The sequence below is a fragment of the Flavobacterium gelidicaeli genome, assembly GCF_013294005.1.
GTDB lineage: Bacteria > Bacteroidota > Bacteroidia > Flavobacteriales > Flavobacteriaceae > Flavobacterium.
In genome coordinates this window covers 1-57,671 of sequence record NZ_JABSNK010000008.1, presented here as the reverse complement: position 1 = coordinate 57,671, position 57,671 = coordinate 1, and the positions used below count along the sequence as shown (strand labels likewise).

The following is a 57,671-nucleotide window of genomic DNA, read 5'->3' as shown; positions in this document are numbered from 1 at the left end:
GGTAGAAACCATTGCATTTCATCTGATTTTGAAGGTGCTAAACCGTGATAAACTTTATCTATATAAAAATAATATAAAGAAGTAGTTAGCAATTCAGAATCAATATTAGGTGTTTTAGAATCATTTTGAGGTTCGTAAATCAAATCAAATTCTGATTTATACGGAATCATAGTTTCAATTCCTTCTTCTGCTAAGTTATTTACTTTGTTGTAAAGCACATTTGCAAATTCATTTATACCCGTTTTATCATACCATAAATAATGAAATTCGTGTTTTAAATACAAACTCTTTACATCGTCTTGGTATTTCTTTAATAAAGGATGTTTGCTAAAAAAAGAAGCGACTAAGGTACTGTCAAAGGGCGTTTTACTTAGGTCTTCGTTTTCTAGTAGCTCTGAATCAGCTAGGTCTTTATTTTTGCTTTTTTTGCATGAAGCAAAACTTATTACAAATAGAGTAGCTAATAATAAAGTAATTAAAGTAGTTTTTTTCATGCTTTGATCTTAATAAATTAAGAGCGTAAAAATACATTAAAAGAGTTAATTTATGGCTATTTAGTGTTATTTAATAGTTATTTGCGTTAAAAAACTATCTTTACTAAATGCCTTATTGAAGGTGAACATTCTTTATTAAATGTGTTTAATAACTTTTTCATGAAAAATTATTTCTTAATTATTTTTGCATTACTATTATTTTCTTCTTTTAGTAGTTGGTCTGAAGACAACGATAAAGAAAAAATAAAGATCAATTTAATGCTAGATAATTGGCACAAGGCTGCTGCAGAATCACAATTTGGTACTTATTTTGATCTAATGACTGATGATGCTATTTTTATAGGAACTGATGCTGAAGAAAATTGGAATAAAACTCAATTTCAAGCGTACGCAAAGCCTTCTTTTGATAATGGAAAAGCATGGAGTTTTAAAGTAATTGAACGTCACATTTATTTTGATAAATCAGGAAATATGGCTTGGTTTGATGAATTACTAGATACACAAATGAAAATTTGTCGTGGTTCAGGCGTATTAGTGAAAATAGGTAAGGATTGGAAAATTAAACATTATGTGCTTTCAATGACTGTTCCTAATGATAATGCTGCTGAGGTTATAAAAATAAAAACTCCTATTGAAACTATTATAATTGATAAGTTAAGTAATAAAGAGCAGTAATTTGAGTTTTCTTTTTTAGTACTAATTTGAATAATTCCTACATTTTTTTGTAAAATTCGATTAAAAAGGTTTTTTTTCATTCCCAAACCATTCGGTCTTATATATTTCCTTAATTTTGCGACCCAAGACCTTTAGGTCGAACCATACGAAGTAAAATATTAGAAAAAAAGTGGGAAGCAAAAATAAATTAAAGAGATTCACGGAAAACGAAACATTTGCTAATGTTTTTCAACCAACAAGAGAAGAAGTAGTAGGTGATTTATTTCCTTTAAAAGGGAAGTGGAATGCAGAGTTTTTTAAAAATGACAATCCATTAGTTCTTGAATTAGGCTGTGGAAAAGGGGAATATTCAGTTGGTCTTGCAGAAAGATATCCGAATAAAAACTTTGTAGGAATTGATATAAAAGGAGCTCGTTTCTGGCGTGGTGCCAAGACTGCTGTGGAAACTGGTTTGGATAATGTGGCTTTCATTAGAACACAAATCGAATTAATCAACCATATTTTTGCTGAAAACGAAGTGGACGAAATTTGGATTACTTTTCCAGATCCTCAAATTAAATACAAGAGAACAAAGCACCGCATGACCAACTCGGAGTTTTTACAATTGTATAAAAAAATCCTTAAAAAAGATGGAGTGGTCAACCTTAAAACCGATAGCGAATTCATGCACGGTTATACATTAGGGTTGCTTCATGGTGAAGGACATGAAGTGTTGTATGCCAATCATAATGTGTATGTAAATGAAGGAAGTCCTGAGGAAGTAACTGCTTTTCAGACATTTTACGAAAAACAATATTTGGAAATTAACAAAGCAATTACGTATATTAGATTTAAAATTAAAGACTAATATTGTTTTTTAAACGCATAATGCACCCATTTTCACTGTTTGATTTATACTAAATGAATTTAATTTTACCACTGTTTTTTGGTTTTGTTACGGCAGTAATAGGCATTATTCCACCAGGATTAATCAATATGACAGCGGCAAAAGTGAATTTGAAAGAAGGGACTAGAAATGCTTTTTGGTTCATATTTGGCGCAATAATTGTTATCTTTTTTCAGGCTTATTTAGCGATTATTTTTGCCAGAATAATAGATGTACGACCAGATATTGTCATTCTTTTGCGAGAATTAGGTTTTGGTGTTTTTGGTTCATTAGCAATTTATTTCCTTTTTATAGCTAAAAAACCAAAGGTTAAAAAGAGTAAAATTGCCAAGAAAAGTCAAAAGAAACGCTTCTTTTTAGGGATGTTATTATCAGCATTGAACTTTTTCCCTATTCCGTATTACGTTTTTATTACAATTACTTTGTCGTCTTATGAATTATTTTCATTTGCGGCCTTTTCAGTTTTTACTTTTGTAAGCGGAGTAGTGCTAGGGTCTACACTTGTTTTCTATTTCTATATTCGTTTTTTTGAAAGAATAGAGTCAAAAGCAGATTACCTTTTAAGAAATATGAATACGATCATTGGAAGCATTACTGGAGTCATTGCCTTAGTGACTTTGTTTAACATTATTCGCTATTACTTGCAGTAAACCAATTCTTATGGCTGACAATAATTTTTTTGAAAAAGTATATGTCATCGCAAGACAAATTCCGTTTGGAAGAGTGACATCTTATGGAGCTATAGCAAAAGCTATCGGGGCAGCACGATCAGCTCGTATGGTAGGCTATGCGATGAATGCCTCGCACAATATGGGAGATGTTCCTGCGCATCGTGTAGTGAATAGAAAAGGATTGCTTACAGGTAAATTCCATTTTGATGGAACTAATCTTATGCAGCAATTATTAGAAAACGAAGAGATTGTGGTAATAGACAATCAAATAATTGACTTTGAGAAGCATTTTTGGGAACCGCCAATGAATGAATGATATTCAATTTTGCGGATGAAAAACTTCTAAAAGTACAAACTTTAAAATATTTTATCTTATGAAACTTGAAAAAATGAAAATGATTAGACTCTATCCAAATGAGGAGTTTAAAGAGATAACTATAGAAGACAAACTAAGATTACGTTATGCAGTGTCTAACAAAGGAAGGTTAATTAGCTTTGTAGATGATATGCGGTTTGCGCGAGAATTAAGAGGCGGCATGACTGATGGATATAGATTGTTTAAATACAAACAATATAATGAAGGTGTGGTCAAAAACAAACACCTCTTTATTTACAAGCTGGTAGCGGAGTATTTTATTCCTAAAACCTCTGAGGATCAGGTTCATATTTTGCATCTAGATCGCAAACGTGATAATGATGATTATCGAAATCTAAAATGGGCCACTGCAGAAGAAATGGCACAGCATACAAGAGAAAGTCCCTATGTAAAGCAAGCTAGATTAAACTTAGTGAAACACAATTTAGAATCTAACGGTAGTAAACTTACGATTACTAAAGTGATGCTTATAAAAAAAATACTAGCTAGACCAGGACAAACTACAAGACTTAAAATGATTGCTAAACAATTTGGCGTTAGCGAAATGCAAATTAGACGAATTAAATCAGGTGAAAACTGGAGTCAAGTGAAAATATAAAAAGCGGTCTTGGCACTAGCGAATTTAATACATTGTTTTATTAGTAATACTATTAATATAATAGACAAATTATCACATTGAGTGGAGTCGAAAATTACGACTCCATCTCGACTGTGCTCGATTTGAGAAAAATTTGACGGGACTATTTTTTACTAATTTTCAATGTAAAAGTCACCTTTAATTACCTTCTTGAATAAAACAGATGGTAAAATGAGTTCTTCCGCCTGATTGCTCATTGTCAGTTCGATGACTCAAATATCCGCCGTGGGCTTCAATACTATTTTTCGAAAGTGTCAGTCCAATACCGGCGCCATCTTTTCGAGTAGTGAAAAAGGGCAGGAATATTTTATCTTTAATTTCATTTTCTATTCCTCTTCCATTGTCGGATATCGTGATGTAAAAACGATTGTTTTGTGCAGTCGTTGTTAGTTTTATGCTTTTATGCTTTTTCTCTTTTAAAGCAAAAACACTATTGGTTAGTAAGTTGATAATGACTTGTTCGATTTGGTTTTGGTCAATAGATATTATTTGGTTTTTGTCGATTTCGTTGGTAATTTCGATGTTTTCAGACTCGAAAATAGGCGACATGATTTTCAGGCAATCTTCAAACAGCAAATGAACAGCTGTTGGTTTTTTATTGGGTGTTGGTAATGCAGCGAGCTTTCTATAATTTTCTACAAAAAACTGCAAATGGTCACTGCGATTTATAATCGTAGAAATACTGCTTTTTATATCTTCAAAATCTTCAGGCTCTAAATGGTCTTGATCTACTATTTGCAGTAAATTTTGCGAAAGCGATCGAATAGGTGTCAAGGAATTCATTAATTCGTGAGAGATGATTTTCATCAAGTTAATCCAAGCTTCTTTTTCTTTTTTCTCAATAACACGCTGGATGCTGTCTAGCAAAATGATACAATAGTCTTTATTGAACGATTTTGTCAGCGAAGTTTGCAGCATAAACGTCTGTGCCTCTTGTTGCTCAATTTTTATATTAATAGATGTCTTTAATTCGTTAAAACCATTTTTTTCAATTTCGTTACAAAGCGAGGGCAGGTAATTTTTGAGATAGTCCCAACTAGTTACTTTTGGTACGCTGAAAAGTGATGAAAAACAATCGTTCATCAAAAAAATATTCCAATCGTTATTTTCTTTTTCTAATATTAAAACGGCGGTATCTATATTGTTTATTATCGAACGATAAATTAATTCTTTTGAGCTGCCGTCGTGTTGTTTCTGTTTTAAAGTGTCATAAAGCAGACATAAATTTTTATAATCTCCTTCTTTGACTGCAGCAGGGAAATTAGCCGAAAAGTCATTGTTGAGTATAGAAAGTATTGTTTTATCGTAAAAAATCAATTTGTTTTTGATGTAGGAATACATTTCGGCACAGAGTAAAACGGCAAAAACTAAAATTAAAATACCACTATACAAATAGCCATTCCCAAATAGATAAAGTGAGAAAGCGAGTGTGATAATGACCATAAAAACTCTAGCGAAAAGGGCATTGTAAAATTTCCAGCTGTTCATTAGTCGTTATTTTTAAGGTCGTATTTTTCAAGCCTGCGGTACAATGCTGCTCTGGATAAACCCAATTCTTCGGCGGTTTTACTAATGTTGCCGCTATTTTTAAAAAGAGATTTTTCTATTGCATTTTTCTCTATTTCGGATAGGGGATTTTCCTCATTGTTTGGGGTGTATTCAAAGTGGAGTAAGTCTAAATCAGTGACCGAAATGGTATTGTCATCGGACATGATTAAGGCTCTTTCTATCTTATTTTCTAATTCTCTAATGTTTCCTTTCCAAGGATAACGTGCCATATATTCGGCCACGTTGGTGTCAAAAACCACATCATTTTGATTGTATTTTTTACCTAATTGTTCTAGAATAAATTGCGCCATGGGTACAATGTCCTCTTTTCGCTCTCGCAAAGGCGGTAAGTTAATTTCCATGGTATTAATACGATACAGCAAGTCTTCTCGAAAAGTTTTGTTTTCAACATCGGCCTTGATATCGCTGTTGGTTGCTGCTATGATTCGCACATTTAATGGTCGCGGTTTGCTTTCGCCCAAGCGTGTGACTTTTTTTGTTTGCAAAACATGCAAAAGCTTTGATTGTAAATGCAAAGGAATATTGCCTATTTCATCAAGAAAAACAGTACCATTATCGGCAATTTCAAATCGTCCTGGGGTATCAGTTTTAGCGTCGGTAAATGCACCTTTGGCATAGCCAAATAGTTCGCTTTCAAATAAGTTTTCGCTTAACGAACCCAAATCAATGTGAATGAATGGTTTGTCTTTTCGAGTCGAATGTAGGTGTATATGTTCGGCAAAGACAAATTTACCGGTTCCGTTTTCGCCTAAAATAAGGACGTTCGCATCTGTTTTTGCTACTTTTTCAGCAATGGAGTACGCCTGTTTTATTTTTTGGGAACTACCTATGAAGTGCTTTTTAGGAGCGGGTTCTGAGTTTGATGTTCGATTGCGTTTCCGACTTTCTGCAACGGCTTTATCAATAGTGGAAAGTAAATGGTCGTTGTCCCAAGGTTTTAAAATATAATCAAAAGCACCTATTTTCATGCCTTCTACAGCGGTTTCTATCTTGCCAAAAGCGGTCATTAAAAGCACGACTGTTTTTGGCGACAGTGTTTTTATTTCTTTTAGCCAGTGAATACCTTCTCGTCCATCTTCAAATCCAATGCGGTAGTTCATGTCTAGTATGACGACATCAATTTGGTTTTCGCCAAGGATATTCAGTAGTTTTTTTGGATCGTTTGTTGTAAAAATTTCTTCAAAATGCTTCTTCAAGATCATTTTTGCCGAAAAAAGAATCTCTTCTTGGTCATCAACAATAAGTATTTTGGCTAGTTTTTTTCGCATCAGTATTGGTTTTTGTTCACTTATGAACAGGAGACTGTCCGTTTTTGAACAGTTCGATTTTTAGATTTTTTGCAACCTTGTTGATAACCATTGTTTTACGGATTATAAATCCTTTGGCATGCTTTTGTATGTTGATAATCAGTAAATTATTATAAAAAATGGACAAGGTTATTCCCCGTAAAAATAGAAAATTTAGGTACTTAACAATAGGATTTGTGAGTTTTTTAGTTGCTGGAGCATTTGTTTATGCTTCGGTATCTAAAAAGCGAAGTTTAAATGTAAAAGTGGATGAATTATTAGTAAAAGAAGTAAGTCAAGAGTTTTTTGAAGATTTTATTGTGTTTCAGGCCAAAGTAGAACCATTGAATTTGGTATTGGTCAATATCATTGAAGGGGGTTCAGTCAAAGAAATTTTTGTAGAAAACGGAGCAATGGTCACGCAAGGACGACCACTGGCGCGCATGTATAATCCCAATACAGAGTTGAATTACCTGACGCAAGAAACCGCAATCATTGAGCAAATCAATAATTTAAACACGGGAAAACTTAATATTAGAAATCAAGAATTGAACTTGACTAAAGATTTGGCTTTAATAGAACATGATTATAATGATGCTAAAAGAGTGTACGATATGAATGCCAAATTATTCGAAAAAGATATTATTTCAAGAAATGATTGGAATGTAATTAAGGAAAGTCTGCGTTTTCAAGAAGAGCGCAAAAGCAATATTCGCACGAGTATTCAAAAAGAGAAACAAACCAACCAAGTCCAGATTTCGCAGATAAATCGTTCGATACAAACCATGGAGATGAGTTTGGATATTCTGAGAAGTAATAAAAAAAACTTCTTGATTACGGCGCCAGTTTCAGGAAGATTAACTTCATTTGAACCTATTTTAGGAAAAACATTTCAAGCCGGAGAGAGTATTGGTCGAATTGACTCTCGTGAAGGCTACAAGCTGAGTGCGCAAGTAGATGAATTTTATTTGGAGAAGATACGTGTGGGTTTAAAAGGGCAAATTGAGTTTAAAGGAAAAACGGTAACTGTGTCTGTCGTCAAAGTGATTCCAGAGGTGAAAAGTGGTCGTTTTCAGGTAGAATTGCTTTTTGATTCTAAAGAAGAGTTGGCGTTACAAGACGGACTAAGTTTTGGCGTGAAGCTTATCTTATCTGAAAAGAATAAAATTTTGGTGATTCCAAAAGGAAGCTTCAATCAAGAAACTGCAGGAAAGTGGCTCTTTGTTGTCAACGGAAATAAGGGAGTTAGAAGAAACATAAAGTTAGGTAGAGAAAACCCTTCTTATTACGAGGTTTTAGAAGGATTGAAGGAAGGCGAAAAAGTAATCACTTCGTCTTATGCGGACTATAAAGAAGTTGAAGAGCTGAATATCGAATAAAAGCATCATTAAGATAGTAGTGACTTATAAAAATAGTAGCTGTAAAATAAGCTAATTTTTGTCTTATCGAGCGGAGTCGAGATATAATAATGGTGCCTGATTTCGCTCAAACTGACTATTGGGCTGAACAATTAATAAGATTAAATTAAAAAAAAACATAAAAACTATAAAAGGATGATAACAATTCAAAACCTAGCCAAGATCTTCAGAACAGAAGAGTTAGAAACTTCGGCTTTAAGCGGAATTAATTTGCAAATCAACGAGGGAGATTTTCTTTCGATTATGGGGCCTTCGGGTTGCGGAAAATCGACATTACTCAATATCATCGGATTATTGGATAGTGCTTCAGACGGGAGTTATACCTTGTTGAACCAAGAAATGATTGGACTGAAAGAAAAAGGGCGTTCTAGTGTTCGTAAGGAAAATATCGGATTTATTTTTCAGAATTTTAACCTTATCGACGAGCTTTCGGTCTATGATAATATCGAATTACCTTTGATTTATAATAATGTAAAAGCTTCGGAAAGAAAACTAAAAGTAGAAGCAATTGCCGAAAAATTAAACATTGCGCATCGATTGAAGCATTATCCCCAACAACTTTCTGGTGGGCAGCAACAACGTGTGGCCGTGGCAAGAGCTTTGATAAATGATCCTAAAATTATTTTGGCTGATGAGCCTACTGGGAATTTGGACAGTAAAAACGGAAATGAAGTAATGGAATTGCTAACTGATTTGCATGCCAAAGGTGCGACAATCTTGATGGTTACCCATTCTGATTATGATGCGTCATTTTCTCAAAGAACCATCCTGATGAAAGATGGTGTTATTTTCTCTGAAAAAAGCAATCAAAGGAATGTTGATGTTTTTAAAGTGTAATCATTATGATACTAATCTTAATATCAATTATCACATTCATTTTAGAATTGCTTTGCAGTTCACTTAGTCAATAAGTTACGGTTTCAATCATCACACGAGCCAAAGTGGCGAACTGGCGAAACAATCAAAATCAAAATTATGTTACACAATTGGATAAAAATATTTATTTACCACCTCAAGCAAAACAAATTGTTTTCGTTTCTCAATGTTTTGGGATTGAGTATTGGGATTGCGGGATTGATTTTCGCTTTGTTATATTGGAATGACGAGCATTCTTATGATCAATGGAATCCTGAAAAAGAAAATGTTTATCAGGTGTTAGTTCAATTGACAGACACTCCAGTTAGAGGAGAACATCCATTTTCGTTAAAATCTTTTTTAGAAGCTGACCCCAATGTCGAAAATGTGGTATATGGAGATAGTTGGTATAAAAAGGGGTTGATTGTATATAAAGGGAAAAAAGAATTTGTAGATAAAATGATCAATGTAGATCGTGATTTTTTCGCCCTTTTTCCTTTTAAAATTAGTAAAGGAGGTGCTGTGTCAGCATTAAAAGATGATGGGAGTATTGCAATTTCAGATGTTACGGCAAAGAGAATATTTGGTGATGAAAATCCAATAGGCAAAGAAGTCAATTGTTTTGATGGCGTCTGTATTGTACGTGCTGTTTATCATATTCCGGGAAATTCCTCTATAGCTCCAACGGTTATTGTTAATAGGATGAAAAAGCTATTGGATCCCAATAATCAGATGGGAGTTTTTAATTTCAAAGTGCTGGTAAAGGTCAAAGACCCTTCTAAAGTTGATGCTATTAAAAGGATGTTGGAGAAGGTGTATTACGATGAAATCATTGTAAGAGAAGCAAGCCAAGCTGGATTTACTCCTGACGAAATGGAAAAGAAAATAGGACACTTTACAGTATTCATGGAGCCGCTTTCACAAGCAAGATTACATTCTGTTGCAGACGGTTATCCAGAAGGTCGAGGGAATTACCAATTTTTGCTAATTATGGTTGGTCTATCTATTTTAATCCTCATTTTATCTATTGTCAATTATGTCAATATGGCTACTGCTAATGGTATAAATCGTGCAAAGGAAATCGGTGTTCGTAAGGTTTTGGGCGCTTCAATGGGTAATATTATTAGACAGTTTCTTTTTGAAACCATTCTTACATGTTTATTTTCTATTTTATTAGCTTTGGTAATTGTAGAGCTTACATTACCATATTATAATAATTTTTTAAATAAAGATCTAATCACTAATGGAAGTCAGTTTTATGTAGAGATAATTTTAGTTTTCATAATTACAGTGGTAGCAGCAGGGTTTTTTCCATCAATTTATATTTCTAATTTTGAACTACTAAAGGTTCTTAAAGGTAATTTTGCAAGAAGTAAAAATGGTGTTTGGTTAAGAAACGGAATGTTGATTTTTCAGTTTTCAATTGCCTCCTTTTTTATCGTTGGATCTCATATCGTGTATCAACAAGTTAATTATTTAAGTAATAAAGATCTTGGATTCAAAGGCGATCAAGTAATTGCTGTAGCATTAAATTTTCCAAATTATTATTATGAAGGAGAAAATATTGAAAGAAATATTTATAATAAATATACGGTTACAAAGCAACAATTGAATAAAATTAAAGGGGTTGAGAGCGTGTCAGCAGGAGTGATGTCATTTGATGGTTCAGATAACTCATTGTTTCCACTTTTGTACAAGGATGTGCTCTTCAAAGTAAAGCATGCTGCAGTCGATTTTGGGATGCTAGAAATGCTGAAAATAAAAATGGTTAAGGGGAGAAATTTTGATGAAAAAATAGCTTCGGATACTATCAATTCTTTGTTGATAAATGAAACTGCAGCGAAATTATTAGGAATGAAGGATCCAGTAGGAAAAGAAGTACTGATTAGAAATCAAAAGTTAAAAATTGTAGGGGTGGTTAAAGACTTCAATCTATTAAGTCCTGAAGTAGCAATACCGCCAATGACTTTTTTCCATATAAAAACACTAGACTTTGCTGAGGATATGAATTTGGTTTATGTAAAACTAAAATCAGAGGATACACAAAATACAATTGCAGATATTGAAAAATTTTGGGCGACTAATGTTGGAAATGAATATCCATTTAAATACGATTTTGTTGATAAAGAATATGCTAGAACTTATGAGTCTTATGTTAAACAAAAAGATTTGTTTTTACTGCTAAATTTAATAGTAATTGGTATAGCACTTTTTGGATTATATGCTTTAGCTTCTTATTCAATACAAACAAGAATGAAAGAAATTGCAATTAGGAAAGCATTGGGTGCAGAAACTAATATGTTGCTCAGAGAGCTGTCTAAGCAATACATTTTGTACTGTGTGATCGGGTTTGTAATAGCGTTGTTTCCTGTTTATTATTTATTGAATAAATGGTTAGAAAACTTCGCTTATCGAATAGATATTTCTATTTACCCCTTTATTCTTGGATTTCTGGCTTTAATGGTGCTCACTTTAATAGTTGTTTTATCTAAAGCGTATCAAGCAACAAAGGTTGATGTTTTAAAATATTTAAAATACGAATAATTGGCTATGTAAAAACGGTACTAGGCGACTTAGAAAGGCTTTAATTGCCGATTAATTTTTAAAACAAATAAACGATGTTACACAACTGGATAAAAATATTTATATACCACCTCAAGCAAAATAAGCTGTTTTCGTTTCTCAATGTTTTGGGATTGAGTATTGGGATTGCGGGATTGATTTTCGCTTTGTTATATTGGAATGACGAGCATTCTTATGATGCTTGGAATCCTGAGAAAGAACATGTTTATCAGGTCCTGAATCAAATGGGCCCACATAAAGAAATTTGGGCATCTAACTCAACACCCTTTGGACTTACCTGCAAGGCGACTATTCCAGAAATCGAATCGATTTGCTTTTTCAGCAATAGGTATGATGGAGGGCTTTTAAAATATCAATCTAAAAAGTTAATTGTAAAAAAAGCAGTTATCTCTGATGAAGAGTTTTTTAAAATTTTCCCTTTCCCCATTGTTAAAGGGCCAAAAACGGATATTCTTAAGGAGAAAAATAGTGTTGCTATTTCTGAAGCAAGTGCAAAATTGCTATTTAAAGAGGAAGATCCTATTGGCAAATCAGTCAATTTTGACAATGAATTTTATATTGTAAAAGCAGTTTATAAAATCATAAAACCATCGGCGGTAGAACCTGATTATGTATTTAATGGACTAATCAACGAAAGTGACCTCGAGAGCTGGGGAAACTTCAACTATGGATTGATGATTAAAGTTAAAAAAGACGTTTCCATAGCGACTGTTCTTAAAAAAATGGAGCAGGTAGTTTTTGAGAATAGAACACAGAAAAACGCTAAAGAAAGTGGTCAAACTGTTGCTCAGTATATTAAGGAAAATGGGGAGGCTAAGATTATTTTAGACCAACTAAAAACCGCGCGATTACAGGGTACAAAAGCGTCTATAGGAAGTAATTTTCCAGAAGGACAGGGAAATTTACAGTTGGTTTATATTATGATGGGTTTGTCTATTTTGATATTGGTTTTGTCCATCGTTAATTATATTAATTTGGCAACAGCCTCAGCTATAAAAAGAGCAAAAGAAATAGGTGTTAGAAAAAGTTTAGGGGCTAGTAAGTCATTGATTATTTTGCAGTTTATCTTTGAGTCGGCTATTGTAGTGTGTTTTTCGGTTATTTTTGCTTTAGCCATTGTAGAGCTCACACTGCCTTTTTATAATGATTTTTTGAACAAAGATTTAATTTTAAAAGGGAGCGAGTTTTACATGCAAATCCTTTTAATTTTTGTTATAGTAATTGTTTTTGCAGGGATATTTCCAGCTATTTATATTTCGAAATTTGAAACATTAAAGGTGTTGAAAGGGAATTTCTCTAGAAGTAAAAGCGGAATTTGGATGCGAAATTCCATGTTGATTTTTCAATTTTCGATAGCTACTTTTTTTATCATTGGCGCGTTAATAGTGTACCAACAGGTAAGTTATATGAGCAATAAAGACTTAGGTTTTAATGGCGATCAGATTATTCGAATCAGGTTTAGATATGATGATTGGGAAACCAAATTAAAAAAGTACGAAACTACTAAGCAAGAAGTTCTTAAAATGTCAGGTGTTCAAGATGTCTCTACATTCGAAGGCTCTTTTGGTGATGATACTAACTCTACTTCTGGATTTACCCACAATGGTATTTTTGTGCAGGGACATAACGTGAATATGGATTTTGGTTTTCTGGATATGATGAAAATTAAGATGGTTGAAGGACGGGATTTATCTCCTGAATTTGCTTCAGACACGGTGAGCAATATGTTGATGAATGAAACTTGCGTACGTACCTTGAATTTAAAGAAACCAATAAATACAATTATCACCTCGGGTTGGGGCAATGATAAAGGAATGCTGAAATTTAAAATTGTAGGTGTAGTTAAGGATTTTAACATCACTGGTTTAAAAAATAAGATTCCTCCCATGATTTTTGTAAATTTAAAAACCTTAGGATGGAATAATTTTCAATTTGTTTATGTAAAGGTAAGTCCTGATAATTTAGAGCGCACACTTTCTGGATTAGAGACTTATTGGAACAAGAATATCAATCAAGATTATCCTTTTGAATATGAATTTGTGGATAAAAAGTTTGCCAAAACCTATCTGGAACAACTGAAACAAAAAAACTTGTTTTTTATCCTTAATTTAATCGTAATTACTATTGCCATATTTGGTTTGTTTGCCTTGGCTTCATTTTCTATGGAAAGAAGATTAAAGGAAATCGCCATTCGTAAAACCCTTGGTGCCGAAACTAATACTTTACTGAAAGAGTTGTCAAAACAATATGTATTCTTTTGTTTGGCTGGATTTCTAATTGGGATATTCCCGGCTTACTTTCTTTTGCAAAAATGGCTTGAAGATTTTGCTTTTCGCATCGATATTCCATTCTTTCCATTTGTTGTAGCGCTGGTGAGTTTGCTGTTTTTGACTTTAATAATAGTTTTATCTAAAGCGTATCAAGTAACCAAAATGGATGTTTTGAAATATTTAAAATATGAATAATTGGTTTTAGATTTTTTTAAGATAAACCCGACGGCTATTCAAAGCAAGTCGGGTTTTTTTTCTATAATAACTACAGCAAATTCTTGCATCAATAAATACAATTTAAATCCTTTACAATAAGAACTTAATCCATTATCTTTGTAATCTGAAATCAGTTTAAATAAATATAAATTTTTACTGAATTACCAATCGATAATAGTCCAATTATAATGAAATTAGATAGAAAAGAAGTTCTTAAAGCTTTAGAAACAATTACTATTGCTGGAGAAGGAAAAAATATGGTAGAAAGTGGTGCCATAGCAAACGTAATCACTTTTGGAGATGAGGTAGTAGTTGATTTAATTTTGAATACTCCGGCAATGCACATTAAAAAACGTGCTGAGGATGATATTAAAAAAACTATCCTTGAGTTAATTTCTCCTGACGCAAAAATCAAAATAAACAGTAAGGTGCAAGCACCTGAAAAGGCTGAAATAAAAGGAAAATCAATTCCTGGAATAAAAAATATTATAGCAGTCGCCTCTGGTAAAGGAGGAGTGGGTAAATCTACCGTCACTGCAAATTTAGCCGTATCCTTAGCAAAAATGGGTTTTAGTGTTGGTGTTTTAGATGCTGATATTTATGGTCCTTCAATGCCAATCATGTTTGATGTTGAGAATGAAAAACCAATCTCAGTAAATGTTGATGGCAAGTCAAAAATGAAACCTGTTGAAAGCTACGAAGTAAAAATGCTTTCTATAGGTTTTTTCACAGCACCTAGCCAAGCAGTTATCTGGAGAGGTCCTATGGCTTCAAAAGCGTTGAACCAAATGATTTTTGATGCTGACTGGGGAGAACTAGATTTCATGTTAATCGATCTACCTCCAGGAACTGGAGATATTCACCTTTCGATCATGCAATCACTACCTGTTACAGGTGCAGTTGTTGTGAGTACACCGCAAGCAGTAGCTTTGGCCGATGCTAAAAAAGGAGTTTCAATGTTCTTGTCAGAAGCGATTAATGTTCCCGTTTTAGGAATTATTGAGAATATGGCGTACTTTACACCCGAAGAATTGCCTAATAATAAATATTACATTTTTGGACAAGAAGGAGCAAAAAATCTTGCCGAAGATTTAGACGTGCCATTTTTAGGAGAAGTTCCTATTGTACAGTCTATCCGTGAAGCAGGAGATTTTGGACGTCCAGCAGCAATGCAGGAGGGGTCGATTGTCGCTAAAGTTTTTGAAGATATTACTCGTAAAGTCGTTGAAGAAACGGTTAGAAGAAACGATAGTTTACCTGCTACCGAAGCAATTAAAATCACTACCATGGCAGGATGTTCTGCGGTAAAAAAATAATAAGATTTATTACTATAAATCTTTAAAGACAATAAAATGACAACAGAAGAATTAACAATTGAAGTTCAAAAAGCACTGGAGGAAATCAGACCTTTTTTAAACTCTGATGGAGGAGATATTTCCCTTGTTTCCATCGAAGAGGACAAGCATGTTAAGGTGCGTCTTGAAGGAGCGTGTACTAGTTGTAGTGTGAACCAAATGACGCTTAAAGCGGGTGTAGAAACAACAATTAAAAAGTTTGCACCACAAATTGAAACTGTTGAAAATATAGCATAGATTTTGGGCATGACCCCTTTTATAAAAAAGGCTTATTTGCTTTGCGGTGATAAGCCTTTTTATAAAAACGGTCGGGCTATACGCGCTACTTCGGTAGCTAGCTGCTATCCCTCATGCAACTTAGTACTGTAATCATAACCAAACCTAAAACATAACACCCAATTACATGGATGTACTTATAAAAATAAAAGACCGTGAAGGAGTTGTGCATGAACTGCAAGCACCTACTGATATGGCAATGAATATTATGGAATTGTGTAAAGCTTATGAGCTGCCCGTAGAGGGAACTTGTGGCGGTATGGCCATGTGTGCTTCTTGTCAATGTTATGTGCTTAATGATGTTGCTTTGCCTGAAATGGGTGATGATGAAGAGGCAATGCTTTCAGAGGCTTTTTACGTAAAACCAAATAGTCGTCTCGGTTGTCAAATACCTATTACCGAAGATCTTGAAGGACTAGAACTAGAGCTAGCTCCAGAAAATTAATTAAAAGCTCCTTAATGGAGTTTTTTTATTGGTTAAGAATTACAGCTGCCTTTGGTGCAATACTTTGTGTAAATAAAGTATATGCAGTTTCGGATGGATGCAATCCGTCAATAGCAACTAGCGAGGGATTTGTTAGTCCGTTTTGGGAAATAGTTGTGATGTTGCTAAATGCAATGCCGTTCTCATCGCAATACTTTTTTGCGTAGGCATTATACAAACTAATTTCTGCTGAAATTGTATCAAATTTACCCGAGAGCTGACCATAAGGAGTGTAAGCATAATCAGGGATAGAGATTACTATTACGTTTGCCTTATTTCCTTTTGCGTAAGTGATACTTCTATCAATAAGATATGAAAATTCTTTTTCATAAACTGCAAAATCAATGTTTTGAAATTGATTGTTTACACCTATCAATAAAGTCACCAAGTCGTAGTTAGTTGCTGGATTTTGGACGTCGATCGCGTTTATTAAATCATTAGTAGTCCATCCTGTTCTAGCGATTACTTTTAATGAAAAGTTATTCTCCGTATTAGTGTTTCTTAAAGCTTCTTGAAGTTGTTCTGGAAATTTACAAGTTTCGCACACACTTTGGCCTATGGTATAACTGTCTCCTAGAGCCAAATATTTTAGAGTATGATAGCGGGTAATTACTTTATCAATACTGTTGGGAGTAGTATTCGCAATGTTTTCATTTAGAAAAGTGGGTTTCTTTTCTATAATTTGGTTTTCACTACTGCAAGCCGTGAAAAGGCAGCTTGCAAAAACCGCAACTGCTATTAGAATTTGATTTTTCATTTGCTTTAAATTAAAATTCAATATGTACTAATAACAGTTACGCTAAATGCTATATTTTGGTTTTATGCAACAACTTCTTTCGCTAAAATTGTTTCTTCAATGGCGTCCCATAAACCAATTCTTTTTTCAAGTGCAAGGATAGAAACTTGTTCTACTTCATTCCATTTTTGTTCGTCGTCTCCACAAAGTTCGGTGATCATTTGCATTGCCATAGGTCCATGCTCATCGGCATCTAGTTCAATGTGTCTTTCAAAATAGTAAATCAATTTTGATAAGTCGGTATCTGGGAAATTCTCCTGGAAATTTTTCAATATAGCGGTAAACATACTTGGTATTAAATCTTCTCTTCCAAAGGTGAATGCAGCAGCGATCTCGTGTGGTTTTCCTTCTTCGATAACTCTAAAAGTAAAGTCGAGAAAAGCTTTTATATTGGGGTGTAAACTACTTGTTTTAATCGCTACAAAGATGTTTTGTAAGGAGTTGATTTCTGCTAAGAAGTGATTAATATCTGCGGTATTTGCACCACAATCTTCCATAGCTTCAATGTACATTTCATAATGACTTTGGCGGCGACCGTCCATACTCAAATCAGATTCTTCTGCAAGAACAATTTCGTTGATTAAGTAGCGCGTTTCGGGATTTTCGGTAGCAAACCAAGGTGTAGTTGTGCATGTTAATTTTGCTTGAAGCGCCTTTAATAAAGACATAAAGTCCCAAACAGCATAAACATGATTTTCAAGAAAACATCGTAAATCGTGTACAGTTTTTACTTTTTTATACAGTGGATGTTGCAACAAGGCTTCTTTTTGAGGCTGAATTTTGTTGTTGATGTTCTGGATGGTCATACGTTTTAATTTTGCGTAAATATAAAAAAGCTTCTCGTTTCCAAGAAGCTTTTATTATCAATTTTACAAATACTTTAAAAGTTGTTGCAGCTTTATTTAAACGCTGGAATTCCAGTAATGTCCATTCCTGTGATTAATAAATGAATATCGTGTGTTCCTTCATAAGTAATAACCGACTCTAAATTCATCATGTGGCGCATGATTGAATACTCGCCGCTAATTCCCATTCCGCCTAAGATTTGTCTTGCTTCACGTGCAATATGTATTGCCATATCTACATTATTTCTTTTTGCCATAGAAATTTGTGCGGTTGTCGCGCGACCTTCGTTTCTTAAAACACCCAGTCTCCATGTTAAAAGTTGTGCCTTTGTGATTTCTGTAATCATTTCAGCTAGTTTCTTTTGTTGTAATTGTGTTCCTGCAATAGGTTTGTCAAATTGTATGCGCTCTTTTGCGTAGCGCAACGCAGTATCATAACAATCCATAGCTGCTCCAATTGCTCCCCATGCAATACCATAACGAGCAGAATCTAAACAACCTAGCGGTGCTCCTAATCCTGATTTATTAGGAAGTAGGTTTGCTTTAGGAACTTTTACATTGTCAAATATCAATTCACCAGTTGACGAAGCACGCAGTGACCATTTGTTGTGTGTTTCAGGAGTTGTAAAGCCTTCCATGCCACGTTCAACGATCAAACCGTGAATTCTTCCTTCTTCATTTTTAGCCCAAACTACTGCAATGTCTGCAAATGGCGCATTAGAAATCCACATTTTGGCACCATTCAATAGATAGTGGTCGCCCATATCTTTAAAATTGGTAATCATGCTTCCTGGATCTGATCCGTGATTAGGTTCAGTCAAACCAAAGCAGCCCATAAATTCACCAGTAGCTAACTTGGGTAAATATTTCATTCGTTGTTCTTCGTTACCGTATTTCCAAATAGGGTACATCACTAACGATGATTGCACAGATGAAGTAGAGCGAACGCCAGAGTCACCACGTTCAATTTCTTGCATGATTAAGCCGTAAGAGATTTGGTCTAAACCAGCACCACCATATTCTTCAGGTATGTATGGTCCAAAACCACCAATTTCTCCAAGACCTTTGATGATTTGTTTTGGGAATTCAGCTCTTTGAGCGAAGTCTTCAATTATAGGGGATACCTCTTTTTTTACCCATGCACGTGCTGAGTCACGGACCAATTTATGTTCATCCGTTAATAAATCGTCTAGGTTGTAATAATCTGGAGCTTGAAATAAATCTGGTTTCATAAGTCGCTTTTATTTGTTTAGTAATAGTATGTTTTTTTAAGATCGGGCAATAGTTTTCTTTGTGAAACAAATTTACATAAAGAAATATAACAAAAGTATTATTATTTGTTATAAAAATTAATTTATAGAGGTGTTTATGTTATAAGTGGATTTATCAGCTTAAATTAATTTGCTTAAAGTTTATTTCGTGGATAGATAATTAAGATTGATCTTTTAAGATGTCTAGTAATGCTTACATCTTTAAATAAAAATCCTTTGTCAAAGCAATGTATTCGGGAGTATAATTGTGTCGGCTAATTTCTATAGTTAATTCATCAACAGGGATATCAGTAATTTTATTTCGACTAAAAGCGAGTAAACTACGTTTGATTTCGCTTGTAGGAGTGCCTTTAACACGGGTGATTTTTACAGGATATAATTCTGCTTCAACAGCTAGAGCTATAAATTGCTCTTCCTCTTTGAAGGGAATAATGGTCGAAAAAATTCCGTCGTCAGACAAGAACATTGCGGTAGCTTCAATTAAATCTTCAAAAGGCATGGCGTCTTGAAAACGAGCTAAATCACGTTGCTCATTATCCGTTTTGTAATCTTCAGAATAAAATGGGGGATTGGAAACAATCAAATCATATTCGTCTTCAGGCTCTTCGATAAATTCATCTAGACCTGCGTGAAAACAAAATAAACGATCACTCCAAGGAGAGTTTTCAAAATTCTCTACTGCTTGTTCGTAGGCTTGTTCGTCGATTTCTAAAGCGTCAATTTGCTCGGCATTAGTTCTTTGTGCTAACATTAAAGCAATTATACCTGTTCCTGCGCCAATATCTAGTACGCTAAATGGGTTATTGGTAATGGGAGTCCAAGCGCCAAGTAAAACACCATCGGTACCTATTTTCATAGCACAACGATCTTGGTCTATAGTAAATTTTTTGAATGAAAATTTAGACAAAACAAATATTTTATAAATTAAACCAATAAGGAATTAAGAGGGGAAAGGAAAAAATTTAATGAACCTTAATTTCTTAATGGTTCAAAAAATCACTTTAAAGATACATTTCGACTAAACCTTCTGGCAAGTCCATGATTACTTTTTTATTTTCTCTGTCAATTTTGATAAGGAAATGGTCAATCATTGGGATAAACATTTCCACTCCATCTTGAATAACTTCAAATAAAGGTTGGGCAGTGGTATCGTTTACGGATTGGATTTCTCCAATAATCCCTAATCTTTTATCCTCGATTTCAAAACCAATCACTTCGTGAAAATAGAATTTGTTACCGGTAAGTTTTGGTAACATTTTTAACGGAAGATAGAGATCGTTGCCTAAAAGGGCATCTGCTTCTTCTTCGTTATTGACATCTTCAAAGCGTACGCGAAGAAAGTCGTTTTTATGTAGTGAGCTACTTTCAATAAAAAAAGGAACCAAGTGTTTGTTGCATTCAACAAACACTGATTCCAGATTTTCGTACAACTCAGGTTCGTCCGTGTCTAAATAAGCCAAGACTTCGCCTTTGAAGCTGAATTTTTTGGCGATTTTACCTAAATAGAAACAATCTTCTTTACGCATCTTCGCTTTTTAAATTTATGCTTGAGTTTCTTCGTTGTTTTCTTCAGCAGCAGGAGCTTCTTCAGTAGATGCTTCAACTTCTTCAGCAACTGGGTTTGCAGCAGCAATAGCATCAGCTTCTGCTTGTGCAGCAGTAGCTAAACGTTTTGCGTTTACATCTTGTTCTGCTTTGAAAGCTTTTGCTTTAACATCAGCTTGCGCTTTTGATAAACCATCTTTTTTAGCATCAACAGTTCCGTTTTTTGCATCTAACCAAGCAGTTAATTTTGCATCAGCTTGCTCTTGAGTTAGGGCACCTTTACGGATACCACCTTCAAGGTGATGTTTCAATAACGCTCCTTTGTAAGAAAGAATAGCTTTTGCAGTATCAGTTGGTTGTGCACCATTGTTTAACCATCTTACTGCACTATCAAGGTTTAAGTCGATAGTTGCTGGGTTTGTATTTGGATTGTAAGTACCTATTTTCTCTAAGTATTTACCATCTCTTTTTGAGCGTGCATCTGCAGCTACAACCCAGTAAAAAGGTTTTCCTTTTTTACCGTGTCTTTGTAATCTAATTTTTACTGACATAATCTATATGATTAAATTTTGAGGTACTCGACCTCGATTAATTAAGGGAGCAAAGATACTCTTTTTATTTGAAAATGCTAACGGCTATTTGTTATTTTAAACTCGAATTATTTTTAAATATAAAAGTTAGTTTATTGAATTGTAATAACCTCATTTATATGGTGTTTACTGATTTTAACATTGTAGTTATTTTAAAAAAAAATGAACTACTTTTAAATGCAAGTATTAGCTAGTTTTACTAGCGGCTGTATTTGTGAATTTATTATTGTTTTTTTTGTAACTTCAAATGGTATAGAAGTAGTCTGCTTTTTAAAATGATTTTTTGCTATCAGAAAAGTAATATTTCTTCATTTTAATGCTTTTTTTAGAACTTTATTGATGAGTTTCGTATAAAGTTAACAAGAGTTAAAGTGATGAATAGATTTGTTTTAGGGCTTGGTTTGTCTATTTAATGGTTTCTTTTGAAACTTAATTTGGTTTTAAATCAAAATAAAAGCATAAATATGCTAATTTATAGTTGATTAGAAAAAAATAAGAGTACATTTGTTGCAATTATTATAAATAAGTACATATGAATATTTTTGTTGGAAGCCTTCCATTCAGTATTGAGGAAGCAGATTTAAGAGAGTCTTTCGAGGCTTACGGAGCAGTAGATTCAGTTAAAATTATCACGGATAAATTTACAGGAAGAAGTAAAGGATTTGGTTTTGTTGAGATGCCAAATGATGACGATGCTCAAAAAGCTATTGACGAATTGAACGGAGCGACTGTTCAAGGACGTGCAATTGTGGTTAACAAATCTGAACCAAAACCAGAAGGAGAAAGAAGAAGTTTTAATAACAACCGTGGAGGAGACTCTCGTGGTGGTTATGGTGGTGGAAACAGCCGTGGTGGAGAAAACCGTGGTGGTGGAAACAGAGGAGGATATTAATATTCTTTTTTACAACTATAAAAAAAGGGGACAATGTAAATTGTCCCCTTTTTTGTTTTTAAACCTGTCTGGTTCTGGTTTTTTAAATGTAGCTTATTCTTTTTCTAAGAGCTTAAGATCCTCTTTTAAAGACAGCATGCTCGATGGGTCTAAGCTATTGTAGATTCCTCTGATAATTCTATTTTTATCTATTAAAACAAAATTCTCTGTATGTAAGAAGATGGAAACATCTTTGTTTTCGCCTAAGTCTTCTTCGACAAAGTAAAATTTCCTTCCTAAATTATAAATCTCTTCTTTCTCGCCTGTGAGTAGTTTCCATCTATTATAACTTACATCATTCTTTTGTGCGTATTTGGCCAGCACGGATACACTATCTTGTTCTGGAGTAACTGAGTGTGAAACAAGTAATACCTTATCATCTTTTATAAAGTCCTTTTGTAAGTCGTTCATACTTTTTGCCATCTTAGGACAAATTCCGGGACAAGAGGTAAAGAAAAAATCGACCACGCAAATTTTGCCTTTGATATTCTCTGCAGTAAATGGTTTGCCTTCTTGATCGATTAAATTAAAATCCCTTATCGAATGAAAAGTACCATCAGTAGGTAATTCCCATACTGGAGTAAAGTCGGAGGTGTTGTAGTAGGGCAGTTTTCTAGTTTCCTCTTTTTTGTGGCAAGAAATAAAAACTGTCGCAACCAATAGCAGATATAGTTTATTTATTTTCATTTGTAGGTAATTTTAATTTTCCGTCTAAAAGGGTGTAGCACAAATTAGATTTTTGTAATCCATAACGATGGCCGTCTTTTGCTTGATAGTTAATGTAGGGCTTTCCGTTTTCACGCCACGCTTTTTGCATGCCATCCTCAGTATCATTTTTAAATATCAAAAACGAATATTTTCCGCCAGACTCATACCATTGTTTTTGCAATCCTTCGCGCTTATCATTGTTATAAACAAAATCATATTTTAGATTGCCGTTACTCCAATATCCATAGTGCCTACCATAAGATTTTCCTGCTTTGTAGCTCCTACTATCTTTAAGCTTTCCGTTTGGGAAGTAGGTTAGTGAGGCGCCTTCTTGTTTTCCTTTGTAGTAACTAAATACATCTTTTATTTGATCATTCTCATACATTTGCTTGATGTATCCCGAGTAAACAGTATCGCTTAAATAAACAATGCCGTTATCTAATTTTAAGTCTTTATTAGTAGACAAAATAGTGTCTATAGGAATCATAGTAGTGTTAACAACAAAAGAGGATGGTATTACGACCTCCTCCTTTGCTGATTTATTGTAACAAGATGAGCAGGTTACAATAAGTATCAAACTAACAATTTTAAGAAGTAAATGTTCCTTTTGTTCCATAATAACTTCCTGCTTTTAAGATATAAAATCCCGAATTTAAATAATTTACATTCGAACAATGGTAGTGGTAAATTCCATTAGGATATTCCGTCGTTGCTCCTGTATGTCCTCCATTTTCATCTAAGTCAGATGGGTAGGTTCCATTAGTATCTTGACGACCATATATAGGGAAGCCATCTCTTAACCAACCTATTAGTTTAGCGTCGTCCTTTGACGTGAAATCGCCATTAAAGTGATAGTGATATAATCCTCCTGGACCACTGTGTGCTCCAGCTCTGTCAAAAGTAGTAATCGTATTAGCATCTACAGGTACGTTACCACCTTCACGATCATTGTAAATTGCTACTCCGTTTAATGCCATACCAATAGGTCCTAGCGAGGTCGCTTCTTTAGTAGTTGCTGCAGCTGGATTGATAGGAATAGTCATGACAAATACTTGTGACTGTAAGCTACCTGGAGTTAATGTTTGTCCTTCTGTTTGCTCTTCATAAAGACTGTTTCCCACTCCCCAATAAGGAGTTACGTGATCAGGAGTACCGTTTGATTTCATTGTTACTGACGTACCATCAGAAGATAAAGTAACTCCTGCTTTGTAATTAGTGCTAAACACGGTAGGTACTGTTGCAGTCGAAGCTTCTTCTGTACTATCCTCAGATGAGGAACTGCTACATGATAAAATACTAAGAGCAGTTAATAGAGTTATACTAATTTTCATGTTTTTACTTACTGAATTCATATTGGTTTATTTAAAAATTATCTTCCTCCCTCAGGACCTTTTCTTTCTGGTTTTGGTGCTTTTTTCAATTCTTCGAGAGTTAAATAACCATCTTTATCTGTGTCAATTTTCTCGAAATCATCTTTGATTGGTCCTTTTACCTCCTTTTTTGATAATTTTCCATCTTTGTCAGCGTCCATCTTTTTTATTAATTCTGCTGCTGTAGGTTGTTTTTTACCATCATGGCCTTGAGGTGGTTGTGCATAACTTGAAGTAGTTGCTAAAAGTACTATCGCTCCTAAAGTTAATTTTACTATTGTGTTTTTCATGATATTTTGATTTTGTGATTGTTACTGAGTACAAATATGCAGTAATAATTGAAGTGCTATTTTTGTATTCAGTGAATGAAGAATACTATTCAGTGAATAGGATAGTATGCTAAATAATATATTGTTTAAAATACCTGTTTTATTCTTTTAAGGAGGTTCCAGCTACTTTTATATGTTTTATTTTAATAGTGGTAGTCGTATTTTGGTTGGCGACAAAAGGAATGCTTTTCGAATAAAATTGCATTTGAAAAGTAAGGTAGTTATAAAACAAAAAAGACGAAGGTGAATATCCTTCGTCTTTAATTTTATTAATGCACTATACTATTAATCGAATGTCGTAACAATGAAGTAGCTTCAAAACGCAAATAGTCATTAATCATTTAGCGCTGAAGAAATCAGGTCACTCGGTCTTTTTTATTTTAAATAACTGTTCACAGCAGTAGTACGAGCAGTAACATGAGTACTTAACGCATCTATTGCTGTTTGAAATTCAGCAGTGCTTTTTAAGAAAGTATATCCTTTAACCTCTTTGATTGCATACGGTTTCACAAGTGCTCCATAACTCGCGTAGGTAGCTTTCATGGTAGTTTCATTAAAAGCATTATTAATGACACTTTTTACATACATATCATACTTCGCTTTATAGGTTGCATCATTATATAAATACCCAATCAATGGCCATGACGTAGTGCTTAAGCCTGAGAAATTTAGAGCATATGAACCGCCTTGATTCCCTGTTTGCAATGCTTCATTATTATCCCATGGTATCCATGATAGCTTTTTGGTATCTGGATTATTATATAAAAAATAATTATGTGTCATTCTTCCGTACGTATCCCAATTTTGAATTACCGTATTGACAGCTAAATACTTTAAAAAGGTATCCGTATCAAAAACAGATTCTAGGTTCGTTCTCCAAGCCGCAGCATCGGTGGTTCTAGTACTAGCATGTAAAGCCGTGAATAAATTTTGAATATCACTGTAATCTGCAGCGTCTTCATTTGTTTTCTTTACAAATACATCCTTTGTAAAAGTTCCGTCAGCAAAACTAGCTCCGGTACCGTCTGGCTTGTATAAATTACCGTCGTTATTTGAAAATTCATCGATCAACGTATCATCTACCTCCTCAACCAAGGTATACACACCAAAATAAGTTGGTCCGTCACCATGATCTACATAAACTTCATAAATAGCAGCATGCGAGCTTACTAAACCGGAAGCTCTAAAAATATCTGTTGCCACTTTTTCACGTAGCATCGATTTGTCATTATAATTGTTTTTTAGACTTAATTTTTTAAAACCATAAAAACGCTGATTATCTATTTGAGGATAGGTTTCTTCGTATTCATCAAAATCTAATTTGAAAGATAATTTCAAGTTTCCGCTAGACCAAGTGGACTGTAAACTGGAATTTCCTTTAAAACGAACACCCACACGGTACCATTCTTTTCCGTTATAAAAAACTTCTGCAGGAACCATTATCGGATCTTCGTCTGATGAAGTAAGACCAGGACCACCTGAACTCGCGCCAAATGTGCCGTATGTAGCGGTCATGTCTGCAAGCATTTTTTTCCAGCGTGTACTCGTTATAACAATGTCTAATCTTTTTACAGTATTGTCTGCAAATACTTCTTCAAAATTAGGGTCTGCTTTTTTACTGTGGGTTTCTGTGGTCCAATCAGGAGTTTCAAAAACGGTGTCATCTACTTCAACTGCAACTTCATCGACCTCGTCAATGCTAGAGTTCTCTTTTGAACAAGATGTGATTATAAACAGTTGAAGCGTTGCTAAAATCAGAATGTTTAATTTTTTCATAATTGTTTTTTAATGTTGCTGTTGCTTGCAAATTTGAACAAATTATAAAAGTGTATTATTTTTTTTCAGTGAATACAGAGAAGTAATCTGTGAATCGCAGTTGGCATTCTGCAAACAATCGTTTTAAAGAGGTAAAAAGCGGTGTTTTCAAGATTTGATTACTTTTTATTTTATTTATTTGTACTATGAATAAAATTACACGCGTTATCTTTCAACTCATATTGTGGTTGTTAGTTTTGATTATTATTGGTTTAAACCAAAAAGACATCACTCAATTTTTATTGCAAAATCTATTGGCTTATTCATGCCAAGCAATTCTTATTGTAGCACTTATTTATGTGTTGGCTCCCAATTTCCTTTTCAAAAAAAAGTATGTACAATTTGTGCTGTATTCAGTAATTTTAGTAATTGCTGCTGCTTTTATTTCTTCAATGATGATAAGGCCTCATATGGGGTCAGGGATGCCGCCACCGCCTGCAAGAGGGGATAAGATGCTGCCAAGTCCTATTTTTATAAATTTGCTTTTAATCACTGTTTCCTATGTTTTTGCTACGTTCTTAGAAACATTTGCATTTGCTCAAAAAAAAGAGGAAGATTTGGTAATCAGTAAATCAGAAATGATGGAGAACGAACTTAAATTTTTGAAATCGCAGATCAATCCACATTTTCTATTTAACTCTTTAAACAATATTTATTCGCTATCAATGATCGATTCAGAAAAGGCGCAACAAAGTATTTTATACTTGTCAGATATGTTGCGTTATGTTTTATACGATTGTGAAAAGCCTGCGATTGCAATAGAAAAAGAGGTGACTTATATAGAAGACTTCATTCAACTGTTCTTATTAAAGAGTAGTAAAAAATACCCTGTTACGACTTCATTTACAATCGAAGATCCTAAGTTGCAAATAGCTCCCATGCTTTTAATTCCTTTTGTTGAGAATGCGTTTAAACACAGTAATATACAGAACATTGACGAATCATTTATTGCTATTACGATTCATTCAACAGCAAGTTCTGTTTTATTTTCGATCGAAAACACTTTTAAGAAAGGACCTATAGTTAAAGATAGCGTAGGAGGGATTGGGATTCCAAATGTAAAAAAGAGACTTTTATTGCTTTATCCAGAAGCACATTCGCTAGAGATTACTGAAAATAGTAATACCTTTAAAGTGGAATTAAAAATGGATCTGAATGTATAAATGTGTTATAATCGATGATGAAGAGCTGGCAAGGGAGCTTTTAAAAAACTACGTTAGTAAAGTTGACTTTCTAGAAGTTGTGGGTTCGTTTGAAAATCCGTTAGAGGCGATCTCAATTTTACAAAAGGAGACTGTTCATATTGTTTTTCTGGACATCCAAATGCCAGAAATCAAGGGAACCGACTTTGCTAAATTGATTCCGTCTTCAACTAAAATTATTTTTACTACAGCATATTCAGAGTACGCTTTAGAAGGATTTGAATTGAATGCTATTGATTATTTATTAAAGCCAATTGCTTTTCAACGCTTTTTGCAAGCAGTTCAGAAAATTAAAGGTGAACAAGCTCAAGTCAGCGCTAATGATACACTTACAATTAAATCTGGATACGATTTTTTTAAAGTAAAACTGGACGACATTACCCACATAGAAAGTGATAGCGAGTATGTAAACTTCTATAGCAACGGCAAAAAGATTATGAGTTATCAGTCATTAAAATCTCTAGAAAAAACGCTTGATCCCAATCAATTTATACGCGTGCACCGCTCTTACATTGTAAATAAGAATAAGGTAACGGGTTTGAAGGGCAGAGACTTACTATTATCAGACCTAATTATTCCTGTGAGCGATAGTTACTATGATAAAGTCAAGCAAGATTTGTTTTCGTAAATCTCAAAATAAAAAAAAGCGATCTCTCGACCGCTTTTTTCAACTATTATAACAATTTTAATATAACCTTCAAAATTAAAATTACAGATTAGCTACTAACCAATCTCCTACATCGCTTGTTTTATAAGCTGTAGCTCCTTTGACAACCAAATCTTCGGTAACAATTCCTTGTTCTAGAGATTTGTTTACTACTGCTCTAATTGCTGCAGCTTCTTCAGTTAAACCAAAGGCATCTTCAAACATCATTGCTGCTGATAAAACAGTCGCTAACGGATTTGCAATATTCAAACCTGTGGCTTGTGGGTAGGAACCGTGAATAGGTTCGTATAACGAAGTGTGCTCACCTACAGAAGCTGAAGGCATTAAGCCCATTGATCCTGAAATTACCGATGCTTCGTCAGTTAAAATATCTCCAAACAAATTCTCTGTAATTAATACATCATATGAGTTTGGCCATTGAACTAATCGCATCGCCACAGCATCTACAAACTCGTAGCTTACTGTTACCTCAGGGTAGTCTTTTTCCATTGCTTGCACTGTTTCTCTCCACAATCTTGATGTTTCAAGTACGTTAGCTTTATCAACACAACATAATTTTTTAGAACGTGTCATTGCTAGTTCAAAACCTTTTTTGGCTAAACGCTGTACTTCTGCTCTTGTGTAAACACAATTATCAAAGGCCGTTTCTCCTCCATCTCTTCTTCCTTTTTCTCCAAAGTATATTCCTCCGGTTAGTTCTCTTAAGAAAACCAAATCAGTTCCCTCAATACGTTCTCTTTTTAAAGGTGAATTGTCAATTAAAGAAGGAAAAGTAAAAGTAGGTCGCACATTTGCAAACAAGCCTAATTTTTTACGCATCAATAATAATCCTTGCTCAGGACGAACCTTGGCTGTTGGGTCATTATCATATTTAGGGTGACCTATAGCGCCAAAAAGTACCGCATCTGCAGCCATACAAATTTCATGTGTTTCATCAGGATAAGGAACGCCCACCGCATCAATAGCGCAAGCTCCTGTAAGTGCCGCAGTCCAAGTGATTTCATGATTGAATTTTTTTGCAATTGCATCCGAAACTTTTACCGCTTCATTGATTACTTCTGGTCCTATTCCGTCTCCGGCTAAAAGTGCTATATTTAATTTCATATGTATTTGTTTTTTGTTTCAATTCTTAAAAGTATCTAAGTTACCAAACTTCAGTCGCAATTTCGAAAAGCTTAGAAGCTCAGATTCTTTGTAGCTTAGCTACTTCTTTAAACTACATTCAACATTTTTTGCGTTGCTACTATTGCCGCAACTGTTTGATCAGAATCTAATCCTCGTGTTTTGAATTCTTTTCCGTTGTTTGTCCAGGTAATTACGGTTTCGCATAAGGCATCAGAGCTACTTCCTGGTGGAATACGTACTGCGTAATCGATTAATTTAGGTAATTCTAAGTTCTTGCTTTTATAGATTTTGCCTAAGGCATTCATAAAAGCATCAAATTGTCCGTCACCTTGTGCGTGTTCTTCAATTAATTCACCGTCGATTCGTAGTGACAACGTTGTTGAAGGACGCATTCCTTTAGCGTGTGATAATATGTAAGACTCCACAATTATTTTTTCTTCGAATACTTTACTGTGTAGAACATCAGAGATAATGTATGGCAGGTCTTCCTTTGTTACGGTTTCTTTTTTATCGCCTAGTTCGATAATACGCTGTGTAACTAATTTTATATCTTCTTGATTTAATTTTAGTCCTAACTCTTGTAAGTTCTTTTCAATATTTGCCTTTCCAGATGTTTTCCCTAAAGCATATTGCCTTTTTCTTCCAAAACGTTCTGGTAGCAAGTCATTAAAATACAAGTTGTTTTTATTATCACCATCAGCATGAATTCCAGCAGTTTGTGTAAAAACATTGTCGCCCACAATGGGTTTGTTAGCAGGAATACGATATCCTGTAAAAGCTTCTACTAGCTTACTCACTTTGTATAACGAAGGCTCTTTTACATTGATTTCGATCTCAGGCATGAAATCATTGATAACAGCAACGGTGCTTTCAAGCGGCGCGTTTCCAGCGCGTTCTCCCATTCCGTTTACAGTAACATGTAAACCATGAACACCTGCTTTAAGTGCTTCCATTACGTTAGCAATGCTTAAATCATAATCATTATGAGCATGAAAGTCAAAATGAATGTTGGGGTATCTAGCGGTAATTTTAGATAAGTATTCAAAAGTATGTTCGGGTATAAGTACACCTAATGTATCGGGAAGTAATACCCTTTTTACAGGCTGTGTAGCTATAAAATCTAAATACTGAAATACATATTCAGGGGAGTTGCGCATACCGTTACTCCAATCTTCAAGATAAACATTTGTTTCAATATTGTTTTCCTGTGCTAGACTTATCGTTTTTGCAATTTCAGAAAAATGCTGTTCGGGAGTTTTTTTTAATTGATGTGTCAGGTGATTTAAAGAACCCTTAGTCAATAAGTTTTGAACTTTAGCGCCACTTTTTTTCATCCATTCGATAGAAAGACCTCCGTCAACAAAAGTCAAAACTTCGATTCGATTAGTATATCCTTTTTCTTGTGCCCATGACATGATGCCTTTTACCCCTTGAAATTCTCCTTCACTTACTCGTGCCGATGCAATTTCGATGCGGTCTACATTCAATTCTTCTAATAGTAATTGGGCAATGGTTAGTTTTTCTGCAGCAGAAAAAGACACTCCTGAGGTTTGTTCCCCATCACGAAGTGTCGTGTCCATTATTTCAATCTTTCTTTTCTCCATTATCTTATTTCTAAACAAATAGTTTTGAACTATTGTGCGGCTAGTATTCTACTTTTATTTGGAATAAACTCAATGTTATCCCTTCGTAATGCTTTGGTAATCCCTTATATTCTGGAGTGATTACTCCTAGAAAATCAAAGCCACATTTTTGGTAATACCCTATTAATTCTTCATTATCTCCCCAAGTATCCATGCGTAAATAGTGTAGTTTCTTTTCTTTGGCAAAAGCCAATCCCCAAGTCACTATTCTTTTTACCAAGTGTTGTCCTTTGAATTTTGGGTGCGTTACAATTCGATGAAAATATACCGCAGCATCTGCATTTTTTTCTTTCCAAATACTCTCGTCTTGGAATGTGATGGCAAAAACGCAAGCAACTTCATCATCAATAATAATTTTCCACTGCCTGTTTTCTGTTATTTCGTTAAGAACCATTTTGCGGTCAAAACCCATCCAGTGTTTGTTGAACTTGGTTTTTTGATAGGCTACAGCCAAATCATAAAATTCAAAAATGCAGTCTATATCAGCGACGCTACTTGGTTCTATTTTCATCGAAATCACTACTGCTTTTAACGGATAATTAAATTGAAATGTTTAGATCAATTGCTTTTCAGCAAAAGTTACGATGTCTTCTTTGATGTTTTGCAAGTAATCAATATCGTCAAAACCGTTAACCATATTGTTCTTTTTATATCCGTTGATGTCAAAAGATTCTTTTTCACCAGTCACTTTTAGTGTAATTGTTTGCTCTGGTAAATTGATTTCAAGCTCGGTGTTTGGATCTGCATCTATAGCTTTAAAAATAGAAGCAGCAAATTCTGGGCTTACTTGAACGGGTAAAACACCAATATTCAAACAGTTTCCTTTAAAGATGTCAGCAAAGAAAGAAGAAACTACAGCACGGAAACCGTAATCGTAAACCGCCCAAGCAGCGTGCTCACGAGAAGAACCAGAACCGAAGTTTTTTCCTCCCACAAGAATTTTTCCAGAGTAGGTTGGGTTGTTTAAAACGAAATCAGCTTTTGGAGTATCGTCTCCATTGTATCTCCAGTCTCTAAAAAGATTATCACCAAAACCTACACGCTCAGTCGCTTTCAAGAAACGAGCTGGGATTATTTGGTCTGTATCTACATTTTCTATTGGTAGTGGCACTGCACTACTAGTAAGTATATTGAATTTATCGTATGCCATTTTTATATTGCTTTTGGCAGTCAGCTTTGAGCCATGGGCTTTGGGCGGGGACTGCGATATTATTGATTTAACTTAAGTCGTAATTGATAAATTTGTTTTCTTATTTGAATTATTTTGCTAGCTAAACCCTGATGTAGTTCAATGTTTAGATATTTCAAGTCAGAAGTAAGTAATAGTAAATATTCAACTTCAGAACAGGATGCAATTGCAATATTCAAATATCTAGCAAATTCTTTTTCAGAATTAGAACCACAACCTTCGGCGAAATTTGTTGGAATAGAGGATGTTGCTCTTCTCAATTGACTTGTTAATCCAAACAATTCTTCTTTTGGAAATTCTTTTGTAACCTGATAAATTTCAAGTGTGAATAAATGACTATCCTGCCAAACATTGTATTTTCTAAAATCTCTCATAATTATCTGCTTTGAGCTTTCGGCAATCTGAAAAAAGCCCATTGCCCAAGGCTCATAGCTGATTGCTTTCTAAAAAAGATCTCTTGGATCAGTCAATTTTCCAGTAACCGCTGCTGCTGCTGCCATGATAGGAGAGGCTAGCAAAGTTCTTGAACCTGGACCTTGACGACCTTCAAAGTTTCTGTTTGAGGTACTTACTGCATATTTTCCAGCGGGTACTTTGTCGTCGTTCATCGCTAAACAAGCTGAACATCCCGGTTGACGCAATACAAATCCAGATTCTGTTAGAATATCAAGCAAACCTTCTTCTTTAATTTGTGCTTCAACTACGTGTGATCCTGGAACCAACCATGCGGTTACGTTGTCTGCCTTTTTACGACCTTTTACAATATCAGTAAACGCTCTAAAATCTTCAATACGGCCATTTGTACAACTTCCTAAGAAAACAAAATCAATAGGTTTTCCTATCATCACATCGTCTTCATTGAAACCCATGTAGGCTAACGACTTTTTGTAAGTTTCTGCACCACCTTGTACTTGACTAGCTGTAGGGATATTTTTTGAGATACCTATTCCCATTCCAGGATTGGTACCGTAAGTGATCATTGGCTCTATGTCTGCGGCGTCGATATTTAATTCAGCATCAAATACAGCATCATCATCTGTTTTTAATGTTTTCCAGTAAGCGACTGCTTTAGTCCAATCGTCCCCTTTTGGAGCATACAATCTACCTTCAAGAAAGTCGAATGTTTTTTGGTCAGGAGCAATCATACCACCACGAGCACCCATTTCGATAGAAAGGTTACAAACAGTCATACGGCCTTCCATAGACATTTCTTCAAATACATTCCCAGCGTATTCAGCAAAATAACCTGTTCCACCAGAAGTAGTTAATTGAGAGATGATATATAAGGCAACATCCTTTGGTCCCACACCTTTACTCAAAGTACCATTTACGTTGATACGCATTTTCTTTGGTTTGGGTTGCATGATACATTGTGTTGCAAGTACCATTTCAACCTCTGAAGTTCCAATTCCAAAAGCAATTGCTCCAAAAGCACCATGCGTAGAAGTGTGTGAATCTCCACAAACAATAGTTGCTCCGGGTAAAGTAATTCCGTTTTCAGGACCTACCACGTGTACGATTCCGTTTTTAGGATCACCTAATCCCCAGTGCGAAATACCGTATTCGGCAGCATTGTCTTCTAATGCTTTTAATTGATTTGCTGATAAAGCGTCTTCAACAGGTAAGTGTTGATTAATTGTAGGTGTATTGTGATCTGCAGTTGCAAATGTTCTTTCAGGGTATAAAACAGATACATTTCTAGATTTTAATCCTAAAAATGCAACTGGGCTGGTAACTTCATGTATGAAATGACGGTCAATAAAAAACACATCTGGTCCATCTTCAATTTTACGTACAACATGTGCGTCCCATACTTTGTCAAATAATGTCTTACTCATTTTATTAATTTTAAATTGTAATTTTTACAATAGCGGCTCTTCTAGCTTTTGTAATAGAAAACAAAATTAGAAAAAGGGACCAAAGTGTCAATTTCGATATTTCATTTTATACGATACCCAAAGTGTGATTCTATAGCCATGGAGTTCTTTATTTTAGAATCTACATTTAAAGTTCAGAATTAGGATAGTAATTTTTGCTAGAGTAAATATTAGAAAAGCTTTGTTTGTGTAAGTTTTGTTTTTATTAATAGTGTAATTTAAACTTATTTTAATGAATTATTTTTATAAGAAAAATGATTTTGATTCATTATTTTAATGATTTGATAATTAAATATCTTTTAATGATTCAGGTTTGAGGTTTTTGTTTAGAGGTTTAAAGAGACTTTAAATTCCTTTTACTATCTTTTATTTTACCTCATTATTACGACGTTCAAAAAATGATTATCTTTTATTTTTATTTGCTTATTAGGATTTATAATCTTTATCTAGTCTTTGAATACAATTTGTTTTATCAGGGCAGAATGAAAATACGTTTACGGTAAACCGAATAAATAAAATGAGTTAAAATTAGCTATTGTTTTAAAGATAAGTTTTTTCACTCAAATAAGTCTTAGTAATGCTTTTAAGTTGTAAATAGGTGTTTATACGTGTTTTTTAAAACCATAATTTTTTGTTAATTTGCAATGAATTTATTCCTTTTTAATGTGGTTTGTTTAGTCTGTCTTAGGTTTGTCAATTAGATGAATCGTATTTGAGGCTTAAACTATGTGGGAGTTTAAATTAAAAGTATGAGTTTATCCAAGTGGTTTCAATATATTACACCTAATTTTAAGTTCTATCGGGACGGTTTTTTTGAGTTTCCCTTTGTAGCAAACACACCTGAATTATTCATAGAATCAACAATAAAATCTCCAGGGAGTAAACATATTGCAAAAGAACAGTTAGTAGTAAGGAATAATCCTTTTATTAAAGGAGCTATGCGTTACCGTAAAATTGATGAAGGTTTATGGCTTACCATAACAAATGTAGAATTCAAACACGATAGCGTGATTAAATCAGTTTATGCTCCGGATATTCCTAGTGATCACTATTCAATAACCTTTACAGTTTTTGAGAGCGAAGTGCAATTGAATAATGTGTTTATTGATAAGATGCCTTTTCAGAATAAATTCTGGGCATTCAAAAAGCCAGGTGTTGATGTAGGTGCCTGTTTTTACAAAGGCTCTAAATGCTTGTTTTATATTTACTACGTAAGTCCTAGCTGGCTTCATGAAAATATTCCTTTAGATCAACTAGATACTAAGCTTCCTTTTAAAAAGTTTTTAGACTCAGATAAAGGCTTTGTTTCCTATCAAGACATTGTGCCCAACGCGGTGGAATTATCTCAAGAAATTTTAGATACTTTTAAAACGTTCAATACTGATATTTTAAACAAAACCATTTTGAAGGGACAATCATTAAGTTTGTTAACTTCTTTTTTTAAGAATGTTTTTGCTGATAATCGCGATGATGATTATCAAGGTAAAGGTTCTGTTGATTATAAAAAAATAGCAAAATGTGAATTGTTGATTACAACAAATTTATCCAAGCCTTTCATGGGTATTGATGCATTAGCCGAGAAACTCTATATCTCAACTTCAAAATTAAAAAGCGACTTCAAATCAGTTTACGGGACCTCAATTTTACAATATATTATTGATAAAAAAATGCAACTAGCGATTGAGTTAGTTAAAAATACTGATATGCAAATTAAGTTCATTGCGTTAGAAGTAGGTTACGAAAGTCATAGTAAATTTAGTGCTGTTTTTAAGAAAAAGTTCGACAAACTTCCGTCAGAATTGCGTCCTGAAAATATGGTAAATTAAATCGTTTTTTTAAGATTTAAAATTATCGCTACCGATTAAAGGGAATTGTGCAAACTGTAATTTTTGCGTTTATCTTTTTTTTTCCTATGTGCATCCCTTTCGAAATCATAAATTCATGTTTTTTTTCCTTCAAAAAAAATATAATAATGTCTGAATGGGCTGTTGATTTGTCCGAATGGGCTAATTTAAATTAGTTGTGGTACATTAATTTTGCTGCCTTAAATCAAGATTCCTAAAACAATCAAGAATACGGTTTTCATTTTTTACATTACTTAAACAAATCTAAATATAATGCTTATGAGAAAAATTACTTTAACAATTACCTTATTTTTACTGATTTTTGCGCAAGTAGTTCTAGCTCAAACAATAAAATATGTAAAGGTAGGTGGTTCTGGAACAAAAGATGGAACTTCATGGAGCAATGCTTCTGACAACTTACAGAAAACAATAAGTTTATCGAGCGGGGATACACAAATATGGATAGCTAAAGGAAAATATACTCCTAAAGTTGCTTTATCGCCTAACAATAATCCACAGGATAGAGACAATACTTTTGGTTTAAAGAAAGATGTTAAATTATATGGAGGCTTTAGTGGTGTTGAAACAAGTATTACAGACAGAAACATAGCAAGTAATGAAACCATCCTGAGTGGGGATTTAGGTGGAGGTAATTTTGCATATCACGTAATGCTTATCCATGCAATTGACGCTAATGAGAAGTACTACTTAAACGGACTAACTATTAGTGATGGTAAGTGTAATGATTCTGGATATTATAATATATCTGAAGAAATTAGCAGTAGTATTTCTGTTAATGATCAAGTTAAAAATAAATACCCAGATTGGTATGTTGCTATGACCGAAAGTCCTTATTACAACTTTGCTTCAATAGGTTTGCAATTAGCAGGAGAGAATGCCTTACCTGGCGTTGTTGAAGTGCCTGGAGGTAATGCTGTATGGGTGCAAATATCTAAAACATCTTACCCAAAAAGTAAGGGAGGCGGAATATATAATATAAAGGGAGAATTAAAATTAGAAAATGTCACTTTCAAAAATAATAGCGGTATTCTTGGTGCAGCTTTAAGTACAGAACTAGGAGGTAGAACCACCATTAATGACTGTACTTTTGCGAATAATAAAGCCACTAATAATGGAGGTGCAATTGTTAATACTGAAAGTTATTTGACGATTACAGGAGGAACATTTAACAATAATAGTGCGCTTTTAGGGGGTGCTATTGTTGATGATAATGGAAAACTTTTAAGCATTAAGAAGGTTTATTTTGTTGATAATAAGGCGATTAGCAATCAAACGGATTTTGGATTTGGAGGGGCGATTTTTATTGAAAAAGTAACTACGGATCAATCAGCTGGACGAGTCATAGATGGTTGTACTTTTGAAGGTAATACTGCGCACTCGGCTGGTGCTATTTATGCTGGGCCTAATATTAGTAAACTTGAAATTTATAATTCTACCTTTAGTAAAAATAGTGCTTTGGTAGAGGGAAACGAAACGCAAATTGATGGAGGAGGTGCCATTAAACTTCAGAAAACTATAAATACAGTATTAGAGTCAAATGATTTTGATGATAATTTAGCTACAAAGGGTATAGGAGGTGCATGCATAGTAGAAGAAACAAATGGTGTTGTATTTAGAAAGAATACATTTTCACGTAATATATCTTTGTCAGGAGGTGCTTTATACTTATCTAGAAATAGTAATATTTCAATCAAAACTACAAATACATTTACTAAAAACAGTGCAACAAATACAGTTAATCTTACTAATGCTGGATTAGGAGGTGCCATAGGTTCTCTAAATAATTTTAATATTGAAATCGCTACAGCTACTTTTACAGAAAACACGGCAACTATACATGGAGGAGCAATTTATTTTGTATCGAGTACAGATGGTTCTAAAACTTATACTAACACTATTAATGGTAATACTTTTGATTCTAATAATGCTGTAAAGGTTGGTGGTGCATTATTTGTAAGTTCAGCTGGTAAAACTATTGCAGGTCAACTAGCTATAAATAATAATACTTTCAATAATAACAGTTCTAATCTAGCTGGGGGTAGTATTTTTTTAAATTATGCAATAGCAACTCAAATAGAAAAAAATACATTTACAGGAAATAAATCCTATTTAGGTGCTGTTTTAGATGTTGAAAGTACTGCAAAAACATTATTTTTCAATAATACTGTTAAAAGTAATGTTGGTACTACAAGTGCAGAAGGAAATACGGGAGGTGTAATTACTACAATTGCTGGGGAAAATAAATTATATAATAATGTTTTTACCGGGAATTCTGGCTTTACAGCTGTTTTTCATACTAATTCAACTGTAGATCTTGTAAATAACACGGTTTGGAAAGAAGTTTCCTATGATGGTATTTATTTGTTTAGTAAAAATGTAAAGATTTATAATAATATTTTAGTAGATGTTAGTGGGCCAAATGCTTCTTCGGCTGATGTTAAAAATAATGCTTTTAAATATGATCCTGATTTTGTAGGTAAAAACAACAATGTTCAAGAAGGTAATTTGTATTTTGTTGATGAAGCAAATAATAATTTTAATCTAACAGGTTGTAGCCCTATATTAAATAAAGGGGATAGTTCATTATATTCAGATAACTATGATAAGAAAGACATTTTAGGGAATACTAGAAAAGTAAATGCCATTGATATTGGTGCTTACGAAAATAAATTAGGTGTTTCTGGTAAAACAGCGCCAACGGTTGTTGCCACACAAGCTTTTTGTAATGAAACTATTGTAAATAATTTACAACCAAGCGGTACGGCTTTTAAATGGTACAGTCAAGCTTCAGGAGGAAGTTCGTTAGCCAATAATACGTTTTTAGTTTCAGGTACTACCTATTATGCAAGTCAAACTATTGATGGTTGTGAGAGCGAGAGAGCAGCTGTTGCAGTGTCTATAAGTTCCACCGTGGCGCCAACTGCACAATCTCCACAAAATTTTATTATTGGTCAACAAGGTGCTAAAATTGTGGTAAATGGTAGTAATCTAAAATGGTATACGCAAGAAGCAGGCGGAACAGCATCAACGGTACTCCCTTCTTTAAATATGGCATCCGAAAATTCTGCTACCTATTGGGTGAGCCAAACCAATGCTAATAATTGCGAAAGTACTAGAACAAAAATAGTTGTTAATGTAACAAAAATACCGCTTACAGTTAAAGCTATTGATAAAATAAAGGTATATGATGGTAGTGTTTATGGAAATAGTAATTATACCGTAACATATGCTGGTTTTGAGTCTGGTGATAGTGTGTCAAATAGTATTACAGGTGAACTTGCTTTTTCAGGTACTGCTACTCTTGCAACAGAACCAGGTAGCTATAAAATTATTCCTCAAGGCATTTCTTCTAACAAGTATACGGTTTTGTTTGAAGAAGGAACCTTAGAAATAAAATCAAATTTAATTTTAACAGATAACACTTTATATGTAAAACAAAGTGGAAATGGAGATGGTACTTCGTGGAATAGTCCGTTAAATAATTTAGAGTTGGCTTTAACAAGAGCTACTAATATTAATAAAGTTCATACAAGTGATGCTGATTCTAAAAAAGTTAAAAGAATATTTGTCGCAAAGGGTACGTATCAATTAGCTGCAGGCAAATCATATGTCATGCCTAATAATATTGAAATATATGGTGGCTTTGACCCAGACAATGGTGTTATCAACCTAACAAATCAACGTATTACAGGTATTTTAAATGATGGAAGTGTTTTAAGAGGTAGTAGTGCCTCGGTTATTAAAAATGATAACAATAGTTTAACTAATACAGCTGTTTTAAACGGTTTTACGATTACAAACGGTACTGCAATTAATGGAGGTGGTGTCTATAATAAAAATGGGTCTCCAAAATTTGAAAACTGTATCATAAAATCAAATAATGCTACTGTAAATGGAGGGGCTGTATATAATGAAAAGGCCAATACAACATGGATTAACTGTTTAATTATTAACAATACAGCGCCTAATGGAGCGTCTATTTACAACGATGCCTCTTTACCTACTTTACTTAACACCACTATAGCGGATAACACGGGTGCACAAGGAGCAACATTTTATAATGCAAATGGTTCATCTCCAAGAATTGTAAATACAATTAGTGTTAAAAACAGTTCAGATATTGTTAATAATACTAGTACGCCTAATTATGAAAATAGTTTAATTCAAGGTATAAATGGTGTAACGAGTACCACGAATGTTTTTAATACGGATTATACTTTATTAGCCGTTAGTCCTGCTCTAAATGCAGGTGCAAATAACCCAAGTAATATTAATTTTTTCCCATCCAAAGATTTAAAAGGGAAATTGCGTATTATTAACACTACGGTTGATATGGGTGTTTTTGAGAGAAATATAACCCAAACAATAACCGCTGCTAATATCACAAAAAAATATGGTGATGCAGCATTTACACATGGTACAGCATCAAGTGGCCTGCCACTGGTGTATGTTTCTTCTAGCAATACTGCTATTGCTACAATAGAAGATGGAAAAATTAAAGTAGTAGGTGTTGGAACAACAACTATAACGCTTAATCAACCTGGAAATGATATATATGATGCTGCGCCTAATGTAACTTTTATATTAACATCAGAAAAAGCAACATTAACTGTAAGTGCAGACAATAAAGTTAAACTTCAGGATGGAAATGTCTTTACTGGATTCACAGTATCTTATTCTGGGTTTGTTTTTGATGATAATTTAGCCAACAGTTTAAGTGGTACTGTAAACTATACAGGTACAGCGGTAGCTACTACGGCTATAGGTATTAATTATATTATTACTCCATCTGGTTATTCTTCTACTAAATATGATATTATATATACCGACGGTAACCTAAGGATTGAGCCTAATCTTATTTTAACGAATGGCATTATGTACGTTAAAAAAGGTGCTACTGGAAATGGAACTTCTTGGGCTAATGCTTTAGGAGAAGTTAGGGACGCTTTAGATATTGCGACAATAATTAATTCAAGTACAACACCAGGATCAACTAAAGCAACAAATATATTTGTATCTGTTGGGTCATATTCTGCAAATAGCGGGCAAAGTTTTAAAATGCTCGCAGGTGTTAGTATATATGGTGGTTTTGATCCTGATAATGGCATTACAACACTTACTCAAAAAAGAAAATTTGCAAAAAGTATTCTTTCATCAGGTAGTGACAATAGAGGAATAACAAATGATAATAATGGGTTAACTAATGCCGATATTATTGATGGATTTACAATATCAAATTCTGGCTCTTCTGGTGTTAATGTTTTGGCATCAAATCGAGGCGCAGGGATATATAATAAAAATAGTTCTCCTACCATTGTAAACTGTATAATTAAGGATAATCAAATGTTTCCCTTCTTTTATGAAATCCAAACATTTGGTGGTGGCATATATAACGATAACAGCAATCCTGTGCTTATAAACTGTATAATTAAAAATAATAAAGTTGGAGTTGACCGTAGCGGAAATTTCAATGGGCATGGTTCGGCAATCTATAACGCCAATAATAGTAACCCAAAATTATACAACTGTACAATTACAGATAATAAATCCATATCTCTAAACAATGCAAATGCGCCTGCTATTTTTAATGATGCGAACTCAACTACTTCACTTTATAATTCTATATATATGAATAATAATATTGGGGTATCTACAGGCATACTATCATACAATAGTATTGTTCAAAAAGATACTAACATATTAGAAGGGGTTTATAATAATTCTGCAACCGTTGCTAATTTGGATCAAATTTTTAAAGTAAATAGTACAGATTTGAAAGAAGATAGTTTTGCAAAAGATAAAGGTAATAATACATATTATTCTTTTACCAATTTATCTGCTTATGATATTAATGGGTATAATCGTTTATCTGGAACTATTGATGTTGGAGCAGAAGAATTGCGTTCAGTACAAATTATTACCGCTGCAGATATAACAAAAACCTATGGAGAAATAGATTTCACTCATTCATCAGCTTCAGTAAATAGTAGTTTGCCATTAACGTACACCAAAAGTAGTGACATTACTGTTGCTGCTATCAAAGACGGTAAGATTAATATACTAAAAGCGGGTACAACTACCATTACTATTGCTCAAGTTGGTAATGAAAACTATGCTCCAACAGAAAAAACCTTTGTTTTAACTGTAGGGAAAGTAACGTTAACTGTAAAAGCAAACGATAAGGCTAAATTTGCTAATAATGCCGCAATGCCAAATGCAGATTATGATGTGAGCTTTAGCGGTTTTGTTTACGCTAATGATCGCTCTAAGTTAACAGGGTCACTACTGTATTCAGGTAGCGCTATAGGAAAAAAAGAAATCGGTATTTATACTGATGGCATCATACCTAGTGGTTTGTCTTCCAATAATTATGATTTTGTCTATCAAAAAGGAACTTTAAAAATCCTACCTAATACTACGTTGACAAACAATACCTTATATGTAAAAGAAGGTGCTGTTGGTGGTGATGGATCCTCATGGCAATTAGCGTTAAACGATTTGTCATTAGCATTGCGCAATGCCACCATACTTAATAGCGCAACAGCAAAAACTGTTGATCAAATCTATGTAGCTAAAGGGACTTATACTCCAAAATATAGTGTCAGAGATGATTCTAACTTTATTGATGAAGGAAAAGATAATAGTTTTTTAATAGTAGATGGTGTTAAATTGTATGGCGGTTTTGACGGAACTATTGCTAATGAAAATATAGTAGATCGAAAGATTCAAGAGAATAAAACTATTCTAGATGGTACAGCTACAAGCTATCATATCATTACCGTTTCTAATGCAACAGCTAATAACGAAATAGATGGTTTTACTATCTCAAAAGGTGCGGCTGCGGGTTCAGATATAGGAAGCGTAGCAGTAAATGGAAAACCAATTACTAGAATATATGGAGGAGGAATACGTGTACATAGTTCCAATGTTATTATAAAAAACTGTGTTGTATCAGAAAATTCTTCTGGTGTTATAGCGGGTGGTATGTATGTTACAGATCAATCAAATGTCTCAGTATATAATACTCTTTTTTACGGTAATGGAGCTTATCACTATGGAGGAAATGCTAGTTCAATAGCAATAAACGCTTCTAATATAAAAATTGTTAATACTACTTTTGGAGATGTTGGCTCTGGTGATGGTATAGTTTACGCATCCCATATTTCTACTTCGGGTGTGTCTAATTTAGAAGTGTTTAATTCTATATTTAGAGATAACTCATTTAATAATGATATAATCAGGTCAGGAGGAACAATTACAATTAAAAACTCTTTGTTGTCTAAGACTCAAGTCCAATACAGCTCAATGACATTAGCTAATAATAGTTATTCACAAGCTGCTGATTTTGTAGATACAACGACAAATAACTTTGCTTTAAAAAATACATCTATAGCTATCGATAAAGGAGACAACACGCTTTATGATTTATCAATTGCAGGTAATAAAGATATCGCAAATAGCAGTCGTGTTCTTAACAGTAAAGTAGATATGGGTTGTTATGAGTCTAAAATAGCACAAACGATTACTGTTGTTGATGTCACTAAAAAATATACAGATGCTGACTTTGTAATAGGTAGTGCATCTAGTACTTTGCCACTTACTTATAGTAGTGGTAACAAAGCGGTAGCTTACATAACAAAAGACAATGAAATTCATATCGTAGGGGTTGGTCAAGCCACAATCACGATTGCTCAAAATGGAGACGAAACCTATGGATTTGCAACTAAAAATTTTACACTTACCGTTGAAAAAGGAGATTTTTCTGCCACTTTAATCTCAGAAACATATACTTACGATGGTTCTCAAAAATATCTAAATATTACAGGTTTACCAACAGGAACCAGTGTATCTTATGATAATAATGGACAAATAAATGCAGGAGAATATACTGTTAAAGCAACTATTAGTGGAGGTCAAAATTATAATGATAGTACCATATCTAATACGCTTAAAATTAATAAAACAGACCTTTCAGGCCTAACATTTAATACAGGGACATTTACTTATGACGGTTTTGAGAAACACCCAGTAGTATCGGGAACTTTACCTGAAGGAGTAACTGTAGTTTATTCAAACACCCAAAAGAATGCTGGTACATATAGCGATGTAAAAGCTACACTTTCGGGTGTCAATTACAAAGTACTTGAGTTAAATACTTCTATGACTATTAATAAAGGGAATCTTTCGGATGCCATATTTTTAGTAGAAAAAGAAGAAGTGTATGATGGTACTGTTAAAGCACTATCGTTAGACGGAATTCTTCCTGATGGAGTTACTGCAACTTATACAAATAATTCCAATAGCAATGTTGGCTCTTATAATGTTACAGTTAATATCAATGGAGGTCTAAATTATAATAACAAACAGCTTATTGCCCAATTAACAATTTTAAAAGGGAATTTAGATACCAATGTAGTTTTAACACCCATCACCTACATTTATGATGGAAATGAAAAATCATTAATTATTGATGGTGTTCTTCCAGATCAGGTTGTTGTAAGTTATTCTAATAACAATAAAGTAAACGTGGGTACTTATAAGGTATATGCTGTATTAAGTAAATTAAACTATAACGATAAAATATTAGAAGCCGTTTTAATTGTAGAACCAAAACCTTTAAATGTTATATCGCAAGGTGAAATATCAAAAGTTTATAATGCTAATGCTATTATAACATTAAAGTCTAATGATTTTGCTTTAAACGGAGTAGTTAGCGGTGATGATGTAATGTTAAAAAATCCAGTTGCTGGTGAGTTGAATAACAAAAATATAGGAGAAAATAAAGCAGTTACCATTATCGATTTAAAGCTATATGGAGCCGATTCTAAGAATTACATCTTAAGTACTACCACTTTAACAGCAACTATCGGTACGGTTACATCTAAAAAATTAAATGTTTCACTAAAAGGAAGCGTAACCAAAATTTATAATGGAACAACTGTTGCAGATTTATCAGCGACTAATTATGAACTTACAGGAGTTTTAGAAAATGAAGTAGTAATTCTAAACAACCCATCATTAGGAGAATACGGCACAAAAGACATCGGGGAAGATAAAACGATAACGGTTAGTAACTTGACAATTAGCGGAGTTGATGCTTCAAATTATATCTTAAGTTCTCAAACAGCATCGGGAAAAATAGGTGTAATTACTAAAAAAGTAATTACAGTAACTGCAGATGCAAAAACAAAAGTATATGGAGAAGAAGACCCTAGTTTGACTCACACGGTTTCGCCAAGTTTAGAAACAGGAGATTCATTTACAGGATCTTTAACAAGAGCTACAGGAAGTAATGTAGGTACTTATGGAATCACAAGTTCTTTGAGTAATACTAACTATGCTATAACGTATGTGCCAGCTGATTTCACTATCACTAAAAAAGCCATTACAGTTACCGCTGCTGCTAAAACAAAAGTATATGGAGCAGAAGACCCTAGCTTGACGCACACGGTTTCACCAAGTTTAGAAATAGGAGATTCATTTACAGGATCTTTAACAAGAGCTACAGGAAGTAATGTAGGTACTTATGGAATCACAAGTTCTTTGAGTAATAGTAACTATGCTATAACGTATGTGCCGGCTGATTTTACGATCACGACAAAAGCCATTACAGTTACCGCTGCTACTAAAACAAAAGTATATGGAGAAGAAGACCCTAGTTTGACTCACACGGTTTCGCCAAGTTTAGAAACAGGAGATTCATTTACAGGATCTTTAACAAGAGCTACAGGAAGTAATGTAGGTACTTATGGAATCACAAGTTCTTTGAGTAATACCAACTATGCTATAACGTATGTGCCAGCTGATTTTACTATCACTAAAAAAGCCATTACAGTTACCGCTGCTGCTAAAACAAAAGTATATGGAGCAGAAGACCCTAGCTTGACGCACACGGTTTCACCAAGTTTAGAAATAGGAGATTCATTTACAGGATCTTTAACAAGAGCTACAGGAAGTAATGTAGGTACTTATGGAATCACAAGTTCTTTGAGTAATAGTAACTATGCTATAACGTATGTGCCGGCTGATTTTACGATCACGACAAAAGCCATTACAGTTACCGCTGCTACTAAAACAAAAGTATATGGAGCAGAAGACCCTAGTTTGACTCACACGGTTTCACCAAGTTTAGAAACAGGAGATTCATTTACAGGATCTTTAACAAGAGCTACAGGAAGTAATGTAGGTACTTATGGAATCACAAGTTCTTTGAGTAATACTAACTATGCTATAACGTATGTGCCGGCTGATTTTACGATCACTACAAAAGCCATTACAGTTACCGCTGCTGCAAAAACAAAAGTATATGGAGCAGAAGACCCTAGCTTGACGCACACGGTTTCACCAAGTTTAGAAATAGGAGATTCATTTACAGGATCTTTAACAAGAGCTACAGGAAGTAATGTAGGTACTTATGGAATCACAAGTTCTTTGAGTAATACTAACTATGCTATAACGTATGTGCCGGCTGATTTTACGATCACGACAAAAGCCATTACAGTTACCGCTGCTACTAAAACAAAAGTATATGGAGCAGAAGACCCTAGTTTGACTCACACGGTTTCACCAAGTTTAGAAACAGGAGATTCATTTACCGGATCTTTAACAAGAGCTACAGGAAGTAATGTAGGTACATATGCAATTTCAAGTTCTTTGAGTAATACTAACTATGCTATAACATATGTGCCCGCTAATTTTACTATCACTACAAAAGCAATCACAGTTACCGCTGCTGCAAAAACAAAAGTATATGGAGCAGAAGACCCTAGTTTGACTCATACGGTTTCACCAAGTTTAGAAATAGGAGATTCATTTACAGGATCTTTAACAAGAGCTACAGGAAGTAATGTAGGTACTTATGGAATCACAAGTTCTTTGAGTAATACTAACTATGCTATAACGTATGTGTCGGCTGATTTTACTATCACTACAAAAGCCATTACAGTTACTGCTGCTGCTAAAACAAAAGTATATGGAGCAGAAGACCCAAGTTTGACGCACACGGTTTCACCAAGTTTAGAAATAGGAGATTCATTTACAGGATCTTTAACAAGAGCTACAGGAAGTAATGTAGGTACTTATGGAATCACAAGTTCTTTGAGTAATACTAACTATGCTATAACGTATGTGCCGGCTGATTTTACTATCACTGCAAAAGCCATTACAGTTACCGCTGCAGCTAAGACAAAAATTTACGGAACTGCTGATATTGCTTTAACGCACACTGTTTCACCAAGTTTAGAAACAGGAGATTCATTTACAGGATCTTTAACAAGAGCTACAGGAAGTAATGTAGGTACTTATGGAATCACAAGTTCTTTGAGTAATACTAACTATGCTATAACGTATGTGCCCGCTAATTTTACTATCACTACAAAAGCCATTACAGTTACTGCTGCTGCAAAAACAAAAGTATATGGAACAACAGATCCTAGTTTGACTTATTCGGTATCACCTAGTTTAGTAAGTGGGGATTCATTTACTGGGTCTTTAACGAGAACTGTAGGAAGCAATGTAGGAACGTATGCGATCGCAAGTGCTTTGATTAATACGAATTACGCTATAACATATGTACCCGCTAATTTTACAATTACTAAAGCAGATCAACAAATTACTTGGAATCAATCCTTAGAATCAGACTGTGGAAGTTCAGCACCAATTATGTTGACTGCTACTTCTTCAAGTGGTTTACCAATAAGCTATACTTCATCAAAAAATAATGTTGCCGCTGTTTCAAGTGGTGTGTTGAATTTTGCAAATTATGGTTCTGCAACGGTTACTGCTACGCAATCAGGAAATGTTAATTATAATGCTGCCACTGTTGTTACTGTATCAGTTTTAAATAGCCAGCCCAATTTAATCAGACAACAATTCGATAATGTTATCTTCTTTGACAATAGTTCGAATAGTTTTAAATCATATGCATGGTATAAAAATGGTGTTTTAGTTTCAGGACAAACGGCTCAATATTTTAAAGATAGTGGAGTTTTAAATGGTACTTATTATGCAATGGCTACTAAAATAGACGGTACAGTTGTAACAAGTTGTCCGTTAACTTTTACACCTTCTATTGAACAAGAGTATTTAAAAATTGCCCCTAACCCAGTTAGAAGTGATTCAAGTTACCAACTGTTTACTAACGTAAATGAAGTCAAGTTACAAAATGCACGTGTTACAGTGTTTAATATTCTTGGAGCACAAATTAGTGACATGGCTGTAAATAGTAATACAGTTGATATGAATTCGCCTAGTGCTGAGGGAATTTATATTGTGAGATTGACTTTGGCCAGCGGTAAGTACTTTACAAAAAACCTTCTAGTTAGAAATTAAATAATTGAAGACTAATCTATCTTATTATTAAAATAGGAATAGATTAGTCTAATTTTAAAAAGACAAATATGAAATTTAAAATAAAAAATGTATTAGGTATTGCAATACTTTTTCTTTCTCAGGGAGTTGTTGCGCAATTATACGTAGGAGTACAATCAGGAATAGGAAATTTACAAGGTGAGGTAAAAGGTACCGTATCAGGAGACCGATTGGGAGGAGCCGTGAAAGCAGGTTATATTTATGCATTGACAGATCATTTTGGTATTGGTTCTGGAATAGAATTCGCTCAATACAAGCAAGATGTAAACTTGGTCAAAGAGTCAGCAATTTTTTCTAATTATGAGGTTGATCAAGCAGGTTCTGCTTTTGAATATAATGTTACAACGAGTAATTATAAGGAAAAGCAAACGCTTCATGCTTTACAAATACCGCTTTTTGTGCAATTTAAAACAAACATCAATAAAGGTGTTGATTTCAATTTTAGAGCTGGAGCTAAATATTTTTTACCTGTAAGCTATAAAATAAAAGCGTCTGCGACTAGTGCAACAGGTTCTGCTTATTATCCAGATGTCAATTTAACTATTGATAATTTACCGGAATATGGTTTTGGAATGCAAGAAAATTATATTGCATCGGGGGAGTACAATACAAAAGGAGTTATAATGAGTTCTTTTGAATTAGGATTCACATTTGACACTGGGGCAAAAAGTGCTATTTATGCAGCAATGTTTCTTGAGAATGGATATGGTTCAATATTGGATCAAGATAAAGACGAATCCTATATAGGTTATAATGCGACTACAGTTGCTGATAGAAAAGCAAACGGATTGTATAGTTCAGATAAAAATGTTAAAATCAACCCAGTAGCATTTGGGTTAACATTAGGTTGGAATTTTAAATAAAATTGTTTTTTAAATTAATTGTCAAAGGTCTTGAGTAATCAAGGCCTTTTCTTTTTTTATGATTTTGCCTATTGTTTGTAGCTTTAAAAAGAACTAAATTTGACATTCATTTTTCGAGAAATCGATAAATTATAAACTACTCAATTCCAGCTATGTACTTAATATTCGATACTGAAACTACAGGATTACCAAAACGATGGGATGCTCCCATTACAGATTCAGACAACTGGCCTCGTTGTATTCAAATTGCTTGGCAGCTGCATGATGAAATGGGAAAACTCATAGAGCATCAAGACTATTTAGTTAAGCCAGATGGTTTTAATATTCCTTATGATGCCGAGCGAATTCACGGAATATCGACTGAGTTAGCTGCAGCCGAGGGAATTGATCTTATTGAAGTTTTAGAAAAATTTAATGAAGCTTTAGGTAAGGCTAAATATATAGTAGGTCAAAATCTAGGTTTTGATGTCAATATTATGGGAGCCGAGTTGCATCGTATGGGTGTAGATTCTCCTATGGCTACCATGCCCGTTCTCGATACTTGTACAGAAGTTACTGCTAAACTATTGCAATTGCCTGGTGGTCGTGGTGGAAAGTTTAAATTACCAACATTAACTGAACTTCATCAATATTTATTTAATGTACCTTTTTCTGAAGCGCACAACGCAACTGCAGATGTTGAGGCAACTACGCGTTGTTTTTTAGAGTTGATCAGGAGAGAGCGTTTTACAAAAGAAGAATTAGATGTTCCTGCTTCGTACTTTAAGGAATTTCAAGATAAAAACCCTAGAGAGGTTCAGCTCATTGGGTTAAAGCACATTAATTTAAAACAAGCATCTGATCGCATTCGTCAACAACTTGGAGAAACACAAGGTGGTGGAATCTCTAAAGGAGAACTTTTAGAGAATAAAAAAGTTTTGGCTGAAGCCAAGTTTGCCCATTTACACAACCATACCCAATTTTCGGTATTGCAATCCACTATTGGGATTGGTCCTTTGGTTTCGGCTACAGCCAAAAATGGTTTCCCAGCGATCGCAATGACGGATACAGCAAACATGATGGGGGCTTTCCATTTTGTGAGCGCAATTATGAATCATAATAAATCGGCTTCCGCCAAAAATAAAACATTGGCTGAAAGCGGAGAAGAACCTACCGAAACGGAAATTAAACCTATTGTAGGATGCGAGTTTAATATTTGTGAAAACCACTTAGATAAAACCAAAAAAGACAATGGGTATCAAGTGGTGTTATTGGCTAAAAATAAAAAAGGCTATCATAATTTAGCCAAAATGGCGTCTATTGCCAATATCAACGGGTTTTATTATGTGCCTAGAATTGATAAAAAAATAGTAGAAAAGTACAAAGAGGACATCATGGTGCTTTCTGGAAATTTATACGGAGAAATTCCAGGTAAGATTTTGAATTTAGGGGAGCACCAAGCCGAAGAAGCTTTAGTATGGTGGAAAGCCCAGTTTGGAGATGATTTCTATCTCGAAATCATGCGCCACAATCAAGAGGATGAAAATAGGGTAAACAAAACCTTAATTGAATTTGCTAAAAAGCATGAAGTAAAATTAATTGCTTCAAATAATACCTACTACTTAAATAAAGAGGATGCCAATGCGCATGATATTTTACTGTGTGTCAAAGACGGTGAAAAGCAAGCAACACCTATAGGTCGTGGTCGAGGTTATCGTTATGGTTTACCCAATCAAGAATATTATTACAAGTCAGGAGAAGAAATGAAAAAACTCTTCGCTGATTTGCCTGATGCAATTATCAATATTCAAGAAATTGTAGATAAGGTCGAAATTTATTCACTCTATCGAGATGTATTACTGCCTAAGTATGATATTCCGCAGGAATTTGTAAATCCAGAAGATGATGCTGATAATGGTGTAAGAGGGGAAAACGCTTATTTGCGACACCTAACGATGGAAGGTGCAAAGAAAAGGTATGGTGATGTCACCGAATCAATTCAAGAACGTTTGGATTTTGAGTTATTAACGATTTCCAACTCTGGTTATCCGGGATATTTCTTGATTGTACAGGATTTTATTGCCAAAGCTCGGGAGATGGATGTTTCTGTAGGACCAGGTCGTGGATCGGCAGCGGGATCTGCGGTGGCCTATTGTTTAAAGATCACCAATATTGACCCTATTAAGTACGATTTGCTTTTTGAGCGTTTCTTAAATCCCGATCGTGTATCCATGCCCGATATTGATATTGACTTTGATGATGAGGGTCGTGGTCGCGTTATGGATTATGTAATCAAGAAGTATGGTGCCAATCAAGTAGCACAAATTATCACTTATGGTAAAATGGCTACCAAGTCGGCTATTCGAGATACGGCGCGTGTACTGGATTTACCGTTATTTGAAGCGGATAGAATTGCAAAATTGATTCCGGCGATGATGCCGTCTAAGTGGAACTTGGCACGTTTTATTTCTGAAAAGGAAGAAGATGTTAAAAAAGCCTTGCGATCTGATGAGTTTGATAATGTAAAAGAATTAATTGCTATTGCAAATTCGGATGAGCTGGCTGGAGAAACAATTCGACAAGCAAAAATTCTAGAAGGTTCCATGCGAAACACGGGTATTCATGCTTGTGGAGTGATTATCACGCCATCAGATATTACTAACTTCGTTCCTGTAACAACTGCCAAAGATTCTGATTTATATGTAACCCAGTTTGACAACTCCGTTGCTGAGAGTGCAGGTTTGTTGAAGATGGACTTCTTGGGTTTGAAAACCCTAACCTTGATTAAAGACACCGTTAAGCTGGTAAAATATCGAAATAATATTGATTTAAACCCAGATGACTTTCCTATTGATGATGTAAAGACGTACGAACTTTTTCAACGTGGAGAAACGGTAGGGATCTTTCAATATGAATCGCCCGGAATGCAAAAATACATGAAGGACTTAAAGCCTACGGTATTTGGGGATTTAATTGCGATGAATGCTTTGTATCGACCAGGTCCTTTAGAATACATTCCGTCTTTCGTTCGAAGAAAAAACGGTGAAGAAGAAATAAAATACGATCTGGATGCCTGTGAAGAATATCTAGGGGAAACTTACGGTATTACAGTTTACCAAGAGCAGGTGATGCTTTTGTCCCAATCATTGGCCGATTTTACGAAAGGTGAAGCCGATGTACTGCGTAAAGCGATGGGTAAGAAGCAAAAAGAGGTTTTGGATAAAATGAAACCCAAGTTTGTCGAACAAGCATCAGCTAAGGGGCATGATGCAGTAGTTTTGGAGAAAATCTGGAAAGACTGGGAAGCCTTTGCAAGTTATGCCTTTAATAAATCGCACTCGACTTGCTATGCTTGGATTGCTTATCAAACGGCTTATTTAAAAGCGCATTTTCCTGCTGAATATATGGCTGCGGTACTTTCTAATAATATGAGTGATATCAAGCAGGTTACTTTTTTTATGGAAGAGTGCAAGCGCATGGGACTACAAGTTTTAGGGCCTGATGTGAACGAGTCGTATTATAAATTTACGGTAAATGATGATTATGCGGTACGTTTTGGTATGGGAGCCATCAAGGGTGTAGGGCAAGGAGCTGTAAACACCATTGTAGAGAATAGAAAAGATGGAAAATACAAGTCGGTTTTTGATTTAACCAAACGTATCGATTTGCGTGCAGCTAATAAAAAAGCATTAGAGAATTTGATACTTGCTGGAGGTTTTGACTCGTTTGAAGGAACATTGCGTTCGCAATATTTTCATGATGATGGGGACGGGATCACTTTCTATGAAAAAGCGATTAAATATGGGGCCAAGTTTCAAGAAAACGAAAACAGTTCTCAAGTAAGTTTGTTTGGCGAGTCAAGCGATGTTCAAATAGAAGAGCCTGTTGTGCCCCCTTGTGAGGATTGGAGTACTATGGAGAAATTAGCGAAGGAGAAAGAGGTTGTTGGGATTTACATTTCAGGACACCCTCTGGATGATTATAAGTTTGAAATGAAATATTTCTGTAATGCTAAATTAGAAGCATTGAAAAGTTTGGACTTACATGTGGGTAAAAACTTGACTTTTGGCGGAATCATTAATAATGTGCAACATCGCGTTGCTAAAAACGGAAAAGGTTGGGGCATATTCACGCTTGAAGGCTATGATGAGAGTTACGAGTTTAAGATTTTTGGAGAGGAATACTTAAAATTTAGGCATTTCTTTATCCAAAATAATTTTACTTTCATGAAGGTTTTAGTGAAAGAAGGTTGGGTAAATCAAGACACTGGTAAAAAGAGTGATCCTAGAATTCAATTTATGCTAGTGCAATATTTACAAGATGTATTAGATGATTTTGCAAAAAAGTTGGTTGTATTATTAAATATTAATGATTTGGATGCAGAATTCATTCATAGATTAAGCCATTTGTTTTTAGAAAATAAGGGAGATAATCAAGTTACATTTGAAGTAATGGAGCTTGAAAAGATTAAAAAACTAGTGGAAGATAAACCTATAGTTATTGAAAATGAAGAGGTTGAATTTGATGAAGATGTAGATTCAAGTGAAGTTGAAACTACTACGGCAGTTACAGTGACCGAAGTTGAAGAGATTAATGTGGTGACAAAATTAACAATGCCCAGTAGGCGTTTAAAAATAAAAATATCTAACGAACTTTTATTCGCTCTAGAAAAAATGCAGATTAATTTTAAATTAAATTAAAGCGTATTTGCTGTAAAGTATATAAATGTTAAGTTTTAAAGCTAGAAAACGTTATAGTTGATTGTTTTATTAGCGGTTTTAACATGTTTTTTAAGTAAGTTACACTTGATTTTAACAGTTTTTTTAGACTAGTAATGTTAATTTTTATCGTGTAAAGTATTGATTTTGTTATGCGTGCATATTATTTTGTTTTTTTGTTCACATTTCTTTGTGAAAAATGTGAAAGCATTATTTAAAATTATTTATGTTTGTAGCATCTCAATTAACTAAATGAACTTTTAGAAATAAAAAAAATTATGAAAAAGAACCTACTAATTTTAGGAATGATGGTTTGCTCAATGACGATGTTAGCGCAAACTAAAGATGATGCAAGTACTACTGCTGATAAAGGTTGGTATGTGAAGCTTGGAGGGTCATATTTTATACAAGCAACGGCTACTGAGTTTCCAAGTGTTAATGGTAGAGAACCATTAAGACAAGTATATACAGGTGGAGTTTTAGTATCAAAAGAAAGTGTAACTGGTTCTTTTGGAGAAGGATTTAGAACTGGTTTGACTGCAGGATATAGATTTAATACAAGAGTTGGTTTTGAAATGGGTGTGAACTACTACACTAGTAACCAAAAGACTATGGTTGAAACTATTGTTGATGATGTTAAAATGTTAGATATAAAAGGTCAGGTTACAGCATTTGATGTTGCTCCTGCATTAGTATTGTTTTTAGGAGAACATAAAGGTTTTGAACCTTATACAAAAGTAGGTGTAATTGTTCCTGTTCACGGACAATTGGATTTAAAAACAAATGCAGTGACATCTGTTGGTCCATTATATCGTGAAGATGTTATCAAGCCAGAACCAACTGTTGGATTTTTAGCTTCGCTAGGTACAACGTATAAATTAGGTAAAAATATTTCAGCATTTGCAGAAATCGAATACCGTAATTTCACTGTACATGGTAAAAATAAAGAAGTGACAAATTATACTGTTAACGGAGCTGATGGTTTTGCGTTACCTGTTGGGCATCCATTACATCTGTCAAATTCTGAAATCAATATTAATTATGGTAGTAATTTAAATGGTACTTCTAATAATAAAGCAACTAATTCTGCTGGTTATGATGAAGATAAAGCAGGAGATGATTTAAGTTCTTATATCAGTATCAGTGGGGTTGGATTAACTGTAGGTTTAAAATACAGTCTATAATCTCTATTACGATAAATTATTAAGGCCTTCTGAAAAGAAGGTCTTTTTTTTGGAGTAAATTTTTAGAATACTACAAAAATTATAATTCTGAAGGTAATATATTTTTTCGCTAGTTTTTTCAATAAGATTCGGGGGTAAGAAATAGTGGCTTTAATTTGTTGATTAGAGTTGTTTTGGTTTTTAATAGTTATTTACGATACATTTATAATCAAAACTAATTCATGTATAGTGTGCAAGTTGGTTTTATTTTCTAAATTTGTAATCTAGTTTTATACTTTGATAAAACGCTTAACATTAAATAAAGATATTATGGCATTAGCAATAACAGATGCTACTTTTGAAGAAGTAGTTTTGAAATCAGACAAACCAGTAATGGTGGATTTTTGGGCAGCATGGTGTGGGCCTTGTAGAATGGTAGGACCAATCATCGACGAATTAAGTACTGAATATGACGGTAAAGTTGTAGTTGGTAAAGTTGATGTTGATGCAAATCAAGAATTTGCTGCAAAATACGGAGTGAGAAACATTCCAACAGTATTGGTTTTTCATAACGGAGAAGTAGTCGGTAAGCAAGTAGGAGTAGCTCCTAAGCAAACTTACGCAGATAGTTTAGACGCTTTGTTGTAATCGTAAGATTATGGTTTATACGGGAAAAAGGTTTGGCGTAAGTCAAGCCTTTTTTTTGGTTTAAGCTGAATTTATTTCAGCTTCTCTTGTTTTTTATATCAGTTGAATCTTTTAATTGATTGAATCTTTTAATAACTTTGAAAGATGAAGATTGAATCACAAAAAGAAAAAATTTCGAGTTTTCAACACCTGCAATTATTGGCAAACCAAGTTGTTGAAGGTTTTGTATCAGGGATGCATAAGAGTCCGTTTCATGGATTCTCGGCAGAATTTGCTGAACATAAAGTTTATAATGTAGGCGAGAGTACGCGGCATATCGATTGGAAGCTTTTTGCAAAAACGGATCGTTTATATTCAAAGCGCTTTGAAGAGGAAACTAACCTGCGTTGCCATCTTATTATAGACAACTCTTCATCGATGCATTATCCTAAGCTTAAATCTAGTCAGTCGTTTTATGAAAGTAAAATAGGTTTCTCGGTATTGGCATCTGCGGTATTGATGAATTTGTTAAAAAAGCAACGAGATGCTGTTGGTTTAAGTATTTTTTCGGATACGTATGAATACTATGCACCCGAAAAAGGTAGTGATAGGCATCATAGTATGTTGCTTAATACTCTTGAAAATGTTCTCAATCAAGTAAAAGAAAAAAAGAATACTGATACTATAACGTATTTGCATCAAATTGCCCAGAAGATTCATAGGCGCTCTATGATTATCCTTTTTACAGATATGTTTCACTCTGGGAATGAAGAGGCTCTTTTTGCGGCTCTTCAGCATTTAAAACACAATAAGCATAAAGTAGTCTTGTTTCATGTGATAGATAACGAAACCGAACTTAATTTTGATTTTGGTAATGTGCCTAAGAAGTTTATTGATGTTGAAACTGGCGAGGAGGTAGCTCTTTTTGCAGATAATGTAAAAGAAGTTTATGAACAAGAGGTTGCTGATTACTTCAAGAAGCTTTCGTTGAGTTGTGCTCAAAACCAAATTAAGTATGTTCCGGTAGCAGTAGGTGAAAATTTTGAACAAATTTTATTGACATATCTAGCTGAAAAACAAAACTTTGGTTGAATTGAAAAAGAAAATTTAAATATTTTTATGAAAAACATTTGCGTAACTCGAATTCTGTTGTATCTTTGCAACCGCAATAACGCTGAGGTCTGGTAGTTCAGTTGGTTAGAATACCTGCCTGTCACGCAGGGGGTCGCGGGTTCGAGTCCCGTCCAGACCGCATATCGGGGAAGCCTTTCTAATTAGAAAGGCTTTTTTGTCCCCAAAAGGTTTTTAAGATTAGTTGTGTTGTTTGGTCGAGTTAGAAGTAACAAGACCGGGTTTAGTAGTTAGACCAATGAAAAGCTTTCCACTTTATTGTGGATGGCTTTTTTGATTTAAAGGTACTTTGATTTTAATTGTTTTGTGATTATCTTGTCACAAGTGCTCATTTCTTATTAGAGCATTGTTGTTTTTAATTTTCATTTGTTTTAATCGTATAGTAATAGTGGTTCTTGAAATTTGGTTTAGGAGCTATTTCCTGCTATTCGCTACAATCTCTTGAGTTCTCTCGATTATCATCTCGAGGACTCAAGAGGATTTTCACTGCTATCAGGGCTAGGGAGTGCTGTTTTGTTAATGAGTTGTAGAATATGCTGAATGTATCATACATATATAATGTAAAGGATATAGAAACTTGAGTTGCCTTTTGAAGTGTATGTTAATGAATAGTATTTATGTCGTATGTGATCTTTAAGATTGTCATAATGCTAATTTGGACTTCTGTTTTTTGAATTTTCATTTCGAATTTGAATTCTATTCAAGTAAAAATACTTACAAATAGCAAAACAGCTTGTTTTTAAGTAAGCTCAAACCCTACATTTATAGTGTTTTAAAGATTGGGTTGTAAATAAAAGTAATAATAGTGAATTTTATGTATTGTTTAACGGAAAAGAGTCAGTACTTTTGCACCCGCAACAGCGAATAAGTTCTTTACATTATGGCAAGCAAAACGGAATAAGTTGAAAATTTATTTTCAGATTATTTTAAAAAAAGCTTGTGAGAAATAAAAGAGTTTATTACTTTTGCACCCGCTTCGGGAAACATGTTTAACATGAAAAC

General features: G+C 34.1%; 42 protein-coding genes and 1 tRNA gene (1 of these 43 running past the window's edge). 23 read left to right on the top strand and 20 right to left on the bottom strand.

Going from position 1 to position 57,671, the window contains the following annotated elements; genetic code table 11:
- Positions 1 to 494, bottom strand: the start of a protein-coding gene (locus tag HNP99_RS12670) for a L,D-transpeptidase family protein (RefSeq protein WP_173853753.1). 1,093 nt of this gene lie to the left of the window's left edge; the window shows 494 of its 1,587 coding nt (coding positions 1–494); the start codon lies at positions 492 to 494; its stop codon lies off the left edge, out of view.
- A 159-nt stretch (positions 495 to 653) separates the two neighbouring features.
- On the opposite strand from HNP99_RS12670, the gene HNP99_RS12665 reads away from it, so the two are divergent.
- From HNP99_RS12665 to HNP99_RS12645, 5 genes are all read left to right on the top strand, one after another.
- The gene (locus HNP99_RS12665) at positions 654 to 1,169 is read left to right on the top strand and encodes a nuclear transport factor 2 family protein (protein WP_173853752.1); all 516 of its coding nucleotides are present in this window, start codon (positions 654 to 656) and stop codon (positions 1,167 to 1,169) included.
- Between the two features lie 169 nt (positions 1,170 to 1,338).
- On the top strand, positions 1,339 to 2,016 hold the full coding sequence (trmB, locus tag HNP99_RS12660; protein WP_173853751.1) for a tRNA (guanosine(46)-N7)-methyltransferase TrmB: 678 nt from the start codon (positions 1,339 to 1,341) through the stop codon (positions 2,014 to 2,016).
- Positions 2,017 to 2,069: 53 nt separating this feature from the next.
- On the top strand, positions 2,070 to 2,705 hold the full coding sequence (locus HNP99_RS12655) for a LysE family transporter (RefSeq protein WP_173853750.1): 636 nt from the start codon (positions 2,070 to 2,072) through the stop codon (positions 2,703 to 2,705).
- Between the two features lie 10 nt (positions 2,706 to 2,715).
- Positions 2,716 to 3,042, top strand: coding sequence for an MGMT family protein (locus HNP99_RS12650; protein WP_173853749.1), 327 nt, complete (start codon positions 2,716 to 2,718; stop codon positions 3,040 to 3,042).
- 58 nt (positions 3,043 to 3,100) lie between these two features.
- Positions 3,101 to 3,700 (top strand): phage terminase small subunit-related protein, encoded by a 600-nt coding sequence (locus HNP99_RS12645; RefSeq protein ID WP_225738024.1) that lies wholly within the window; start codon positions 3,101 to 3,103, stop codon positions 3,698 to 3,700.
- A 177-nt stretch (positions 3,701 to 3,877) separates the two neighbouring features.
- Here HNP99_RS12645 and HNP99_RS12640 read toward each other — a convergent pair whose 3' ends face one another.
- Entirely contained in the window at positions 3,878 to 5,227 is a 1,350-nt protein-coding gene (locus HNP99_RS12640; protein WP_173853748.1) for a sensor histidine kinase, read from the bottom strand.
- Positions 5,227 to 6,576 (bottom strand): sigma-54-dependent transcriptional regulator, encoded by a 1,350-nt coding sequence (locus HNP99_RS12635; protein WP_173853747.1) that lies wholly within the window; start codon positions 6,574 to 6,576, stop codon positions 5,227 to 5,229. Before HNP99_RS12635 ends, HNP99_RS12640 begins: the two co-directional genes overlap by 1 nt.
- A 158-nt stretch (positions 6,577 to 6,734) precedes the next feature.
- On the opposite strand from HNP99_RS12635, the gene HNP99_RS12630 reads away from it, so the two are divergent.
- From HNP99_RS12630 to HNP99_RS12600, 7 genes are all read left to right on the top strand, one after another.
- Positions 6,735 to 7,973, top strand: coding sequence for an efflux RND transporter periplasmic adaptor subunit (locus tag HNP99_RS12630; RefSeq protein WP_173853746.1), 1,239 nt, complete (start codon positions 6,735 to 6,737; stop codon positions 7,971 to 7,973).
- Between the two features lie 174 nt (positions 7,974 to 8,147).
- A complete protein-coding gene (locus HNP99_RS12625) occupies positions 8,148 to 8,849 on the top strand; it encodes an ABC transporter ATP-binding protein (protein ID WP_173853745.1) in 702 nt (233 codons plus the stop codon).
- A 138-nt stretch (positions 8,850 to 8,987) separates the two neighbouring features.
- Complete coding sequence (locus tag HNP99_RS12620; protein WP_173853744.1) at positions 8,988 to 11,411, top strand: ABC transporter permease; 2,424 nt, start codon at positions 8,988 to 8,990, stop codon at positions 11,409 to 11,411.
- A 74-nt stretch (positions 11,412 to 11,485) separates the two neighbouring features.
- Positions 11,486 to 13,915, top strand: coding sequence for an ABC transporter permease (locus tag HNP99_RS12615; protein ID WP_173853743.1), 2,430 nt, complete (start codon positions 11,486 to 11,488; stop codon positions 13,913 to 13,915).
- A 209-nt stretch (positions 13,916 to 14,124) separates the two neighbouring features.
- The gene (locus tag HNP99_RS12610) at positions 14,125 to 15,252 is read left to right on the top strand and encodes an Mrp/NBP35 family ATP-binding protein (RefSeq protein WP_173853742.1); all 1,128 of its coding nucleotides are present in this window, start codon (positions 14,125 to 14,127) and stop codon (positions 15,250 to 15,252) included.
- 36 nt (positions 15,253 to 15,288) lie between these two features.
- Positions 15,289 to 15,528 (top strand): NifU family protein, encoded by a 240-nt coding sequence (locus HNP99_RS12605; RefSeq protein ID WP_173853741.1) that lies wholly within the window; start codon positions 15,289 to 15,291, stop codon positions 15,526 to 15,528.
- Positions 15,529 to 15,694: 166 nt separating this feature from the next.
- On the top strand, positions 15,695 to 16,012 hold the full coding sequence (locus HNP99_RS12600; protein WP_173853740.1) for a 2Fe-2S iron-sulfur cluster-binding family protein: 318 nt from the start codon (positions 15,695 to 15,697) through the stop codon (positions 16,010 to 16,012).
- 25 nt (positions 16,013 to 16,037) lie between these two features.
- Here HNP99_RS12600 and HNP99_RS12595 read toward each other — a convergent pair whose 3' ends face one another.
- The 6 genes from HNP99_RS12595 to HNP99_RS12570 all read right to left on the bottom strand — a co-directional run bounded on the left by HNP99_RS12595 (position 16,038) and on the right by HNP99_RS12570 (position 21,059).
- Positions 16,038 to 16,808, bottom strand: a complete 771-nt coding sequence (locus tag HNP99_RS12595; protein ID WP_173853739.1) for an SGNH/GDSL hydrolase family protein — start codon at positions 16,806 to 16,808, stop codon at positions 16,038 to 16,040.
- A 62-nt stretch (positions 16,809 to 16,870) separates the two neighbouring features.
- On the bottom strand, positions 16,871 to 17,653 hold the full coding sequence (locus tag HNP99_RS12590; RefSeq protein ID WP_173853738.1) for a DUF3050 domain-containing protein: 783 nt from the start codon (positions 17,651 to 17,653) through the stop codon (positions 16,871 to 16,873).
- Between the two features lie 92 nt (positions 17,654 to 17,745).
- Positions 17,746 to 18,924, bottom strand: a complete 1,179-nt coding sequence (locus tag HNP99_RS12585) for an acyl-CoA dehydrogenase family protein (protein ID WP_173853737.1) — start codon at positions 18,922 to 18,924, stop codon at positions 17,746 to 17,748.
- Positions 18,925 to 19,156: 232 nt separating this feature from the next.
- Entirely contained in the window at positions 19,157 to 19,819 is a 663-nt protein-coding gene (locus HNP99_RS12580) for a tRNA1(Val) (adenine(37)-N6)-methyltransferase (RefSeq protein WP_173853850.1), read from the bottom strand.
- A gap of 145 nt (positions 19,820 to 19,964) precedes the next feature.
- Positions 19,965 to 20,489: a ribosome maturation factor RimM gene (rimM, locus tag HNP99_RS12575; protein ID WP_173853736.1), complete on the bottom strand. Its 525-nt coding sequence runs from the start codon at positions 20,487 to 20,489 to the stop codon at positions 19,965 to 19,967.
- Between the two features lie 15 nt (positions 20,490 to 20,504).
- On the bottom strand, positions 20,505 to 21,059 hold the full coding sequence (locus HNP99_RS12570) for a 30S ribosomal protein S16 (protein WP_173853735.1): 555 nt from the start codon (positions 21,057 to 21,059) through the stop codon (positions 20,505 to 20,507).
- A gap of 571 nt (positions 21,060 to 21,630) precedes the next feature.
- Here HNP99_RS12570 and HNP99_RS12565 point away from each other — a divergent pair.
- Positions 21,631 to 21,990 (top strand): RNA recognition motif domain-containing protein, encoded by a 360-nt coding sequence (locus tag HNP99_RS12565; RefSeq protein WP_173853734.1) that lies wholly within the window; start codon positions 21,631 to 21,633, stop codon positions 21,988 to 21,990.
- A 93-nt stretch (positions 21,991 to 22,083) separates the two neighbouring features.
- Here the strand turns inward: HNP99_RS12565 and HNP99_RS12560 are convergent, their stop codons facing one another.
- The 5 genes from HNP99_RS12560 to HNP99_RS12540 form a co-directional block, all read right to left on the bottom strand.
- Positions 22,084 to 22,716, bottom strand: a complete 633-nt coding sequence (locus HNP99_RS12560) for an SCO family protein (protein WP_173853733.1) — start codon at positions 22,714 to 22,716, stop codon at positions 22,084 to 22,086.
- The gene (locus HNP99_RS12555) at positions 22,703 to 23,314 is read right to left on the bottom strand and encodes a toxin-antitoxin system YwqK family antitoxin (protein ID WP_173853732.1); all 612 of its coding nucleotides are present in this window, start codon (positions 23,312 to 23,314) and stop codon (positions 22,703 to 22,705) included. The genes HNP99_RS12560 and HNP99_RS12555 overlap by 14 nt, the downstream gene beginning before the upstream one ends.
- A 10-nt stretch (positions 23,315 to 23,324) precedes the next feature.
- A complete protein-coding gene (locus HNP99_RS12550; protein ID WP_217424419.1) occupies positions 23,325 to 24,089 on the bottom strand; it encodes a YHYH protein in 765 nt (254 codons plus the stop codon).
- Between the two features lie 17 nt (positions 24,090 to 24,106).
- A complete protein-coding gene (locus HNP99_RS12545) occupies positions 24,107 to 24,397 on the bottom strand; it encodes an EF-hand domain-containing protein (protein WP_173853731.1) in 291 nt (96 codons plus the stop codon).
- Between the two features lie 414 nt (positions 24,398 to 24,811).
- Entirely contained in the window at positions 24,812 to 26,212 is a 1,401-nt protein-coding gene (locus HNP99_RS12540; RefSeq protein WP_173853730.1) for a CotH kinase family protein, read from the bottom strand.
- A gap of 185 nt (positions 26,213 to 26,397) precedes the next feature.
- Here HNP99_RS12540 and HNP99_RS12535 point away from each other — a divergent pair, with 185 nt between their 5' ends.
- Together HNP99_RS12535 and HNP99_RS12530 are read left to right on the top strand one after the other, a co-directional pair.
- Positions 26,398 to 27,414 (top strand): sensor histidine kinase, encoded by a 1,017-nt coding sequence (locus HNP99_RS12535; RefSeq protein ID WP_173853729.1) that lies wholly within the window; start codon positions 26,398 to 26,400, stop codon positions 27,412 to 27,414.
- A complete protein-coding gene (locus HNP99_RS12530) occupies positions 27,407 to 28,081 on the top strand; it encodes a LytR/AlgR family response regulator transcription factor (RefSeq protein ID WP_173853728.1) in 675 nt (224 codons plus the stop codon). Before HNP99_RS12535 ends, HNP99_RS12530 begins: the two co-directional genes overlap by 8 nt.
- A gap of 81 nt (positions 28,082 to 28,162) precedes the next feature.
- Here the strand turns inward: HNP99_RS12530 and leuB are convergent, their stop codons facing one another.
- From leuB to leuC, 6 genes are all read right to left on the bottom strand, one after another.
- Positions 28,163 to 29,224, bottom strand: coding sequence for a 3-isopropylmalate dehydrogenase (leuB, locus tag HNP99_RS12525; protein WP_173839337.1), 1,062 nt, complete (start codon positions 29,222 to 29,224; stop codon positions 28,163 to 28,165).
- A gap of 107 nt (positions 29,225 to 29,331) precedes the next feature.
- Positions 29,332 to 30,849, bottom strand: a complete 1,518-nt coding sequence (locus HNP99_RS12520) for an alpha-isopropylmalate synthase regulatory domain-containing protein (protein ID WP_173853727.1) — start codon at positions 30,847 to 30,849, stop codon at positions 29,332 to 29,334.
- 40 nt (positions 30,850 to 30,889) lie between these two features.
- A complete protein-coding gene (locus HNP99_RS12515) occupies positions 30,890 to 31,399 on the bottom strand; it encodes a GNAT family N-acetyltransferase (RefSeq protein WP_173853726.1) in 510 nt (169 codons plus the stop codon).
- Between the two features lie 42 nt (positions 31,400 to 31,441).
- Positions 31,442 to 32,038: a 3-isopropylmalate dehydratase small subunit gene (gene leuD / locus HNP99_RS12510; RefSeq protein ID WP_173839334.1), complete on the bottom strand. Its 597-nt coding sequence runs from the start codon at positions 32,036 to 32,038 to the stop codon at positions 31,442 to 31,444.
- A 59-nt stretch (positions 32,039 to 32,097) separates the two neighbouring features.
- Positions 32,098 to 32,451, bottom strand: coding sequence for a four helix bundle protein (locus tag HNP99_RS12505; RefSeq protein WP_173853725.1), 354 nt, complete (start codon positions 32,449 to 32,451; stop codon positions 32,098 to 32,100).
- A 69-nt stretch (positions 32,452 to 32,520) separates the two neighbouring features.
- Entirely contained in the window at positions 32,521 to 33,915 is a 1,395-nt protein-coding gene (leuC, locus tag HNP99_RS12500; RefSeq protein ID WP_173853724.1) for a 3-isopropylmalate dehydratase large subunit, read from the bottom strand.
- A gap of 788 nt (positions 33,916 to 34,703) precedes the next feature.
- On the opposite strand from leuC, the gene HNP99_RS12495 reads away from it, so the two are divergent.
- The 8 genes from HNP99_RS12495 to HNP99_RS12460 all read left to right on the top strand — a co-directional run bounded on the left by HNP99_RS12495 (position 34,704) and on the right by HNP99_RS12460 (position 56,790).
- On the top strand, positions 34,704 to 35,780 hold the full coding sequence (locus HNP99_RS12495; protein WP_173853723.1) for a helix-turn-helix domain-containing protein: 1,077 nt from the start codon (positions 34,704 to 34,706) through the stop codon (positions 35,778 to 35,780).
- A gap of 297 nt (positions 35,781 to 36,077) precedes the next feature.
- Positions 36,078 to 48,149 carry an MBG domain-containing protein gene (locus HNP99_RS12490; protein ID WP_173853722.1) on the top strand — a complete coding sequence of 4,024 codons (12,072 nt, stop codon included), beginning with the start codon at positions 36,078 to 36,080 and terminating at the stop codon, positions 48,147 to 48,149.
- Between the two features lie 68 nt (positions 48,150 to 48,217).
- Positions 48,218 to 49,051, top strand: coding sequence for a porin family protein (locus HNP99_RS12485; RefSeq protein ID WP_173853721.1), 834 nt, complete (start codon positions 48,218 to 48,220; stop codon positions 49,049 to 49,051).
- Positions 49,052 to 49,203: 152 nt separating this feature from the next.
- The gene (gene dnaE, locus HNP99_RS12480) at positions 49,204 to 53,730 is read left to right on the top strand and encodes a DNA polymerase III subunit alpha (RefSeq protein ID WP_173853720.1); all 4,527 of its coding nucleotides are present in this window, start codon (positions 49,204 to 49,206) and stop codon (positions 53,728 to 53,730) included.
- 296 nt (positions 53,731 to 54,026) lie between these two features.
- On the top strand, positions 54,027 to 54,932 hold the full coding sequence (locus HNP99_RS12475; protein WP_173853719.1) for an outer membrane beta-barrel protein: 906 nt from the start codon (positions 54,027 to 54,029) through the stop codon (positions 54,930 to 54,932).
- Positions 54,933 to 55,241: 309 nt separating this feature from the next.
- Positions 55,242 to 55,559: a thioredoxin gene (gene trxA / locus HNP99_RS12470; RefSeq protein WP_026708908.1), complete on the top strand. Its 318-nt coding sequence runs from the start codon at positions 55,242 to 55,244 to the stop codon at positions 55,557 to 55,559.
- A 144-nt stretch (positions 55,560 to 55,703) separates the two neighbouring features.
- Entirely contained in the window at positions 55,704 to 56,630 is a 927-nt protein-coding gene (locus tag HNP99_RS12465; protein WP_173853718.1) for a DUF58 domain-containing protein, read from the top strand.
- A gap of 86 nt (positions 56,631 to 56,716) precedes the next feature.
- Positions 56,717 to 56,790 (top strand) — tRNA-Asp (locus HNP99_RS12460).
- Positions 56,791 to 57,671: the final 881 nt, after the last annotated feature.

Excerpts from the sequence above, each read along its gene's own strand:
- HNP99_RS12530 (WP_173853728.1), top strand. The coding sequence starts at position 27,407 with ATGTATAAATGTGTTATAATCGATGATGAAGAGCTGGCAAGGGAGCTT.
- leuD (WP_173839334.1), bottom strand. The coding sequence starts at position 32,038 with ATGGCATACGATAAATTCAATATACTTACTAGTAGTGCAGTGCCACTA.
- HNP99_RS12545 (WP_173853731.1), bottom strand. The coding sequence starts at position 24,397 with ATGAAAAACACAATAGTAAAATTAACTTTAGGAGCGATAGTACTTTTA.
- HNP99_RS12490 (WP_173853722.1), top strand. The coding sequence starts at position 36,078 with ATGAGAAAAATTACTTTAACAATTACCTTATTTTTACTGATTTTTGCG.
- HNP99_RS12495 (WP_173853723.1), top strand. The coding sequence starts at position 34,704 with ATGAGTTTATCCAAGTGGTTTCAATATATTACACCTAATTTTAAGTTC.
- HNP99_RS12580 (WP_173853850.1), bottom strand. The coding sequence starts at position 19,819 with ATGAAAATAGGTACCGATGGTGTTTTACTTGGCGCTTGGACTCCCATT.
- HNP99_RS12485 (WP_173853721.1), top strand. The coding sequence starts at position 48,218 with ATGAAATTTAAAATAAAAAATGTATTAGGTATTGCAATACTTTTTCTT.
- leuB (WP_173839337.1), bottom strand. The coding sequence starts at position 29,224 with ATGAAATTAAATATAGCACTTTTAGCCGGAGACGGAATAGGACCAGAA.
- trxA (WP_026708908.1), top strand. The coding sequence starts at position 55,242 with ATGGCATTAGCAATAACAGATGCTACTTTTGAAGAAGTAGTTTTGAAA.
- HNP99_RS12565 (WP_173853734.1), top strand. The coding sequence starts at position 21,631 with ATGAATATTTTTGTTGGAAGCCTTCCATTCAGTATTGAGGAAGCAGAT.
- HNP99_RS12515 (WP_173853726.1), bottom strand. The coding sequence starts at position 31,399 with ATGAAAATAGAACCAAGTAGCGTCGCTGATATAGACTGCATTTTTGAA.
- HNP99_RS12550 (WP_217424419.1), bottom strand. The coding sequence starts at position 24,089 with ATGAATTCAGTAAGTAAAAACATGAAAATTAGTATAACTCTATTAACT.
- HNP99_RS12590 (WP_173853738.1), bottom strand. The coding sequence starts at position 17,653 with ATGACCATCCAGAACATCAACAACAAAATTCAGCCTCAAAAAGAAGCC.
- HNP99_RS12535 (WP_173853729.1), top strand. The coding sequence starts at position 26,398 with ATGAATAAAATTACACGCGTTATCTTTCAACTCATATTGTGGTTGTTA.
- HNP99_RS12475 (WP_173853719.1), top strand. The coding sequence starts at position 54,027 with ATGAAAAAGAACCTACTAATTTTAGGAATGATGGTTTGCTCAATGACG.
- HNP99_RS12635 (WP_173853747.1), bottom strand. The coding sequence starts at position 6,576 with ATGCGAAAAAAACTAGCCAAAATACTTATTGTTGATGACCAAGAAGAG.
- HNP99_RS12625 (WP_173853745.1), top strand. The coding sequence starts at position 8,148 with ATGATAACAATTCAAAACCTAGCCAAGATCTTCAGAACAGAAGAGTTA.
- dnaE (WP_173853720.1), top strand. The coding sequence starts at position 49,204 with ATGTACTTAATATTCGATACTGAAACTACAGGATTACCAAAACGATGG.
- HNP99_RS12655 (WP_173853750.1), top strand. The coding sequence starts at position 2,070 with ATGAATTTAATTTTACCACTGTTTTTTGGTTTTGTTACGGCAGTAATA.
- HNP99_RS12465 (WP_173853718.1), top strand. The coding sequence starts at position 55,704 with ATGAAGATTGAATCACAAAAAGAAAAAATTTCGAGTTTTCAACACCTG.
- HNP99_RS12630 (WP_173853746.1), top strand. The coding sequence starts at position 6,735 with ATGGACAAGGTTATTCCCCGTAAAAATAGAAAATTTAGGTACTTAACA.
- HNP99_RS12640 (WP_173853748.1), bottom strand. The coding sequence starts at position 5,227 with ATGAACAGCTGGAAATTTTACAATGCCCTTTTCGCTAGAGTTTTTATG.
- HNP99_RS12585 (WP_173853737.1), bottom strand. The coding sequence starts at position 18,924 with ATGAAACCAGATTTATTTCAAGCTCCAGATTATTACAACCTAGACGAT.
- leuC (WP_173853724.1), bottom strand. The coding sequence starts at position 33,915 with ATGAGTAAGACATTATTTGACAAAGTATGGGACGCACATGTTGTACGT.
- HNP99_RS12605 (WP_173853741.1), top strand. The coding sequence starts at position 15,289 with ATGACAACAGAAGAATTAACAATTGAAGTTCAAAAAGCACTGGAGGAA.
- HNP99_RS12595 (WP_173853739.1), bottom strand. The coding sequence starts at position 16,808 with ATGAAAAATCAAATTCTAATAGCAGTTGCGGTTTTTGCAAGCTGCCTT.
- HNP99_RS12650 (WP_173853749.1), top strand. The coding sequence starts at position 2,716 with ATGGCTGACAATAATTTTTTTGAAAAAGTATATGTCATCGCAAGACAA.
- HNP99_RS12570 (WP_173853735.1), bottom strand. The coding sequence starts at position 21,059 with ATGTCAGTAAAAATTAGATTACAAAGACACGGTAAAAAAGGAAAACCT.
- HNP99_RS12520 (WP_173853727.1), bottom strand. The coding sequence starts at position 30,849 with ATGGAGAAAAGAAAGATTGAAATAATGGACACGACACTTCGTGATGGG.
- HNP99_RS12645 (WP_225738024.1), top strand. The coding sequence starts at position 3,101 with ATGAAACTTGAAAAAATGAAAATGATTAGACTCTATCCAAATGAGGAG.
- HNP99_RS12560 (WP_173853733.1), bottom strand. The coding sequence starts at position 22,716 with ATGAAAATAAATAAACTATATCTGCTATTGGTTGCGACAGTTTTTATT.
- HNP99_RS12600 (WP_173853740.1), top strand. The coding sequence starts at position 15,695 with ATGGATGTACTTATAAAAATAAAAGACCGTGAAGGAGTTGTGCATGAA.
- HNP99_RS12610 (WP_173853742.1), top strand. The coding sequence starts at position 14,125 with ATGAAATTAGATAGAAAAGAAGTTCTTAAAGCTTTAGAAACAATTACT.
- HNP99_RS12620 (WP_173853744.1), top strand. The coding sequence starts at position 8,988 with ATGTTACACAATTGGATAAAAATATTTATTTACCACCTCAAGCAAAAC.
- HNP99_RS12505 (WP_173853725.1), bottom strand. The coding sequence starts at position 32,451 with ATGAGAGATTTTAGAAAATACAATGTTTGGCAGGATAGTCATTTATTC.
- HNP99_RS12665 (WP_173853752.1), top strand. The coding sequence starts at position 654 with ATGAAAAATTATTTCTTAATTATTTTTGCATTACTATTATTTTCTTCT.
- rimM (WP_173853736.1), bottom strand. The coding sequence starts at position 20,489 with ATGCGTAAAGAAGATTGTTTCTATTTAGGTAAAATCGCCAAAAAATTC.
- HNP99_RS12615 (WP_173853743.1), top strand. The coding sequence starts at position 11,486 with ATGTTACACAACTGGATAAAAATATTTATATACCACCTCAAGCAAAAT.
- HNP99_RS12540 (WP_173853730.1), bottom strand. The coding sequence starts at position 26,212 with ATGAAAAAATTAAACATTCTGATTTTAGCAACGCTTCAACTGTTTATA.